The 57387-nt window shown below is 62.9% G+C and carries 50 protein-coding genes (1 of these 50 running past the window's edge); 13 read left to right on the forward strand and 37 right to left on the reverse strand.

The window, feature by feature from the left end:
* Window positions 1–1448: 1448 nt before the first annotated feature.
* The 4 genes from ACFFJ6_RS17815 to ACFFJ6_RS17830 all read left to right on the forward strand — a co-directional run bounded on the left by ACFFJ6_RS17815 (window position 1449) and on the right by ACFFJ6_RS17830 (window position 5539).
* Entirely contained in the window at window positions 1449–2015 is a 567-nt protein-coding gene (locus tag ACFFJ6_RS17815; protein WP_378390248.1) for a hypothetical protein, read from the forward strand.
* Window positions 2016–2370: 355 nt separating this feature from the next.
* Window positions 2371–2565 carry a hypothetical protein gene (locus ACFFJ6_RS17820; RefSeq protein WP_378390250.1) on the forward strand — a complete coding sequence of 65 codons (195 nt, stop codon included), beginning with the start codon at window positions 2371–2373 and terminating at the stop codon, window positions 2563–2565.
* A gap of 160 nt (window positions 2566–2725) precedes the next feature.
* The gene (locus ACFFJ6_RS17825; protein ID WP_378390252.1) at window positions 2726–3190 is read left to right on the forward strand and encodes an H-NS histone family protein; all 465 of its coding nucleotides are present in this window, start codon (window positions 2726–2728) and stop codon (window positions 3188–3190) included.
* Between the two features lie 996 nt (window positions 3191–4186).
* The gene (locus ACFFJ6_RS17830; protein WP_378390254.1) at window positions 4187–5539 is read left to right on the forward strand and encodes a UDP-glucose dehydrogenase family protein; all 1353 of its coding nucleotides are present in this window, start codon (window positions 4187–4189) and stop codon (window positions 5537–5539) included.
* A gap of 85 nt (window positions 5540–5624) precedes the next feature.
* Here ACFFJ6_RS17830 and ACFFJ6_RS17835 read toward each other — a convergent pair whose 3' ends face one another.
* A complete protein-coding gene (locus ACFFJ6_RS17835) occupies window positions 5625–6707 on the reverse strand; it encodes an ABC transporter substrate-binding protein (protein ID WP_378390256.1) in 1083 nt (360 codons plus the stop codon).
* Window positions 6708–6925: 218 nt separating this feature from the next.
* On the opposite strand from ACFFJ6_RS17835, the gene ACFFJ6_RS17840 reads away from it, so the two are divergent.
* Entirely contained in the window at window positions 6926–8407 is a 1482-nt protein-coding gene (locus ACFFJ6_RS17840; protein WP_378390258.1) for an undecaprenyl-phosphate glucose phosphotransferase, read from the forward strand.
* Between the two features lie 111 nt (window positions 8408–8518).
* On the opposite strand, the gene ACFFJ6_RS17845 is transcribed toward ACFFJ6_RS17840, so the two are convergent.
* The 22 genes from ACFFJ6_RS17845 to ACFFJ6_RS17950 all read right to left on the reverse strand — a co-directional run bounded on the left by ACFFJ6_RS17845 (window position 8519) and on the right by ACFFJ6_RS17950 (window position 36509).
* Complete coding sequence (locus tag ACFFJ6_RS17845; protein ID WP_378390260.1) at window positions 8519–9973, reverse strand: glycosyl hydrolase family 28-related protein; 1455 nt, start codon at window positions 9971–9973, stop codon at window positions 8519–8521.
* 8 nt (window positions 9974–9981) lie between these two features.
* Complete coding sequence (locus ACFFJ6_RS17850) at window positions 9982–11067, reverse strand: acyltransferase family protein (RefSeq protein ID WP_378390263.1); 1086 nt, start codon at window positions 11065–11067, stop codon at window positions 9982–9984.
* Between the two features lie 181 nt (window positions 11068–11248).
* The gene (locus tag ACFFJ6_RS17855; protein ID WP_378390265.1) at window positions 11249–12547 is read right to left on the reverse strand and encodes a glycosyltransferase family 4 protein; all 1299 of its coding nucleotides are present in this window, start codon (window positions 12545–12547) and stop codon (window positions 11249–11251) included.
* Window positions 12548–12557: 10 nt separating this feature from the next.
* Entirely contained in the window at window positions 12558–13700 is a 1143-nt protein-coding gene (locus ACFFJ6_RS17860) for a glycosyltransferase family 4 protein (RefSeq protein WP_378390267.1), read from the reverse strand.
* Window positions 13678–15060, reverse strand: a complete 1383-nt coding sequence (locus tag ACFFJ6_RS17865; RefSeq protein ID WP_378390269.1) for an O-antigen ligase family protein — start codon at window positions 15058–15060, stop codon at window positions 13678–13680. The genes ACFFJ6_RS17860 and ACFFJ6_RS17865 overlap by 23 nt, the downstream gene beginning before the upstream one ends.
* On the reverse strand, window positions 15057–16181 hold the full coding sequence (locus tag ACFFJ6_RS17870; RefSeq protein WP_378390271.1) for an acyltransferase family protein: 1125 nt from the start codon (window positions 16179–16181) through the stop codon (window positions 15057–15059). Before ACFFJ6_RS17870 ends, ACFFJ6_RS17865 begins: the two co-directional genes overlap by 4 nt.
* A gap of 5 nt (window positions 16182–16186) precedes the next feature.
* The gene (locus ACFFJ6_RS17875; RefSeq protein WP_378390273.1) at window positions 16187–17080 is read right to left on the reverse strand and encodes a glycosyltransferase; all 894 of its coding nucleotides are present in this window, start codon (window positions 17078–17080) and stop codon (window positions 16187–16189) included.
* 260 nt (window positions 17081–17340) lie between these two features.
* Window positions 17341–17994 (reverse strand): class I SAM-dependent methyltransferase, encoded by a 654-nt coding sequence (locus ACFFJ6_RS17880; protein WP_378390275.1) that lies wholly within the window; start codon window positions 17992–17994, stop codon window positions 17341–17343.
* Window positions 17991–18818, reverse strand: coding sequence for a glycosyltransferase family 2 protein (locus tag ACFFJ6_RS17885; protein WP_378390277.1), 828 nt, complete (start codon window positions 18816–18818; stop codon window positions 17991–17993). Before ACFFJ6_RS17885 ends, ACFFJ6_RS17880 begins: the two co-directional genes overlap by 4 nt.
* Window positions 18815–19999 carry a glycosyltransferase family 4 protein gene (locus ACFFJ6_RS17890; protein WP_378390279.1) on the reverse strand — a complete coding sequence of 395 codons (1185 nt, stop codon included), beginning with the start codon at window positions 19997–19999 and terminating at the stop codon, window positions 18815–18817. The genes ACFFJ6_RS17885 and ACFFJ6_RS17890 overlap by 4 nt, the downstream gene beginning before the upstream one ends.
* A 1-nt stretch (window position 20000) precedes the next feature.
* Window positions 20001–21293, reverse strand: a complete 1293-nt coding sequence (locus ACFFJ6_RS17895; RefSeq protein WP_378390281.1) for a YyaL domain-containing protein — start codon at window positions 21291–21293, stop codon at window positions 20001–20003.
* Window positions 21290–24313, reverse strand: a complete 3024-nt coding sequence (locus ACFFJ6_RS17900) for an oligosaccharide flippase family protein (protein WP_378390283.1) — start codon at window positions 24311–24313, stop codon at window positions 21290–21292. Before ACFFJ6_RS17900 ends, ACFFJ6_RS17895 begins: the two co-directional genes overlap by 4 nt.
* The gene (locus tag ACFFJ6_RS17905; protein ID WP_378390285.1) at window positions 24313–25494 is read right to left on the reverse strand and encodes a glycosyltransferase; all 1182 of its coding nucleotides are present in this window, start codon (window positions 25492–25494) and stop codon (window positions 24313–24315) included. Before ACFFJ6_RS17905 ends, ACFFJ6_RS17900 begins: the two co-directional genes overlap by 1 nt.
* Before the next feature lie 85 nt (window positions 25495–25579).
* Entirely contained in the window at window positions 25580–26566 is a 987-nt protein-coding gene (locus ACFFJ6_RS17910; protein ID WP_378390287.1) for an NAD-dependent epimerase/dehydratase family protein, read from the reverse strand.
* Between the two features lie 28 nt (window positions 26567–26594).
* Window positions 26595–27635, reverse strand: a complete 1041-nt coding sequence (locus tag ACFFJ6_RS17915) for an NAD-dependent epimerase/dehydratase family protein (protein WP_378390289.1) — start codon at window positions 27633–27635, stop codon at window positions 26595–26597.
* A 228-nt stretch (window positions 27636–27863) separates the two neighbouring features.
* Window positions 27864–28430 carry a transcription termination/antitermination NusG family protein gene (locus tag ACFFJ6_RS17920; RefSeq protein WP_378390291.1) on the reverse strand — a complete coding sequence of 189 codons (567 nt, stop codon included), beginning with the start codon at window positions 28428–28430 and terminating at the stop codon, window positions 27864–27866.
* Between the two features lie 379 nt (window positions 28431–28809).
* Window positions 28810–29592 (reverse strand): hypothetical protein, encoded by a 783-nt coding sequence (locus ACFFJ6_RS17925; RefSeq protein WP_378390293.1) that lies wholly within the window; start codon window positions 29590–29592, stop codon window positions 28810–28812.
* Complete coding sequence (locus ACFFJ6_RS17930; RefSeq protein WP_378390295.1) at window positions 29582–31828, reverse strand: polysaccharide biosynthesis tyrosine autokinase; 2247 nt, start codon at window positions 31826–31828, stop codon at window positions 29582–29584. The genes ACFFJ6_RS17925 and ACFFJ6_RS17930 overlap by 11 nt, the downstream gene beginning before the upstream one ends.
* Window positions 31829–32083: 255 nt before the next feature.
* Entirely contained in the window at window positions 32084–32710 is a 627-nt protein-coding gene (locus ACFFJ6_RS17935; RefSeq protein WP_378390297.1) for a hypothetical protein, read from the reverse strand.
* A gap of 137 nt (window positions 32711–32847) precedes the next feature.
* Entirely contained in the window at window positions 32848–34404 is a 1557-nt protein-coding gene (locus tag ACFFJ6_RS17940) for an O-antigen ligase family protein (RefSeq protein ID WP_378390299.1), read from the reverse strand.
* Window positions 34322–35185: a hypothetical protein gene (locus ACFFJ6_RS17945; protein WP_378390301.1), complete on the reverse strand. Its 864-nt coding sequence runs from the start codon at window positions 35183–35185 to the stop codon at window positions 34322–34324. The genes ACFFJ6_RS17940 and ACFFJ6_RS17945 overlap by 83 nt, the downstream gene beginning before the upstream one ends.
* 118 nt (window positions 35186–35303) lie before the next feature.
* Window positions 35304–36509 carry a polysaccharide biosynthesis/export family protein gene (locus tag ACFFJ6_RS17950; protein ID WP_378390303.1) on the reverse strand — a complete coding sequence of 402 codons (1206 nt, stop codon included), beginning with the start codon at window positions 36507–36509 and terminating at the stop codon, window positions 35304–35306.
* A 285-nt stretch (window positions 36510–36794) separates the two neighbouring features.
* Here ACFFJ6_RS17950 and ACFFJ6_RS17955 point away from each other — a divergent pair, with 285 nt between their 5' ends.
* Window positions 36795–37235: a hypothetical protein gene (locus tag ACFFJ6_RS17955; RefSeq protein WP_378390305.1), complete on the forward strand. Its 441-nt coding sequence runs from the start codon at window positions 36795–36797 to the stop codon at window positions 37233–37235.
* A 66-nt stretch (window positions 37236–37301) separates the two neighbouring features.
* Window positions 37302–37637, forward strand: a complete 336-nt coding sequence (locus tag ACFFJ6_RS17960) for a hypothetical protein (RefSeq protein ID WP_378390307.1) — start codon at window positions 37302–37304, stop codon at window positions 37635–37637.
* A gap of 401 nt (window positions 37638–38038) precedes the next feature.
* On the opposite strand, the gene ACFFJ6_RS17965 is transcribed toward ACFFJ6_RS17960, so the two are convergent.
* The 6 genes from ACFFJ6_RS17965 to ACFFJ6_RS17990 form a co-directional block, all read right to left on the reverse strand.
* A complete protein-coding gene (locus tag ACFFJ6_RS17965; protein ID WP_378390309.1) occupies window positions 38039–38236 on the reverse strand; it encodes a hypothetical protein in 198 nt (65 codons plus the stop codon).
* Window positions 38237–38442: 206 nt separating this feature from the next.
* Window positions 38443–39096: an HWE histidine kinase domain-containing protein gene (locus ACFFJ6_RS17970; protein ID WP_378390311.1), complete on the reverse strand. Its 654-nt coding sequence runs from the start codon at window positions 39094–39096 to the stop codon at window positions 38443–38445.
* Between the two features lie 37 nt (window positions 39097–39133).
* A complete protein-coding gene (locus tag ACFFJ6_RS17975) occupies window positions 39134–39853 on the reverse strand; it encodes a Crp/Fnr family transcriptional regulator (protein WP_378390313.1) in 720 nt (239 codons plus the stop codon).
* Window positions 39854–40688: 835 nt separating this feature from the next.
* The gene (locus ACFFJ6_RS17980) at window positions 40689–40937 is read right to left on the reverse strand and encodes a DUF378 domain-containing protein (protein WP_378392183.1); all 249 of its coding nucleotides are present in this window, start codon (window positions 40935–40937) and stop codon (window positions 40689–40691) included.
* Window positions 40938–41241: 304 nt separating this feature from the next.
* Complete coding sequence (locus ACFFJ6_RS17985) at window positions 41242–41412, reverse strand: hypothetical protein (protein WP_378390315.1); 171 nt, start codon at window positions 41410–41412, stop codon at window positions 41242–41244.
* Window positions 41413–41485: 73 nt separating this feature from the next.
* Window positions 41486–42028, reverse strand: coding sequence for a DUF4142 domain-containing protein (locus tag ACFFJ6_RS17990; RefSeq protein ID WP_378390317.1), 543 nt, complete (start codon window positions 42026–42028; stop codon window positions 41486–41488).
* 320 nt (window positions 42029–42348) lie between these two features.
* On the opposite strand from ACFFJ6_RS17990, the gene ACFFJ6_RS17995 reads away from it, so the two are divergent.
* The gene (locus ACFFJ6_RS17995) at window positions 42349–43518 is read left to right on the forward strand and encodes a zinc-dependent alcohol dehydrogenase (RefSeq protein WP_378390319.1); all 1170 of its coding nucleotides are present in this window, start codon (window positions 42349–42351) and stop codon (window positions 43516–43518) included.
* A gap of 6 nt (window positions 43519–43524) precedes the next feature.
* Here the strand turns inward: ACFFJ6_RS17995 and ACFFJ6_RS18000 are convergent, their stop codons facing one another.
* The 7 genes from ACFFJ6_RS18000 to ACFFJ6_RS18030 are packed head-to-tail and all read right to left on the reverse strand — an operon-like array spanning window position 43525 to window position 52406.
* The gene (locus tag ACFFJ6_RS18000; protein WP_378392185.1) at window positions 43525–44517 is read right to left on the reverse strand and encodes an FAD:protein FMN transferase; all 993 of its coding nucleotides are present in this window, start codon (window positions 44515–44517) and stop codon (window positions 43525–43527) included.
* Window positions 44518–44526: 9 nt separating this feature from the next.
* Window positions 44527–45075 (reverse strand): nitrous oxide reductase accessory protein NosL, encoded by a 549-nt coding sequence (locus ACFFJ6_RS18005; protein WP_378390321.1) that lies wholly within the window; start codon window positions 45073–45075, stop codon window positions 44527–44529.
* The gene (locus ACFFJ6_RS18010) at window positions 45072–45899 is read right to left on the reverse strand and encodes a DUF2705 family protein (RefSeq protein ID WP_378390323.1); all 828 of its coding nucleotides are present in this window, start codon (window positions 45897–45899) and stop codon (window positions 45072–45074) included. Before ACFFJ6_RS18010 ends, ACFFJ6_RS18005 begins: the two co-directional genes overlap by 4 nt.
* Entirely contained in the window at window positions 45896–46804 is a 909-nt protein-coding gene (locus tag ACFFJ6_RS18015) for an ABC transporter ATP-binding protein (protein ID WP_378390325.1), read from the reverse strand. Before ACFFJ6_RS18015 ends, ACFFJ6_RS18010 begins: the two co-directional genes overlap by 4 nt.
* A complete protein-coding gene (locus ACFFJ6_RS18020; RefSeq protein WP_378390327.1) occupies window positions 46801–48168 on the reverse strand; it encodes a nitrous oxide reductase family maturation protein NosD in 1368 nt (455 codons plus the stop codon). The genes ACFFJ6_RS18015 and ACFFJ6_RS18020 overlap by 4 nt, the downstream gene beginning before the upstream one ends.
* A 2-nt stretch (window positions 48169–48170) precedes the next feature.
* Complete coding sequence (gene nosZ, locus ACFFJ6_RS18025) at window positions 48171–50117, reverse strand: TAT-dependent nitrous-oxide reductase (protein WP_378390329.1); 1947 nt, start codon at window positions 50115–50117, stop codon at window positions 48171–48173.
* A 9-nt stretch (window positions 50118–50126) separates the two neighbouring features.
* Window positions 50127–52406, reverse strand: a complete 2280-nt coding sequence (locus ACFFJ6_RS18030) for a 4Fe-4S binding protein (RefSeq protein ID WP_378390331.1) — start codon at window positions 52404–52406, stop codon at window positions 50127–50129.
* A gap of 153 nt (window positions 52407–52559) precedes the next feature.
* On the opposite strand from ACFFJ6_RS18030, the gene ACFFJ6_RS18035 reads away from it, so the two are divergent.
* Together ACFFJ6_RS18035 and ACFFJ6_RS18040 are read left to right on the forward strand one after the other, a co-directional pair.
* Window positions 52560–53432 (forward strand): ferritin family protein, encoded by an 873-nt coding sequence (locus tag ACFFJ6_RS18035; protein WP_378390333.1) that lies wholly within the window; start codon window positions 52560–52562, stop codon window positions 53430–53432.
* Window positions 53433–53688: 256 nt separating this feature from the next.
* A complete protein-coding gene (locus tag ACFFJ6_RS18040; RefSeq protein WP_378390335.1) occupies window positions 53689–54159 on the forward strand; it encodes a hypothetical protein in 471 nt (156 codons plus the stop codon).
* Window positions 54160–54170: 11 nt separating this feature from the next.
* Here the strand turns inward: ACFFJ6_RS18040 and ACFFJ6_RS18045 are convergent, their stop codons facing one another.
* Window positions 54171–55751, reverse strand: a complete 1581-nt coding sequence (locus ACFFJ6_RS18045; protein ID WP_378390337.1) for an MFS transporter — start codon at window positions 55749–55751, stop codon at window positions 54171–54173.
* Between the two features lie 298 nt (window positions 55752–56049).
* Here ACFFJ6_RS18045 and ACFFJ6_RS18050 point away from each other — a divergent pair, with 298 nt between their 5' ends.
* The 3 genes in view from ACFFJ6_RS18050 to ACFFJ6_RS18060 are tightly spaced (at most 24 nt apart) and all read left to right on the forward strand, a layout consistent with a single transcriptional unit that may run on beyond the window.
* Window positions 56050–56700 carry a hydrolase gene (locus tag ACFFJ6_RS18050; protein WP_378390339.1) on the forward strand — a complete coding sequence of 217 codons (651 nt, stop codon included), beginning with the start codon at window positions 56050–56052 and terminating at the stop codon, window positions 56698–56700.
* A 24-nt stretch (window positions 56701–56724) separates the two neighbouring features.
* Window positions 56725–57015: a XapX domain-containing protein gene (locus ACFFJ6_RS18055; RefSeq protein WP_378390341.1), complete on the forward strand. Its 291-nt coding sequence runs from the start codon at window positions 56725–56727 to the stop codon at window positions 57013–57015.
* Window positions 57012–57387, forward strand: the 5' end (the start) of a protein-coding gene (locus ACFFJ6_RS18060) for an amidohydrolase (protein ID WP_378390343.1). Its footprint extends 1505 nt past the window's final position; only the first 376 of its 1881 coding nucleotides appear in the window; it begins with the start codon at window positions 57012–57014; its stop codon lies off the right edge, out of view. Before ACFFJ6_RS18055 ends, ACFFJ6_RS18060 begins: the two co-directional genes overlap by 4 nt.

Consider the following 57387-nt stretch of genomic DNA (forward strand, 5'->3'; position numbering starts at 1 on the left):
GGGGGGCGAAGTGGGCGGGGCATAGCAAGGAGACCATCATTGATCCCGGAGGACGCCCGGATTCAACTCTTGATCGGATCGCTCGCGATCGCGGTATTAGCTCTGGGGTTGGTCGTCTGGCAGCTCTATCGAGCCGGTATGGCTGCCTGCGTCGGCGCTGGGCCGGCTTAGGTCAGCTCTGCCGTTGGGCGTCCGCCCCAGAACGTAGTCGCTCTTGTGCGTTATCGTACGCATCTCGACGGGTTCGCAATCCGCGAACATTGCAGCAAGTGGCTGAGGAACTGGGCGCCTCATATCGCGGTGGCGACGCCGAGTTGCGCCATTGCCGGCTCTCATCCGGAAAGCATTGCGCGTCTACGCGCCTGCAGTAGCAGGGGCGATCCGCATTTCATGCGTCCCCCGAACATCATGGCGTCGTGGGACCTGCAATACCTGGACCTCTGCGGTAGCGGCAGAGCGTCATTGGCAGATGGACACCAGCGCGCGTCTGTTCGCGGCCAAAGACGATCAGCGTGATCCTGACCGAAGAACGGCACGATGTCTGTCGTGATCATTGCTCTCATCGCGGCGGAAGCCGATGCGTCGCGCGGGGCTGGAGCATTCTCAACGGTGGGATGTTCGTAGCCAAACGCGATCCGGATCCATCATTTTTCCAACCGCAAAATGTGGAGGGTGGTCAGTGACGTTGACCGACCCAAGATCGCGAAGTTCCGGTGCGTCTTGAGTGCTATGAGTTGCGTGACGTACAGGGGATGGTGCGGGGCGTATGGCGAAGCGCATTGGAGTTTATGCTGGGCCTCGTAATAGTACGTAGTCCTGCGGCATGATGCGCAGGCCGTCCTAAGGTCAACCGCTTAAGGGCGTGTCGGCGACCTTCTCGCGTGCTAAAATAATAAACGACGGCAGATCATCTAAATCAAATGAATGGTATTTATTTTTAATAACTGATTTTAGTTATGAGGCGATATTTAAATTTGCTACCAATGCAAAAAGCGGCCAAAATTAGGGTATTTCTTCAGTTTTCGGATTGCGCAATCCTGCTGTTACTAAGATTGCGTTCGGTTTTGAGATGGATTTGTTCATCTTCCTGATTGGTTTGTTCATATTCGCGGCGGCCACCGTAATTCATCGTTCGCAGCGCGGAGCGAATGCCATTCTTCGATCAAAATTTGATTTCAACAACAGGCTAGGACGATGCTCGTCGGCTGGAATGGACTCGACTTTTTTGGAAGTTTACGCAAGCATCATCTGCGCTGAGCAACTCGCCCGCCCTCTGGGCTCACGCTAGAGCTTTAATCGTTGCCAGCTCTTGCCGGGAGAGGACGCAGAGTCGGGATGCTCAATCAGGTCCAACCACTCGCGAATCGACGAACGCATACCAAGTCGCATGATTGCGGTTTTGGCGGGGTGCGTTTTTCTTCAGGTTCAAGGAAAGTTCCAAACTTTCGATGTCGCAGAAAGAGTACAACTTCGACCCACACGCGATCCCGGCGGACTTGTTGGCCGCGATTGGAGAGGTTGCGGTCGCGTCTGCTCACACTGAGTATGTGGTCGAGCTGGCGATCCGCGGATGCGGAGGGAGCGAGGCTGCGTCCTCAAAGGGAATGACAACGCGCGGTGCGACGCGTTCTCTCGAGAATGCTTTGAACAGCATCGCAGCAAGTTCGAATGTCGACGACGATCGCGATCGTCTTGGGGAGCTCCTCGACCAGATCACCTATGGCTTTCAGCGCGCGGCGATCTACATCCACAACTCCGTTTGTGTGGATCCTCAGACCGGTCAATGCCTGATTGCGACGCGAGGAGATCGTGGCGAACTCAGCGGGGAGCTGATTCCTGTCACCGTTGCTGAAATCAGAGCTGAGGCTGATTTCATTTATCAGGGAGGCATCACTCTGCTGGCCTTCCTGATGCAGAAGAAGCTTCTGCCGACGCTTCGGCGCAGCGTGAGATCATCTGCGCAGAAGGGGCAAATGCCAAGGAAGCGAAGAGATCGTCGCGTTGTCGGGGAGTGAGGGGGGACTGATGTGTTTCGTAGACTGGACAGGGGGCGCCGTTGTTGCGCAGGAAATGCTCGCGCGGTGATGGACACGCTCTCAGCAAGATGGTGCGATCGAGTGTCGTGAGTTGAGAGAAGGCGGTAGCTGCGGAAATATGCGTGTGCAGAGTACGGCTGGTTTAAAGGCGAAGTTGACGCTGGGTGATGTTTCGTTACGCACGTGCCTCACTTGCAGATCGCAACTGAAACGTGCCGCGCGAAAATAGGCGGATTCTACCCAGCACACGCGTTTTTGTTCCGCATCACAGCAACCAATTAAGCGTCCGGGTATTATTCACTATGTCGGGACGACGGATGGGGAAGTCTATTAAATGATCACGAACGAGGCGGGGCGCATCGGAAGTAAATGGTTGAGTTGGCGACACGCAGTCGTTGAGCAGGGACGCGGAATGATCAATTTGTGGAAGCTGCCGGAAGCGTTGCAGCGCGATTATCGCGGATGCAGTCGAGTGGCGGTCCAGCGTATGCTCGTGTTAAGTGATTTTCGTCATTATTTAGACGAATAGTTGCGCGGTGTGATTTTGTATAATAGTGCACACGTCGACTACTCCACCCAGAATGCTCCGGTGGGCGGCGAGATCCGCTGGTCTACTTCGGAGATGCAACAAGACTCCCAAAGCCATGGCACGCGGAAATAGCAGGCAAGAACAAGTCGGAGGGTCGATTATGAGAGTGCATTATCTGCGCTCCACAGGCGCGGACGCCGTGAGCGCAGGATCGGAGAAGCGTAACAGCCGCTTGGAAGCTGCCTGGAAGACTCTTGATCCGACGGTTATGACCGTGGACGAACTGCTCATGTTTCACGAGCGGGTGGGCCAGATGCTATGCACCAAGCTGCAGTCGCTGAGCTCCAAAGTTCGGATGGATCAGGAAAAACTGCAGGCGCATCTGTCCAAGTTGCGATCCGGTCTGATTACGGTAAATGAGCCTGAACTTGAGGCTCCGACGAAACCGGCGCGGCGGCCGTATCCGACGGTCTATCCAAAGTATCGCAGCCTCCGGAACCCGTCTCTGACCTGGGCCGGACGCGGCAAGCAGCCGCGCTGGCTGCTCGCCGAGATGAAGGACGGCAAGACGCTGAGCGATTTTCTGATCGACAAGCCGACCAATAAGCGCCGAAAAGGACGATAGGTCGCTCTGCCCGGTGTCAGCTGTTTTGAGGTTAGGGGCCACCGCATCGCGCGGTGGTCCTTTTCGTTTTGCGCTGCAGTTCAAACCACCTGGAACTGGCACTAAGATGCTCTCGAACAGACAGCCGGGCGCTTGGCCTGCCCGCGCGGTGCCCTCCCGGCTAAACTCGCTTCCCATTTCGCCGAGGCTGGTTGGTTAGCTTGCTTGAGGGGCGACCCAAACGGGATGGCTTGAGCCATCTTCCCCAACCTCTCTCAATGGTTGCAGCGCCTGGCCCATGACAACGCGACGGCCGATGATACAGGTAATATATAACCGCTATTGTTGACTCGATGCGGTTCGCTCGACGTGCAGGGGCGGTGGAACGACGCTCGCATTTCGCTCGGAGGTCCTCATGTCGATCTGAGCGAAGTGCGACATATTGTCGCGTCCAATTTCGGCCCGTACGTTGTTCCGGGGCGGTGGGCGTTCGGGAGCAACGGGCTGCCGGGTGGGACTCGTTCGGGAAACCCTGCCGGCTTTTTAATTCGGCGATGCCCCTGTATCGCTCGTCGTGCTTCAAAGATGTGCTTTAAATAGCCGCCATCTTAATCAACTGCATTCATTAATGACGGGCTCTATTTTTCTCTTTTATACAAGCTTGGGCTCGTTCAAGGCCTTGGCAACCCTCATTTTTATGCCCGACATTGATGCGAAGGGCAGACGAATGGTTCCGTCTTTGGAACGTAGGGGGGGGGCACCAGTGTATCTGCCGGCCGTGCGCGACGTTGCTCTGTGCTGTGGGACGGCAGTGTCAACACATCCGCTCCAGTTAATTTATTTAAATTGGCTGATGTTGCGTATTATATTGTGCTGCGCGAAAATATTATCTAATGGTCGCGGGTGTGTTTCACGCGCACGTTTCGCCGAGCTTCTCGGCGTTCCGCCGTCAGACGGCCAGTCGCTTCGCAAAATGCGATCTGGAGCGGCCCAATTGATGCAATAAAAAGGTAGACGATGCGAATAGCGATGATTGGGACCGGCTATGTGGGTCTTGTGTCCGGTGCGTGCTTTGCCGATTTCGGTCACAGTGTCGTCTGTGTCGACAAAGACGCCAACAAGATCGCTGCTCTGCATCGCGGCGAAATCCCGATCTACGAGCCGGGGCTTGACGAATTGGTGGCCGCAAATGTTCGGGCAGGGCGGCTCGGTTTCACCACCGATTTGACTGCGCCTGTCGGTGATGCGGATGCCGTCTTCATCGCTGTAGGTACGCCGTCGCGGCGTGGCGACGGTCATGCCGACTTGAGCTATGTCTATGCCGCGGCCCGCGAAATCGCGGCCGCCCTGAAGGATTTCGCCGTTGTCGTCACCAAATCGACGGTGCCTGTCGGTACCGGCGACGAGGTCGAGCGGTTGATCCGCGACGCGCGCCCAACGGCCGACTTTGCGGTGGCGTCCAATCCGGAATTCCTCCGCGAGGGTGCGGCTATCCGCGATTTTAAATTCCCCGATCGTATCGTGATCGGCACATCCGACGAGCGTGCGCGCAAGGTGCTCGGCGAGATCTATCGGCCGCTTTCACTTAATCAGGGGCCTCTCCTCTACACCACCCGCCGCACCGCCGAGTTGATCAAGTACGCTGCCAATGCGTTCCTGGCGACCAAGATCACCTTCATCAATGAAATGGCCGATCTGGCCGAGCGGGTCGGCGCCGATGTTCAGGACGTCGCGCGCGGCATCGGGATGGATAATCGGATTGGACCGAAGTTTCTGCACGCTGGTCCCGGTTTCGGCGGTTCGTGTTTCCCCAAAGATACCCGCGCGCTCGTGAAGATCGGTCTCGATCATGAGACCCCGCTGCGCATCGTTGAGGCTGTGCTGGCGGTGAACGACAATCGCAAGCGTGCGATGGCGCGCAAGGTCTCGCAGGCGCTCGGCGGCCAACTGCGCGGCAAGACCGTCGCGCTGCTTGGGCTGACCTTTAAGCCTGACACCGACGATATGCGCGAGGCGCCTTCTATTCCCTTAGTGACAGGCCTGATGGATATGGGCGCGCGGGTCCGCGCCTTCGATCCCGCGGGCATGACCCAGGCGCGCGACGAACTGCCAGAGATCACCTATTGCGAGGATGCCTATCATTGCGCGCACGGCGCCGACGCGCTTGTGATCGTTACCGAGTGGGTGCACTTCCGTGCACTGGATCTCGTTCGCCTGAAGCAGGCCATGAAGCAGCCCGTGATCGTTGATTTGCGCAACGTTTATCGCCCCGAGCAGATGAGCGAATCCGGGTTCGCTTATTTCAGCATCGGTCGGGCGCATCACCGGACGACGATCGTTCCAGAGGTGGTTCCGGAAAGGGGGGATTGAAATCCCGGCTGGTCTGCTGAAGCGACGCTTGAATGAGAATTGCGGCGAAGCGCCTTGCATATGGGGGAGTTCGCCAGCCGGAGGTTTATTCGGCGACGCTGGGTGTGGAATGCAGAAGGTCCACGCCTTCTGCTTTTCGCGTGGCGGCGGCTGACGCGGCATCGCGCACTCGACGGTAGGCGTCGCGCAGCAGTTGATAGTCCACCGATTGCGGCAGTGGCACGGTCTCGTCGCCCAGCATGGCGAAGATCAAGACGTCGCGCAGCGTCCGCCAGCGGCTATCGTCGTAGTCACCGATCCGCCCTCCCGTCGGGAGCACCAAATCGCGTTGTTGCTCGAGATCGTATCGTACGCGTCCGTCCTGCAGATGGGTGGGGTCGCTCCCAACGACGAGCGGCACGCTTCGTGCTGAGTCGGCGTAGACGAACTTCCAGCCGTCAATCAGAGCCTCAAGAATACACAGCACTTCAGCGCGATGTTCCCGCAGTACAGTGTTGCTGGTGAAATAGACCAGGCCGGGGATGTGGATGCCAAAATCCGGCGGGGCTATCCGGTTGGTGCGGACGAAGTCGGGATCGGATGGCTGCGGCAGTCGATCGATAGACGATATGATCGCATCCACCGTTCCTGCGCGGAGAGCCGCGATGGAATTTGCTCCATCGACTTTGCCGATGCGGCTGCGCGGAAGCCCCAGCTGAGTCAGCATGGCGTCGACGACCAAATCGTCCTCGCTGCCTCTACGATAGCCAATCTTCTTGTCGATCAGATCTGACGGGCGCCGCAGGCCAGAGGATTCCAGCGTCAGGATGACGGTCGGCGTTTCCAGGAGGCTGGCAGCGAACGCCGTGATCGGCGCGCCGCTCCATGCGGCTGATAAAAATCGCACCCCTGTTGTAACGCCAATTCCGCCACGCCGGACGACGCTTGCGACGAAATCGGGAGCATTCGGTTCGGCGCTGACCTCGAACTTCCGGGGAAATAACCCCCTGCGCTGGGCGACGATCTCCCCGGCAAAACGTGGTCCGAGCCTGCCGTCGATCAGCAGTGCGGATGGCGCCGAATCACTTCGCTTCGCGACATGTGGAGTGACGATCTCGCGGCGGGGTGGCGCCGATTCCGGACGCAGGATCAGCCAGCCGGAGCCCAGCAATGCTGCGACCGCGAGCACGGCTGCAAAGAACCGTGGGCGTCTCCGTTGTGTTCGCTTTTTATTCTGCTTCCGTGGCAATTTTGATCTCAAATTAAATGGCGTATTTATTTTAAACACCAAAATTAAATAGGCAAACTGCCGGGATTGAAATATCTGTAGGTTCAGATTGCCGCTGGCGATTTAACTCGAGTGCGACGCCTCCGTGAGCTATTCTTCCGGAACGGAAAGTTTAATCGATGACGATCACCACCTCGAATAAACTGCCTCATCCCGATCATGCGGCGACGGTCCGGACCCCGTCGCCGAAAGCGCGACTGAACTGGCTGAGACCCGCCTTGATCGAACGGCTGCTCCCGGTGGTCGACGGTCTGATCAGCATTCTCTGCGGCATCGCCTGCGTCTTGTTTTACGACCTTTTCCCCAACACCGGCCCTTTCTCGATCGACACCTATGCGTCCGCCAGCCTTTTAATCGGCGTGAACTTCTGCCTGTTGATGATGTTGCAGGACGGCTATCGGGTGAAGAACCTAGTCGAGCTGTCGCAGCAGATCAAAATGACGATCGCGACATGGACGGCGGTGTTCGCCGCGCTGCTCGCAATTGCCTTCGCGATGAAAGTGAGTGGCGAGTTCTCGCGCGGCGTCACACTATCGATGTTCTCACTCGGTCTGGTGGCATTGCTGGGCTGGAAAACCTTGGTGTCGCGGCTGACCCTTTACGCACTGCAGTCGGGCGCCTTCGCCAACGGTCGCGTCGTCGTGATCTCGGAATCGGACATGCACAGATCGTCGGACGCGATGCTGGAGTTGCGGCGACACGGCTATCGAGTAAACCGTACACTCGAAATCAACGCGCACGACCTGACGTCGCCACTCATGATGTCGGCGATCGCGCCTCGCCTCAACGAGCTGATCGGCTACTGCCGCCATAACCGGATCGACCAGATCCTGCTGTTGATGCGTTGGGATCGGCAGAACGCGATCGACGGGCTGCTCGACATCCTCAAGATTCTTCCGATCCCGGTCTATCTTGTGCCCGATGCCAACGTCTCACGCTTTCTCAGCTATCCACTGGTCAATGCCGGCAGCACCTGGACGGCTGAACTGCGGCGGGCGCCGCTGAGTTGGAGCGAGCGGGCGGTAAAGCGAGTCGTCGATATTCTCGGTGCACTGGTGGCGCTGGTGGTGTTTGCGCCGGTGATGGTGATTGCTGCGATCCTGATCAAGCTCGGCTCACCCGGTCCGGTGTTCTTCCGGCAGACGCGCAACGGCTTCACCGGACGGGATTTCAGAATCTTCAAGTTCCGGACAATGAGGGTGCTCGAGGATGGGCCGAAGATCGTTCAGGCGACGCGTAACGACCCGCGCGTGACATGGATCGGCGCGTGGCTGCGTAAGACGTCGATCGACGAACTGCCGCAGCTGTTCAACGTCCTGAAGGGCGAGATGTCGCTGGTCGGTCCGCGGCCGCACGCCACGGCCCATAATTCCGAATACGAGCAGATCATCGCCAACTACGCGTTCCGGCACCATGTTAAGCCGGGCATCACCGGTCTCGCGCAGGTCAATGGCTATCGCGGCGAAACGAATACTCTGGAACTGATGCAGATGCGTGTTGAATATGACCTCAGCTACATCGACAATTGGAGCATCACGCTCGACATCGCGATCCTGTTCAAGACGCTGCTGGTCGGTTTTCATCAGCCGTCTGCGTATTGACGTCTTCGGTGCTGCGGCCGACCGCATCCGACGTCAGACTCTTGAAGATGGTCTCTCGTTGGCACTGCTGTCTGGAACTTAGCGCCTACCTTTGTCCGACCAGCGCCGCGACTATTGCCGGCAAGCGGATGCGTCGCTGGCCAGCGATGCCGGCGCGATATCTATGGTGCCGCCGCGGAGGAACTGGTTTCCCGTAACGACAGTGTCCTCCAGAGTTGAATCGACGCTGATGAGCGCGGCGCTGGGTGGGGCTGCCACGTCGATGACATTATCGCTGAAGATGGTGCAACGGGTCGTTCTCAGCCGGGTGCCGGGCTCTAGCTGCACCACGCGCCCGCCGGCGGGTTGCTCGCCGCGAAAACGATTTCCGACGATCTGATTGCCGTTGCCACCGTGGATGCGAAGAATCCAGGGTTGATAGGTGGCGTCCGTCCAACTGAATTCGTTGTCGGCGATGATGTTGCGCGCGGCACCGGGCGCGAAGATCAAAATCCCGCCGGTCGCGTTGTCGACGAAGCTGTTGCGAAGGATTCGGTTTCCGGAGATCTCGGCATCACCCTTGACAATCTGGATCGCCATCCGCGGACCATTCCGGAACGTGTTGCCCTCGATCAGCGTATTGGTGACCTGCTGCCAGATCACCGGCTCACCTTGCCGAATCTTGATACGGTTGGGCTCGAGATCAATCTCGGCCGACTCATAGACGGCGGGCGAGTATTTGGGATAAGCGTCGGGATTGCTGCAAGGCTCTCCCTTGACTGGACGGGGCTCGCAGACGATTCCGATCTGATTGCGTTCGAACAGATTGTTGCGCAGCACGTTGCCGTCGCCGTGGGCGATCATCATGCCGTTGCGAAGATTGCCGCGGACGGTGTTGTTTTCGATCAGATTGCCGACTGCCATGGGCTGTCCGTCGGGCGATTGTCCATGCGGCCAACGCAGCTTGCCGTTGCCGATGTCGATGGCGCCAGGATAGACGGTGTTGGCTCCCAGATAGATGCCGTCGCCGTCAAAATCTTCGGCGCGCACTTGATCGACGACCCATCCCTTGCCACCGAGAATCGCGATGCCATGGATCGCTCCCGACAGCGGCATAGGCCTCCCGGCGTTTTGCGCACGGCTGTTGCCGAGCAGTGTCAGCCGCGAGATCCGGACATCCTCCACGGAAGCGACGGCATTCATCGCTTTCGGCAGGAACATGTGCCCGGGGCGCAGTGGCGAACGCCCTTCGTGCGCTAGCGGCTGCGGCCGCAGCGTCAGCACAGACGTATCGCCTTCACCCTCGATCGCGATATGAGATGGGAGTTCGATCGAGCCGACGAGATAGCGGCCCGTCGGAACGCGGACCGTGCCCCTGATCTCGGCGGCGCGATCGACGGCCGCCTGGAAAGCTGCAGTGTCGTCGGTGGAGCCGTCGCCGCGGGCGCCGAAAGCGTGGACGTCGAGAACTGTACCGCTCGTGGCGGCGCTGGTGGTTGCGGGCGGCTGCAGAGCGAGTGTCAGACCTAGTACGATAGCGAAGAGCGCCGGGTGTGACGCGGACGGTCCTGCGTGGTTGGCGATCATGGCTGAGTTCAGCTCCGGAGGCGGGGGTATTTCAGACGCACGGCGCTGGGGGCGAGCCGGGGCGGTAGCCTGGCCATCAATGGGCGCTCAATGACGATGTGAAAGGCGAGGCCGGCCCCAGCGGCTGCGCCGATCACGAAGCTGAAGATCAGCCAATCCGGAATCGGGACTTGGCGTTGGAGATGCGTGAAAGCCTTGGAGGCCACCGAGACCACCGGGTAGTGCACGAGATAGATGGCGTAGGAGGCGTCTCCGAGCAGGCGAACGAACGGTGGCGCTGTGAAGCCCGAGCCCCGTTCCAGCGCGGCGGCTCCGGCAATCGTGAGCGCTGCGCCGACGCCGTAGATCCAGACAACCGCGATGGACTTTTCGTAGATGCCCATGACGAGCGCAGACCAGTTCGACAGGAAGATGGCTAGCCCAAGCGCAAGCACGACGCACGGTTTGGGCACCGCGTTGCGCCGATACAGCAACGCTGCGCCGATGCCGAAGCCGAATAGCAAATTATAGCCGGACAGAAGGCGATCGAGCGGCTCCGGCATGGTGGCGAACAGTCCCATCGAGATCGCCGCGAGGCCGGCGCCGGTGACTATCCAGCGCCATGAAGGTGCAAGCAGGATGATGGCGAATGCGGCGTAGAACAGAATCTCATGGCGCAACGTCCATTCCACTGACAGCAGCGAGGGGCCACCCCATGGCAGGATCAGGAAGTCCTTCACGATGACCCAGGGAAGCTCTGCCGTGGCGATGCGGTCCTGCGGGATCAAGAGAAAGAGCACTGCCTGCGAGGTCAGCACGACCCAGAGCGCGGGGTAGATGCGGCGGAACCTCTTCCAAAGAAACGGCAGCACAACGTCGTTTCGGCCGAGGTCGCGAGCATGCGCAGTGACCATCACGAAGCCGCTGAGCACGAAGAAGTAGTACACGCCGGCTTCGCCCGGCCCAAAGAGGGGAAAGATCTCGTGGCCAAGATATTTGGGCAGCCCGAGGGTCGTCTCGGTGTGAAACAGCACCACTGCGAGTGCTGCAAAGGCCCGGCCGATCTGGAGCGTCTCGATCGAGGACTTGACCGGCGCCTGGGACGGAATTGCCATGAAATTCTCTGCGATGCGCGGATCTGCGGTTTGGGGAACGGATTGGACGATGTGCCGTAGCAAGCGAAGGCGCGTTGCGGTTTGGTGGCCGCGTTCGTCTAGTCGAAGGATATGACCGCGAGGAAAATCAACAGCAGCTCCGGTGCGTACTCGTTCGATGACGCGGCGCTTGCCGACGAGGTTACGCCGATGTTTTGGTCTCGGCTGTTGGGCTGGGTATCGGCACGACGCGGGAGCCCAACGGGGTGAGCCCGGCTGTTGTGGCTTTGCTCTGGCCGGACAGGACACGATCGTACAATGCTTCCAGACCGTCCAAATGGCGATCTATGGTCGCCGGGGTCTGCCAATAGTTGCGATAGGCGGCATCGCCCAGTGCGGCGACAAGTCGATGGTTGGTGGCGAGACGTGAAAGCAGGTGCGCCAGCGCGGTGGCATTGCCGTTCTCGAACAGCAGGCCGGTCACGCCTGGTTCGATCGCTGCAGCCGGCGCCGTCTCGGTCGCGGTAATCACCGGAACGCCAGCGCTGAGCGCCTCGGGTACGACCATGCCTTGCGTTTCACGCCATAGCGACGGCACCACCACCGCGCGACTGGCGCGAATGGCCTGGGCGACGTTTGCGGCGGCCAACCAGCCGGTGATGGTCGCCGACGGAGCGATTCGTGCGACATCGGGTCGTAATTCTCCGTCACCAACCAGCACCAACGGCACACCGGCGCGTTCAGCAGCCTCGGCGGCGATCAGCACGCCCTTCTCGCGTGAGAACCGTCCGACATAAGTGAAGTGGTTCGACTGCGCCGGCGCGGCCGGGCCGTGATCGGCGACATCGATCGGGTTGGGGATGACGGTCATCTCCAGCCGATCCGAAACGAACGGCCGCATGATGCGGCGCGAATAGTCGGTGACGCACACCGCTGCCGCAAGGACTTCGGTGGCTCTGGCGAAATGTGACAAGCTGATCTGTCGCGCGACACGCCATAGCTTGTGGATCCGCGCCCGTGCGTCGCAATCGCCGGCGATGCAGTTCAGCGACATCGGCGTGCGCGGACAAGCGGCACCGGTCTGAAAATCGTGCAGTGCTGCGTTTGGACAAACGAAGCCGTAGTCGTGCAACGTCGCGACGACGGGATGACCTGATCGGCCTGCCGCTGCGAATACGCTTGCCGACAGCGCTTTCGACCAGCTGTGAAGATGAACGATGGTGTGCCCGCGGCTTGTGCTCGCCAGCAGGCTTCGGAGTTGATCTGCCGCCTTGGTGTTCCAAAGTGCCTGCGCGGCCAGCTTGATCCGCCCCCCGCTCGCTAGGTCTGCCTGGCCGAGCAGATGGACCTCGATGCCGGCATCGATCAACTCACGTGAAGCCGGCCCCATCGCGGCGAACACAATGACGCGGTGGCCGCGCTGGGCCAATCCGACAGCGGACTGCAGCGCGACTTTCGATGCGCCGCCGCCGGGGAAGGCGCGATCGTTGACGATGACCACATCGGGAAGGTCAGCCTGGCGCACGGCGTTTCTCCTGCGCTACCTGATAATAGACCTCGACCGTCCGACGGACGCAGGTCTCCCAGTTTAGACGGCGTGCTTGCAGCCGGCCGCGCTCGCGCAAGGCATGGCAAAACGCTGAGTCGGTCGCGAGTTTCATAAGGGCGACGGTCAGATCGTCGCTGCGGCGCGGGTCGACATACACTGCGGCATCGCCACCGACCTCGGTCATCGGCGCCATGTTCGACGTGACGACCGGACAACCGGAAGCCATCGCTTCGAGGATTGGCAGGCCGAATCCTTCGTAGAGCGATGGATAGAGAAACGCGGTGGCGCGCGCATATAAGGCCCGGAGCACCGCGTCGGACACGTAGCCGAGTTCGACGACGCGATCGGCGATGCCGTTCGCAGCGATTGCCTTAATGTCCTCGGCGGTGTCCCAGCCGCGCGCACCCGTCAGGACCAGCCGGTGGGGGAGGCGATCAGCCACGTTCGCGAAGCCGGCAATCACCCGCGCAAAATTCTTCCGAGGGCTCAGCGAACCAGTGAAGAGAAAGAACGGACGTTCGGACAGGATCGGTGGCAATTCCTCGAAGGCTTCGCTGCTCGATGGCGAAAAGAACTCCTCGCCGACGCCTTCCTCGATCACGTGGATCCGGTCGGCCGCGGCGGCCCCGCCGAATGTCATCACCTCGTCGGCTGTCGAGCGCGATACGCAGATGATTGCAGCAGCCCGCCGGGCGGCGGCGGCAATCGAGGATCGCAGCAGCCAAGGCCTCGCTTTGCCGAAATACTCCGGATGAACCAGCACGCCGAGGTCATGATAGGTGATGATCCACGGCTTGGCCGTCGCGATCGGATAGTCGACATCCAGGGAGTGGATGAGATCGACATCCTCGAGCCACCGTTCAAGCTTGGGCACCGGAGATCCAGCCGCCCACATCGACGCCAGCGCGCGCCGGCTGAGCGGCAAGCGTCGGAATCCGCTCGTCGTCAGCCAGTCGGGCTCATTGTGGCCAAAATCAGAGACCGATGAAATCGGCACGGTGTCGATCCCGTGGGCGGCGAGGCCATCGTGGATCTCGTGCGAATATCGACTGAGTCCGAACCGCGTGCGCCGTGCAAAATTATCACTGTGAAGCGCGACGCGCATCTGACGGCACTCCCATTCTGATCGGTCTTGGCCGCGTTGCCGGCGACGCAGAGGTCGTCATCGCCGTGATCATGCCGATGAAGATCATGATGTGATTCAACAGCTCCTCCGAGAGCACGGCGTGATTGTCCGCGAACACGATGAAGGCGAGGGCGAGGGCGCCGCCGCCGGTGATCGGTCGGATCGTCTTGGGGGCGACGAAGCCGCAGTGCACGACCCAGATCCAGAACGCCGCCATGACGAGGAACCCGAAGATTCCGAAGAAGTAGATGTAGAGCAGATAGCCGTTGGAGACGAAGCCATCGAGAATTTCGGAGGGAATATCGACGTTGAAGCGCGTCAGCTTCTGGATCTCGAGGCCGACGCCGGTGAACAGCAGCGTCGGATCCTGGACGAGCATCTCCCAGAAGCGCTGAGGTCCTTCGCTGAGCCGGGCGCTGACATTGGCTTCGTCGACACCTGCGGAGAGACTCCCAAGTCGGTCGAGTAGCGCGCTTGGATCAACGAAGATCAGGATCGGCGCGATCAGCGCGGCGCCGAGCAGCAGGCGTGGCAACGCGCGTTCTGGGGCGGTCGTCATGACGTAGCCGAGGCCGACGAGGCCGGTCGCGATGATGACCTGGCGCGATCCGCAGGCCAGCGCGATGACGGCGAGGCAGGCCGGCACGACATAGCTGAGCAGGCTCTGGCGGCGGTCGATCACGCTGATCAGCCAGTAGTTCAACGCTGCCATCAGGGCGACGATGCCGAACGTATTCGGCGAGCCGAACGGCCCGGAGACGCGGCCTAGCGCGCTCAGGACCTCTGCGGCTGCGACGCTGCCGCTCTGATCGGCGGTCTCGTCGCCGGCGCCATAGAACAGGCGCACCAGCACGGCATTCCAATCCGAACTCGACTTCTCCAGGATCGCGATCGCGGCGAGGACTATCAGTCCGATAGCAATGCCGAGCCGCAGGCCACTACGTTCCGCCGAAGTCGCGCCGCGCAGCAGGAACGCGCCGAGCACGATCGTTGTCATCGCAAGACCGGTGTGGCCGAGATTCCAGATCATCTCCGGATAAAAGCCGTAGGTCAGCGTTGGCAGCAGCGTGCCGAAGATCGTCAGGATCCCGATGAACAAGATGCTCCAAGGCGGAACTTGTTGGGGCCAGGCGGGGAGCCCACGGCGAGTGAGAACGATCGTCCACACCAGGAAGACTGCGACGTCGAACAGATAGACAGGAATCGGCCCGATCAAGCCGCGTAGCAGCGGCAGACCGGTGATCAGGAAGCCCCACCCGAAGAACAGCCATGGCGTACGCGAGGCACGGGCCCAGCAGAGAAAGGCGAACACCGCGAGGAAGACCGGGAGTGATTTCATTTTGATCCTCCGAGTCCTCGCGGCGCCGCTGCGAGAGCGGATGCACGCACGGATCTCGTTGGGGGGCGCCGACCAAGCCACGCCAGCATCGGCCGTTCGAACCATAGATAGACGGCGATCGACGCCAGGATCGAACTCGCCATGGCCAGCGCGAAGTATGCGGCGACGGAATTGAGGTGAAGGGCCGACCACGCCACGCCAACGGCACGGAGCGTGAAGAGGTGCGACAGATACAGCGCGTAGGAGGCGTTGCCGCACAGCACCAGAATGCGGCTCCAACTTCGGTCTGGAAGATCACGGCCGAGCACGGTGGCCGCAACGATGGCAGCAGCCGGAATTCCCCAAAAGAACCAGCGGTCCTGAAACGCGTTGAAGCCGGCCTGATTGCCGATCGACAGTGCCGCCAATGCGCCGACGACGATGGCAGCGCGGACGATGCCGGGCATCCGGAAATTTGCGAGGCACAGCCTCCCGATCAGAATGCCGAATAGGAATTCGACGGTGATCGGGAAGCCCCACGCGTCGAGTTGATCGCCCACGACACCCGGAAACAACGCGCGCGGAATCATCAGGGCGAACAGGATGCCTACGATTGCTGCTAGCCCGATCGCGCGGCGAAACAGCAGGCCGAAAGCGAACACGCTGTAGAAGAGGATTTCGAAGTTCAGTGTCCAGCCGACCGAGAGCGGCGGGACGAGCGCGCCCGACGGCGCCCGCCAGGGAACGAATAGGAGGGAGGCGAGGATGTGCGGAAGGGACAGCTGGGTCGACTGGACCCGTTCCGGCAGAACGACGACGGTCAGGATCGCGAGCAGGGTAAAGACCCAGTACAGCGGCGCGACGCGGATCAGCCGGCGTCGCATGAACGCGGCGGGCGCGCCGGGGCGCCCGAACTGGTCCGCGGCCATCATGTACATTACGAAGCCCGAGATCACGAAGAAGATGTCGACGCCGGCGTGCCACGGCAGGCCGGTCGGGTCGTCGAACGGCGCGAGGCCGGGGATCCGGCCGCGGCGCAAGGCGTCCTGGAGATGGCCGATCAGAACCATCGCCGCGGCGACGAAGCGCAGGAGTTGCACGCTGCGAATGGTCGCCCGTTCGGGGCCGGTGGGTACGGTCATCGTGCTCATCTGGCTACCTGCCGCCACAGCCGCTCGACCCGGTCGGCGACGGTCAGATACAGCGTGTCCCAATTGCGCGTCGCCGCGACGGCACGCCGGCTCAACGTCAATTCGGGACGCGGGTCGGCGATGCGCTCGGCGACCAGGCGGATGAAGTCGTCGGCATTCGCCGCGAGGTCGACCACCGGCCGCAGCGGCTCGAGCGATCGCAGCGCGACCGAGACGATCGGCCGGCCCGTCGCAAGGTACTCGATCACCTTGAGCGGATCGGACCTGTGGCGGAGCTCGTTGATGAGGTGCGGCTGGATGCACACATCGAAGGCGCGAAGATAGGTCGGCACTTCGCGATGCGGCACCGCGCCGACCCGGACAAGGCCCGGGATGGCGGCAAGGCGCTGCTCGACCTCAGGCTTGACCGGGCCGACGATGACGACCTGTTTCGGCCATCTCGCGGCGAGGCGCGCGAGCAGATCGAAGTCCATCCAGGATGCGACCAGACCGACGAAGCCGATGCGCGGATGTGGCACATCCTTCAGCGGGTCGTCCTTGGGGCTGTCGTCGAAAAACATGCCGTCGACTCCGTTCGAAACCGCGGTCACCGGCGTCGACGCCAGGCCGCAGAGCTTCGTGCGCAGTTCTTCGCTGGTCGTAAAAATCTGGTCTGCGCCTGCCGCGAGGCGCTGCTCCCGCTCACGCGTCAGCGCGCGCTCGGAGTCCGAGGTCGCGTAGTAGTCGTAATCGTCGGTGACGTCGTAGACGACGGCGCGGGGATGAAGGCGCTCTAGCGTGTGGATCGACGCGGGCAGACGGCACCAGACCAGCGGGTTGGCCAAGCCAAGCCTTGCCGCCTCGCGCCGCACGGCGCCGGCAAAGCGATATCCGTTGATCGCGCCGATCACCGACGAGGTCCGCGATCCCGGAAGTTGCAGCGGAAGCTCCATCACCGTGATGCCGGGTTCGACCTCCTGCGGTGCGGCGGTCCGCAACGCCGCCTTCATCCGAGCGCGGATCGCGACGGGATTTTCGACATAGAGAATGCGAGCGCCGTCGGCGGCGAGGCGGCGGGCAAAATGGTTCTGCCGCGTCCAGACGCCGTGCCAGGGCGGCGATTGCAGCCAGACGATGTCGAGGCCGGCGAACCTGCCGTGTCGCGCGGTGGTCATTCGGGGACCGTGCATTCGAAGAAGTAGTGGTAGCTGTAGTCCGGGCAGAACCACTGCCGCTCGATCCGCAAATGCCGGCGGATCACCGCGGCGGCCTGTTCGATCGAATGGCCGCGGGTGCCCAGCTCCCAATGATGCTGACCGTCGAAAATCCAGGTTTTCGGCCGCACCAGCTTGCGCGAGAAGATGTAGCGGAAGCGATCTTTGAGGAAGCGGAAGCGAAGCTCCAGCGGATATCCCCAGTGCGGCAAGGAGATGATCACCGTGCGGCGTGCGACCTTGGTGAGTTCTCCGATGGCCTTGTCGAAGTCGGCAAACGGTAGATGTTCAAGCACCTGGAAGGCGCAGACGAGGTCGTGCGACTTGGCCGGTACGATCTCCGACAGCCGGCGAACGTCGCCGACGTAGTCCGGGGCCAGTTCGGGATCGAAATCGAAGGTCTTCACCTCGATGCCCGATTTTTGCAGCGCTGCTGTGGTCAGGCCGTTGCCGGGGCCGATTTCGAGAACGGTGCGCGGCGCGTGGCGCAGGATGGTGTCGATCTGATACCAATAGGAGATCCAGCGCTGCAGATGCACATAGCTGGTGAATTGGTAGAAGTCGGCTTCGACCTGGATATCGTGCTTGGCCGTGCTGTCACGGGTGATCATGTGCCGTTGCCTTCATCTGCAAGACATTTCTCGAGTTCGCTGCGTGGGATCCGGTTCTGCTCGTCCCAGGCCACGGCCCAGCCATTGAACGTGCCGGAGAACACGTAGAGGGCAAAAATCAGTCCGTGCTCGCCGTAACGCCAAGCTCCGCCCCAGGCCCATGCCTTGGCGGCGCGCCACAACGGCATGAACAGCAGGTGCCACCAGCGGACGGGTCCGCGCTTGGCGATCTCGCGGCCGGTCGGCTGTGCGTAGTTGACGTTCTTGCCGATGCGTTCGAGAAAGCTCTCGTCGTTGAGATGCCACATCTCGGCGGTGAGCTGGCCGATCGCCGCCGCGCCGCCGTCGACGTCCACCTGTTCGTGGATGGCGCCGACGAAACGATGGCGGCCGCGGCGCCCCAGTTGAACGTTGTTCCAATTCTGCCAGCCGCCGGCGCGGAACGGGCGGTGAAGAAAGAAGTTCAGGCGACGGTAGCGAAACCCGTCGAACGCGGTTGACGGCAGCGTTGCGGCAATCTCGGCAGCAAGCCGCGGCGGAATCCGCTCGTCGATGTCCATGTGCAGCAGCCAGTCGGCGGTCGCGAGCGCGGAGCCGGCGTTGCGCTGGGCGGCGAAGCCGCCGGCCGGTTCAAGCCGGCGTTGCAGCACGCGCACTTTCGGGCCACGGCTCTGCAGATATTCCAGCGTCCCGTCGGTGGAGCCGTCATCGACGATGACGATTTCATCCGCGATGGGATCGACGTTCATGATGAAGGCTTCGATGTCACGAATCTCGTTGCGCGCAATCGCCACCACGGCCAGCGTCGGCTTCGCGGCACTCATCGCTCCGCTCTCTCGAACAGCGCCGCGAGCGCGCGGATATGGCGTCGGGAGTCGTATTGCTCCTCGACCGTCTTGCGGGCCGCGGTCGCCATGCGGGCTGCGGTGTTTCCCTCTGCCAGTGCGGTCAGCGCTGCAACGAAGCCGGGGCGATCGTCGACTGCAGACAGGATGAAACCATTGATGCCGGGCTCGATGATTTCGCGTGCCGCCGGCAGCGGCGAGACGATCACAGGACGGCCCGAGGCCATAGCCTCGACGACGACATTCGGAAGGCCGTCGTTGAAATCGTCGGAGGCGAGCAGCGCGAACACCTGACAGTCGCGCATGTAGCAAGTGACCTTGTCGTGCGAGACCCAGCCGGGCAGCTCGAGCCGTTCGGAAAAGCCGGTTTCGGCCGCGACCCTGCGGATCGTATCCTCTTCCGGACCGCGCCCGAGAATGGTGAGCCGAACGTCGAGCCCCTGCGTCGTAGCGTCGGCGCAGGCCCGCACGAGGCGGTCGAAGCCCTTCGACGAGGTGAGGCGGCCAGCCGACAGGATGCGCAGCGGCGGCGGCGTGGTCGCCGCGGGCTGTACCGAGAACGTGCCGACATCGACGCCGTGATACACGAGATGCGACTTGGCGCGCGCGGCCGGTCCGAGCCGCGACAGCAGATATTCCATCGCGGCACCGTTGCAGAACGTCGCAAATCGAAGCCGTTCGAAGCAGGCAGCGAAGTGTCCGTTATCGTGGGCGACTTCGTGCGCGTGAATGCTGACCGAATAGGGCAGGTCGGTGGCCAGGCTGGCAAGGTGAGCGCATTGCGTCGCGTAGGGCCAATGCGCGTGCAGCAGCGTCACGCCATCGCGCCGGGCGCGCCGCGCCAGAGCGGCAGCGCGGCCGAGCCGTAGCAGTCGATTGCTCCGGTCGGTCGCGGTCCGTGCCAGCCGCTTCTCTTCGCCGAACATCGCCAGCGTCGAAATCGACGGCAGGGCGGCTGCGGCCTCATTGCGCGAGATGTATTGCGTCATTGCTTTCAGACTGCATGCCTGATCGCCGAGCAGTTCGGCGTCGCGTCCTTGCGGTTCGTCGAACGAGTAGATTTCCACCTCGTGGCCGAGTCCGATGATGTCCGCGACTTCGCGACTGATGAACGTCTCGGACGGCCAGGGAAAGCGATGGATGACGTAGCCGATCTTCATGTCAGCGATCTCGCAGCAGTTTCAGGAGAGCGGGGTCCGCGAGAAGAGCCGCCGGTTCGTCGGGCGCGAGAGCGAGCTTCAAAGCAAGGCCTTGGTATTTGACGATGATCCTGGAATCACGGACGCGGCCCTCGCGATCGACGGCCTGAACCAGGCCCAGCGGAGAGTCGTGCTGCGCCAAAACGGCCCGCGCGGTCGCTCGGGCGCGCTCGGTGAAGTCCGCGCAGCCGGTGTAGCCGCCGAGCTTGAGCAGCGAGATCGCCATGTCGACATTGGCGTCGAGATGATCGCACGATCCGCCGGGGCGCTCCGGAAACAGACCGTTGGGCCAATGATGCGTCGACCAACGCCGGGCGATTGTCTCGGCGCATGGCAACGCGCTGGGGGACAGGCCGGCGGCGTGGATGTCGCACAGCAAATCGATGCTGGCGAACGCAGCCTTGAGCGAAACCTCGTGACCGCCGCCGTTGCGGTCGAGCCAGAGAAAGACGTCGCCCCGATTGAGAAAATGTTTGCTGAACCCGACGATCCAGTGCTCGACCGCTTGCTTCCAGCGGTCCTCTGCGGTCGCTTCCCACAGGCCGAGAAGGCTCCAGACGAAATTCGTGTTGTCTTTGAACAGCCGCGCGCTCGACGTCGCGCCCAGGCCAGCGAAACGGGAAATCGTCGCAGAGCGCGCGCACAGTTCGCGGTGAAACACGCCGTTGCGGCGAAAGCCTTCGGTCCGGAGCCATCGCGCGGCAAGGCGGCGCGACGCGTCGAGAAACCGCATATCGCCGGTCTTGGCATGAAGTTCGAGCCAGAGCTCGATATAGCCGCCATTGAAGGGACTCGCGGGCTGCAGCCAGCTTCGCGGGTCGCGCCAGTCGATCGTTGCGTCGACCAGCAGGTCGTTGACGAACATCGTGTCGATCAGCGTCAGCGCGCCCTCCTGCGCGCGGCGAAGCAGGCCCTGCTCTCCAGTCAGTTCGTGGAGTTCGAGAAGACCGAGCAGCCAGTCGTGATTGTCGAACAGCCGGATCCGGCCGCGATTGCGGAACAGCGCGGATGTGAGATGCGGTTCGGCTGCTACGATCTGGCGATCGACGAATTCGCGGCGCCCGAATTTGGCCAGGAACGGCAGAACGTCGCCGAAATCCGCGATCAGCGGCGTCGGATCGACGATCGTGCCGTTGGAATCGAGAGTCGTGATCAGCATGCCGTCGGCGTCGACATAGTTGTCGTTGAACCGATCGAGCGTACGGTCGATCCAGTCGCCCGGATCGCCGCAGAGGGGTGAGGCCGGGGCGCTCAATAGCCGTACCGGAAGAGTCGCACGCCGCATCGACGCAGAATCCGTTCGTCTGCCTTCAAAAATACGTGGCGCATCACATCCGCGACGCCGAGGTGCCAGAACAAAGCGAGGGGCATGTACCAAGGTGGCCGTCGGGGTGAGATCGTGGCTGCAGGGAGAGACGAGCCGATCGTGCCGAGGTGGTCGGCGCGGCCCTTGAACATCGTGGTCTCCGGCCCGGCATGCCGGGTGCGATGGATGCTCAGCCGACTGCCTGCGACCACAGCGAGTTCGCAAAGCCCGTCGCCGTCGAGATCGGCGATGATCGGAGAGCCGCGCACTGCTCCGCCCATCGCCAAGCGCTTCCGCAGCCGACCGGTCTCGGCGTCGAGCACGGCGAGTTCGCCGTTATTCGATCCTGCAACGATCTCGGCACGGCCGTCGCCGTCGACGTCGGCGATCAGCGGTGTGGTGTAGCTGCGGCAGATCGCGTTTTCGGTGAAGTAAGCCCGGCCGGGCGGCCGGCAGCGGTGATCCGCCCCATGCTCGCAGCCTGCCGTCGGACCGAAATCGTGCCGCCACAGCAACTGGCCGGTCCAGGCGTCGACGGCGATCACGGCCGGACGTGCCAGCGCGCAGGCGATCGCGATCGGTGCGCGGCCGGGTCGTTCGAGCAGCATCGGGCTGGAGTCGACGCCGCCGCCGACCTCCGTGGTCCAGACACGGCGGCCGCTTCGTCCGTCGAGCGCGATGATCGCGTTGTCGCCGTCGCCGCCGGTGTGCTCACCGCCGCCGAACAGCACCAGCGGCCGGCCGTTGCCGTCGATCACAAAGGACGGTGAGGAGTCCGGATCGTAGGCGAGCTTGGCGAACCATTTGATCCGTCCGGTGCCGGCGTCGAGGCAGAACAGCCGCGATGAACGGATGCCAACAATGACTTCGGCGGCGCCGTCGCGATCGACGTCGGCGATCAGCGGCGACGACACGATGCCCCGCTTCATCCGGCCCGCGAACAGATGGCTGGGCAGGCGGCGGCGCCAGCGCTGCTTGCCATCCGCGCCCAGCGCGATCAGCACGGGGCCGTACACCGCCACGAAGAGCGTCGGTACGCCCGAGCCGTCGATGTCCGCAGCCGCCACCGAGGAACGAATGACGTCGTCGAACTTGTAGTGTCGCAGCAGGCAACCATCGGGAGCGAACATGAATAATTCGCCCGCATGGGTGCCGATAATGATTTCCGGGCGTCCGTCACCATCGCGGTCGACGATCGTTGGCGAAGCGGTGATCTCAGCGCCGAGTGAACGCTGCCAGACCACCGTGAGATCGCGCCCATCGAGCGCACGGATCTCGCCACTTCGGTCGACAGTGATCACCAGCGTGCGGCCGTTCCAATGCACTACGGCCGGGGTCGACCAGGTTTCTGCCGCAAGGTCAGCATGGGATATTTCGGCAAGCTCGATCGCGGCCGGTGGTGAGCCGATGTGCTCCACGACCGTGCTGGTCTTCTGCGACACCGGCGTTGAGCGGCGCTTGCCGTCGATCCGGCTCGCGATGTCGTCGATCCGACGCTGCGCGCGCGGCGGCATGCTGGATCCGGCGAAGCGCAGCAGGGCGGCGAGCTGGCGGCTGCTCAGTGCGATCACTGCTGCGATGTAGGTCAGGGCGCCAAGCAGCAGCATCGCAACGATGAGCGGGAGCGACGTGAAGGAGATGATCGCCGTGCACCACATCGCCGCCGCCAGCGCGAGGCCGCACAGCGCCGGTCCGATCGCCAGGATCGGTCGCATGCCGATCAGCCGCCCGACATTGACGAACACGATCAGGAAATTTGCACCCGTGCCGACGGCCGCGGCGAGCGGATAGGCGGCGAGCCCAAGCGGAGCGGCGAGCAGCAGGACGACGCCGATCTGGAGCCCGAGGCTGACCATACCGCCGATCAGCAGCGCACGCATCCGGCCCAGCGCCTTCGCCGCTTGCGCGGTCGGCACCGCCAGGACCTGAATCGCGGAGGCGAGCGTGAGCCAGCGGATCAGGTCGCCTACATCCGCCCAATGCGCTGACAGGATCTTCGGCATCAGGGCCGGCGCAACGACGCCGAGCAATACGACAGGTGGCAGGAACACCAGCGCGCCGGCCGCGAGACACTTCTCGAGCAGCGCGGCCAGGGCCGCGGGGTCGTTCTGGATGCGGGCAAACATCCGCATCTGAATGCTCGCCAGCATCACCAGCGGCTGCAGCAGCAGGGCCTCGAGCATTGTATTGGCCATCGCGGCGATGCCGACCGATGCTGCGCCGAACAGCGAGCCGATCACCACCGGGATGACCGAGCGTTGCGCCAGATCGATCAGCATCTGGCCCTGAAGCGGGACTGCGTAATGCAGCAGGGCTTTGGCGCGAGAGGTTTCAAATCCAAACCGGGGAAGGCCGCGAACCAGGAGATGGGCGAAGATCGCGCCGGCGACGTAGCGGGCCAGCGTGGCGACGACCAATGCCCAAACGCCCCACCCAAGCGCGGCGAGGGCGATCGCGAGCACGAGATAGACCACGTACTCGAAGATCTCGCAGATTGTCGTCTGATCGTGGCGCAGCGCGCGTTGCAGGATCGCGAACGGTATCGATCGCAGCGACAGCGGGAAAAGGGCGAGCGCCAGCACCTTGATGACCGGCACGAGCTCGGCCGAATTGTCCCAATAGGACGCAATCTGCGGCGCCGCAGCGTACAGCGCGATCACCGCGATGGCGGCAAAGCCCTGCTGGATGGTGAGGGCGACCCGATAGTCCGCTACGGTGACCGTCTCTCGGCGACGGATCAACGCTGCCGTCACGCCGCCAATCGTCAGGGCCTGCAGCACTGAAAAGACGAATTGCGCGACGGCGAACAGGCCGAACTCGCTCGGCACCATCAGCCGTGCCAGCACCAATGTTCCGGCGAAGGCGAGCAGACGAACAAGGGCGTGCCGGCCGAGCACACTGACGGCACCACGCGCGGCGCGGTGCCGCGCCTCGCTGTGCGTGAGTTCGTCGTCGACGGAGCTCTTCATCAGGCGGTCGCCAGTCGCAGCATCATCGACTCGATGTCGGCCCAGATTCGCGACTGCTCGAATTCGCTTTCGACGCGTCGCCTTGCGCGCTGTTCGAAGCCGCGACGCCGTTCGGGATCACTCAGCAGTCCGCACACGGCCGCCGCCGCCGCTTCGACGTCGCCCTTGCCGACAAGGATGCCGCTGACGCCATCGGCGACCGCTTCCTCGACGCCGGGCACCTTGAAGGCGACCGACGCGCGTTCCATCCCGGCCGCCTCGAGCAGGACGTTGCCGAAGCCTTCGAAGAAGGAGGGGAACAGGAACACCGTGCACAGCGCGTAATAGGGCTCGGTCTTGGCGACATAACCGATGCGGCGCACGAAGCGTTGCTGTGTGAAGTAGCGTTCGGTCTCGGCCGACGCCCGATCGCGCGGATCGTCCGGCCCCGCCACCACGAGGTGGGCATCGGGATATCTGGCGCGCACCTGCTCGAAGATCGGCGGCAGCAGGTCGACGCCTTTTTCGCCGCACACGCGGCCGACGAACAGAACGACGGGAGCGGTCGCCGGAATACCAAGCTCATGGCGAAGCGACTCGCCGGCCGCGCAGTTCTCAGGTGTCAGCCGGAAGCGCCGCGTGTCGAGGCCGTTGCTCGAGCCGGACCCGATCAGCAGCAGCTTGTTCGATGCGCAGACCTTGGCGTCCCGCAGGAAAACCTGCAATTGTCGCGAGATCGGCACAACCACTGCCGACAGCCGCGCGATCAGCCGGTCGACGCTGAGATACACCTCGCGCTTCAGTCCGCTCATCAATTCGTACACGCAGCGGCGATACACGAACACGACGCGGCCGTTGAAGGTCAACGTCACCGCAATGGACGCGAGCAGCGAGGCCTTCGGCGTGGAGACGTGGATGACATCGTAACGGTGGCGCGCGAAAAAGGCGACGAATTGCGCCAGACCCTTCAGGTCCGCGACAGGAGACGGCAGCCGCCGCATCGGAATGATGTGCGGCTGGAGGTCGCCGAAATGCTCCACCGGAAAGTCGCGATATTCCCGGTCACCGACGATGACGTCGATCTCCCAGCCGCGGCTGCGGAGATAGGGGAACAGCCCCTTGTAGAGGGTGGCCAGTGTCAGGCTGTGTGTGCAGACAAAGCAGACCCGATGGGGGCGGCTGGAGGTATCAGTGTTCGCCACGACGAGGCATTCCAGTTGTGGATTGGTTCGGGATCGACCAGGACGACGACATCGGAGTTCTTTGGATTGGATCGTGGCTCAGCAGTCAGACGAAGGTCGCACCCGAGCGCTTGCTCCACTGCGTGAGCGCGTCGCTGAGCGTGGTCTCGAACTCATAGCCTTCCGACATCAGCGCGTTGGGAATGATGTTGGTCGATTTGATCAGCTTGGCGATCCGTTCCCGATTGATCGAGGTCTTGATGCCGACCGCGCCGAGCAGTTCGAAGGCGAGGCCGCCCGCTTTCATCAGCGACCATGGCACCAGCAGTTGCGGCTCATTGAAGCCGGCGACTTTGGCGAATGCGGCGCAGATCTGCTCGGTCGTGGTTCGGGCCGGATAGGACATGTTGTAGGTGAATTCACGCCGGCCGAGATTGCGGGCGAACTCCATCGAACGCACCAGTTCGCCGACGTAGCAACACGACTTGATGGTGTCACGTCGCCCCGGATAGACGAAGTGGCCACGCGACAGCAGGCGCGCCAGCCGCGTGAAGTTGCCGCCTTCGCCGGGTCCGAAGATGACGGCGGGGCGTACCACGACCAGCCGGCGATCCTCGGCGCCCTCGCGCCAGGTCCGGTGAATGCCTTCTGCCTGCAGCTTGGAGCGGCCGTAAGCGGAAACCGGCGCGAGCGGCGCGGCCTCGTCCACCGCATCTTCGGTCGGTCCGTAGACCGAGATCGACGAGGTGAACAGCACGAAGCGCGTGCCGATGGCGCCGGCAAATGCACAGATGTTGATCGCGCCGTTGACGTTCGTCCAGAAGTACTCCCAGTCCTGATGACCCGGCGTGGTATGGACAGCCGCGAGATTATAGATGTCGGCGCCGTTGAGATGGCCGGGGATTGCGATCGGCTCGCGGACGTCGCCGGTGAGGTACTCGACCATGGGCACTGACTGTTTCGCCGGCGCGATGTCGTAGGACACCAGCCGATCATAACGCCCGCTTGCCGACAGATAAGTGAGCAGATGGCCGCCGATGAACCCGGCCCCGCCGAAAACGATCGCAGTTCGATATCCGAGTGCGTTGCTCATGTGGTTGTCGCTCGTGGATGGAAAGTGTTCACAGGGCGTCTGCAATCAGCCTGGCATCGGCGGCCGCGCGATGTGCGATGTACCAGTCGACGAACGCCGCCACGCCGACTGAAACCGGGGTTTGGGGGCGGCGGCCGGTCAGCGCTTCGAGCAGGCGGTGGTCGGCGAAAGTCTCGCGCACGTCACCGGGCTGCATCGGCAGCATGCGTTTCTCGGCCTTGCGGCCGACCGCAGCCTCGATCGCGTCGACGAACTGCATCAGGCCAACTGGATGACCTCCGGCGATATTGACCACGCGCCATGGAGCCACCGGCGACAAGGTGTCGACGCCACCTTCAAAGGCCACCGGCCGGCCGATCGCCGGGGGCTTGTCGGCAAGGCGGACGATCGCGTCCACGAGATCATCGACATAGGTGAAGTCGCGACGCATCTGGCCATTGCCGTACACGTCGATCGGCCTGTCGTTCAGGATGGCGTCCACGAACTTGAACAGCGCCATGTCCGGCCGGCCCCACGGGCCGTACACGGTGAAGAAGCGGAAGCAGGTGGTCGGCAGTTCGAACAGGTGCGCGTGCGAATGCGACAACACCTCCATCGCCTTTTTGGTCGCGGCGTAGGGAGTGATTGGAAACGGGGTGCGGTCGTTCTCACTGAACGGCATCACGTCGTTGCCTCCGTAAACAGAGCTGGTCGAGGCGAGCAGCAGATGCTTCGGCCGCACCGCACGGGCAACTTCGAGCACGTTGAACGAGCCGACGAAGTTGGAGTCGACATAGGCGCGGGGATTTTCGATCGAGTAGCGAACGCCGGCCTGCGCCGCGAGATGAACGATGACGTCGGGCGCTGCGCGATCGGCCGCATCGCTGAGCGCTTCGAAGTTTTCCAGCCTCGCTTCGACCGCCGTAAAGTTCACCGCTTGCCGCAAGATCGCGTGGCGATCCTGCTTCAGGCGGCGGTCGTAGTAGTCTGTCATGCCGTCGAAGCCGACGACCTGGTGGCCGTCAGCGAGCAGACGATGCGCCAGATGGAAGCCGATGAAGCCCGCGGTGCCGGTGATCAGAAAGCGCATGGTGGTGCAGTCTTTGATGCGGGAGCTGGACCATCGCCATTGACGCCGCCGAAGCGTGCGTCCGAGCGTGCGGATGGATCGACCAGCGGACGAAGTCGCCGTCGGTCGGATCGGATATGACGGATGTCAGGGCGGGCGTAGCGTCGTGGCACGCTACCGCCATCTGGGTGAAGCGATCGCTTCAACCACCTTGTCGTCGCAACTCACGATTGGTCTGACGCTGTTCCGTCAGACCGCAATTTCGAGCAAGTCCTGTGCCACAGTAAGGCGGACTGATCCGTTCAACATGGCAAGCAGCATCTCGATGCGGCCGTTAGGCCCTACGCTCAGCAACGTTCCGATATGTCCAGCGAACGGGCCGGAGCGAATCCCGACAGAGTCGCCGGGCATTAATCTCGGGGTGGGACAACTGATCACGTCGCCATCGGCGCTCCGCTGGAGGTCTTCGACGAAGCCTGTCGGCACCGGGCAGGGTTGATCCCGGGTTGCGACCAGATGAGCCATGCCCATCGTGCCGTTCACCGAGCGCCAGCGATCCCGGGACGGATCGAGCCGCACGAAGATGTAGCGCGGGAACATCGGCGACTTGATCGTCTCCACCTTGCGCGCGTGCGACCGCTTGGCGAGCAATTGGGGCAGGAAGGTTTCAAAGCCCTGGCGTTCAAGGTGAGTCCTGGCGAGCTGCTCCTTGCGGGGCAGGGTGTGGCCGACATACCAACGCCTGGAGTGGACCGGGCCGAGATCCGCTGATGAGATTGCTGTGAGCACGTCCGCCTCGATGAATCCACTCGTCACGTCGTGTCTGACGGCTCGATTGCGACGGAGCAGCGGCAATGCCGAAGTCCGGAGCTTTGTTCCGGAAGCTGCGGCGATTAAATCTGATCGTCGACCAGATTGAATTTGCGCGCTCCGGCGACCCCAAGCCCTCGATTTAATTAAATCCTAGCGTGTGATTAACTCGGCGAAATCTTTCGTGCAACTTAAAATCAGAGGTGCCGAAAGAAGCTGCTAAACAAGAGCGGATAAAAGAAAAGTGCCGCCGATTTCGCTGCGCCATATTTAATTCATGGGCAGGCCGGGGCAGTTTCATCGCGCATCCGGCCGTGGCTCGGCAGGCCCCCGGTCGTTCGAGGCCGAGCGGGACGTCACGCGGGCGCCCTCGCCAACCGGCTGGTCAACGCCAAGGTCTGGTTTCCAGCCGAACGCCGGGCACGCTGATGCGCGCACCTTTGTCTTCGAGGCGGCGTGCCAACGCTTCCTTGGGCGGCAATCCGACTGTGGCGAGGCTCGCCAGCAGGCCATCGCGCTGGTCCCAACCAACGCCGAGCAGATTGATGGCCGCGTCGTCGATCATGCCGCTGCCGACCATTTCGGAAAATTCGGAGATCGCGAGGTCCTGCGTCCGGCGATCCAGGATCGGATATGCGGCCAGCGCGAGCCGGTTTCGTGTCACGGAGACCCAGCCTTCGTGCGGTCCCGTGACATAGGATTGCGCCAGCAGCCGTGTATCGGATGGATTGAACTCCGCGCGCGCGGTTCTGACCAAATAGGCGCTTGTCCAAAGAGAGGAATCGCTCGGGTTGAGGCGCAGCGCCGCGCGAATCCCGCTCTCTGCAAGGGTGAAGGCCGCTTCGACTTGCTCGGAGCTGTCGCGGGCTTGCGAATCCTGGGCAAGCCTCAGCGTGATCATCGCGCTGGCGCGCGCCGCCACCGGGTTCGTCCACGTCATCTCCGGCCGAGCGGCCGCCAGCTCGGCATCGACCTCTTTCAGGACCGCCGGCTTGAACGGGGTATTCGAGGCGATCAACTCGGCGACGTCGCGTGCGGGCGTGACCAGAACGGCCCAGGGCAACATCTCGGCGGCCCAGATTGCCGAACAAACCCCGAGCACTCCCAGGGCGGTCTGCAGGACGACCTGGTGCAGCCGGACGGCTCGCGATGAGGCGTTATTCGGCATATCCGTAGCGGGCATAGTATTTCTGATAATATTTGTGCCCCTGATACGATTCATACCGGGCGAGCATGCGGGTATCGGCTTTGTTCAGCACCACGCCCAGGATCTTGTCGGCGATCCCCGGCGCGGACCGAAGCGTGTGCTGAATAACGTCCGGCTTGGTTTTACCCCACTCGACTACGAAGACGTAAGAATCCACATAATTCGAGGTGACGCGCGCATCGACGACCGGCGCCAGCGGCGGCAGATCGAGCACGATGTAGTCGTATTTGTCGCGGAGCGCGCTGATCAGGGCCTGCATCGCCTTGGACGACAGGATCTCGTTGGTGTGCAGCAGCTGCGACGTCGATCCGGCGGGAAGGATCGCCAGCTGGGTCGACGGATCGATCCGGACGACGTCCTCCAGGCTGGATCGCTGCGCAACGACATCGACGAGGCCGGCGGTCGCATCCGGCGCAAGCGAGGCGGAGAGGGACGGGTTGCGCAGGTCGGCATCGACCAGAATGACCTTCGCGCCACCATGGGCCATCAGTTGGGCGAGATTGCTGGACACCGTGCTCTTGCCCTCGCTCGGCATCGTCGATGTCGTCGCCAGCACGCGATTCTCCCGCACGAACGAGTTCAGGTCGATCGCAACCTTGATGGACCGCAGTGCCTCGGAGAAGCGTGACAGCGGATTATCGACCACATAGCGCAGGAATTCTTTGCCGGATCGGCTGCCCGACTTGGCCTTGGCTTTCCACGGAAGTACCGACTTGGAAGACTCGTTTCCGAGCAGCGGCAGAATCGCCAGGCAGTTGGTCCCGAGCTGATCTTCCACCTGACCGCTGGTGCGGAACACCCGGTCGGAAAACTCGCGGGCGATCGCAGCGGCGAGGCCGAGGATCAGACCGCCCAGAATCGCCAGGGCGAGAATGACCATCGTGTTGGGATAGCTCTTGCCGAGCGGCGTGGAGGCGGAGCTGATCACGCGGGCTTCCGTGATCGGGAAGGATTGTTGCTGCACCGACTCCATGTAGCGTTGCAGGAAGTTGTCGTACATCGCCTGGTAGGACTGCGCGCTGCTGTCCAGGTCGCGCAGCTGGATCTGCGCCTGATTGCTCGACTGCGATTCCGAAACGGCGTTGGCGAGGCTCGCCTTGATGCTCTCCTCGCGGGTGACGGCGATGTCGTAGTCACTCTTGTAGGATTCGCGGATGCGCTTGAGCTCGTCGACGATGTTCTTGCGGATCTCGGCCATCTGGGTCCGCAGGTTCAACACCGCGAGATGGTCGGCGCCGTATTTCGCGGTCCAGATCGATTCCTTCGAGGCCATGTCGACATACTGGCCGCGGAGCTTGACGATGGTGTCGTTCTTCAACGCGTCGGCAACGGACGCATCCGGCACGCCCTGCTTCAGGATCTCGGTCATCCGCTCGAGACGCGCACTGGCCTCCGCCGTCGACGCGTGGGCGAGCACCAGCTGGCTGTTGACCTCCGCGATCTGCTGGTCGGTCATCAACCCCTTGCCGGTGTCGACGATGTTGTTGGCCGTCTTGAAATCCACCACCGCGCGGCGTGCTGCCGAGGCCTGAATCCGCAGTTCCTTGATCCGGTCCTGCAGCCAGACGCTGGCGCGGCGGGTCGCTTCGTATTTGGCTTCGAGCTGGTCGACGATGTAGGCGTCCGCGATGGCATTGGCGATCCGCGCGGCCTTGGCCGGATCACGCGACGTAAACGAGATGCCCATCACGTAGGTCAGGCCGATGCGCTTGATTTCGCGAGACCGCTCGAAGCGCTGCAGAGCCCGTCGATTGAGTTCAAGTTCGGATGCGGATTTGCTGCCCGACGACAAGCCGACCAGGCTCAGAAGCCTGCCGACGATTCCCGACCCGACGAACTCCGGGTCCTCGGTCAGGTGGAAATTGCGGATCACCGCCTGGCTGACGTTCTCCGATTTCAGCATCTCGATCTGGGTCAGGACGGTGGCCGGATCGACCGCAACGTCGCCGAGCATCTGCTGCTGAAACAGCTGGACCTTGCGGGTGTCGATGACCATCGACGCGGTCGAGGTGTAGCGCGGTGCGGCCGTGAACAGAAACAGCAGCGCGAGAATCACGATCGACGATGTGATCGCCAGAATGGTCGGAAATTGCCGCCGGACGATCTCCAGATAGGAGCCGAGCGAGCGCGTTTCGCCGCTTTCGAGCTCGATCGGCGCTCGGTTGATCTCTTGCGTCGACTTGTTTTGCTGCAGCATGTGAGGCTTTCTGAATCGTCCCGCAAAGTCCGATCGTCCGGGTGCGCATCCACTGAACAGCGGACACGGAACGGTTCGGTGGAATTAATTAACTACCAAGAACCAAAAATAAATGCGAGGCGGATAAATTAAATTTTAATAAAATAGGCAGGGTTCAGATGGGTATGGTTAAAAACAAAAAGGCGGCGCTTGCGCGCCGCCGATCGTTCCCGATGCCGAGGATCTTGTGTCGACGGTCGGGTGTGTTTCCCCGGATCAGCGTGTCCGGCTGACCGCACCGCTCGACGTCCCGCCGACGGAGCCGGATGTGGACGACGTACCCGTGTTCGAATAATGCAGGCCGCCGAATGTCGTCGCGCCGCTGTTCGAGCCGCCGACGGCGATGCCGGTGTTGCCAGTCGAGCCGCCGGTCCCGGAGCCGCCACCACCGCCGCCGCCCGTTCCGCCGATACCCAGAGCGACGTCACCGGTGGCTGCCTGATAGGCAGCGGAGATGTCGGAATTGTTCGTTGCGTTGACCGCTTGCTGGATTTCGCTCGCGTAATTGGGGTCCGAGCGCAAGGCGAGGCGCGAAACCTGAGCGAGGCCGGCGAGGATCGCGGAGCGCTGCTCCCGGGTAACGTCCGGATTGGTGAGAAGTTCGACCAGCGCCGCCAGGGTCGTCGGGTCGGTGCCGGCGAGGTCACGGACATAGGAGATCATCTTCGCCCCCGCCTGCGGATAACGTTGCAGCAGGAGGGGCGGGGTATTTTTAAATTCAGTGACCTGTTGTGCGGGAAGTTGCTGGTTTGGTTGCAGCACCGCCGCATTCGCGGCCAGACTCAGGGTTGTCGTAAGCGCAGTCACTGCAGCTAGGCGAAGCGCAGTCTTCAAGGTGCCCATGCAGGCCTCCCGAGAGTTGCCGTTCAGATGGAGCATTTATTCTTCAACATTAAAACATTGCCGGATGGGCGTCCATATAATTATATGTCCAATATTTTCTGGGCGGCCGGCGTCGGCGAATTCAAACCAATTACCAATTAATCGGCTCCAATGGACGCGGCATTCTCAGCGTCTTGGTTGCCCGATGTAGGGTCGGCGCGGAGGCTGGAGGAGAACGACTGCGCCAGCCCCACGCCGAACAGCGCGAAGAAAGGAATGGAGTATCCGGGAATCTGCAGGCTGAAATCGACACTGGAATGCAACAGGGCGAGACTGGCAATTGCGGCGGCGGCGAGGGGAAGCACGGCATCGCGGCTTCGATACAGCACCCCTCGGGCGTAAACGATCAGCATCACAAGCCATCCGGTGGCCACCAACAGGGCCAGAGGCAGGCCGATTTCCGAGGCGAGTTCCAGTGGCGTCGAGTGTGCCGCATTCCAGAAGCCTTGTATGGAGATGTTGGGACTTCGGTAGGCTGGAAAACTCGACGTGAAGGTGCCCATGCCGGTGCCGAACCAAGGATTGTCCCCAATGATCCGGAGCGTCGATTTCCAGGCTTCGAGGCGGCCCGCATCGACAAGGTCTCGTGTCTCGAAGCGGCTGTTGACGCGTCCACCGAGGAACTGCAGGACGCCGATAGCAATCAGGGTGCCGGTGCCCAGCGAGAGCCAGATCCCGGATCGCGCGGGCAGGTCGCGCCGGATGAAGATCGAGAACGCCACCACCATCGTGAGCAGCGACAGCGCAACGCCGGCGCGCGATCCGGTCATGAACATGGCGACGAGGCAAACTGCAAAAGCCGCGAGATCGATTGCGATCTCGCGGGGCGGGATCAGACGGAGGTCCGCGCGCAGATGCCGCCAGACAAGCCGTCGTCCAGGCAAACGGCGGCGGATCTTGACGAGGATGAGCAACATCCACAGCACCGTGCAGGATCCGAAATAGCAAGCGGCGGTGTTGCGGTTCACGAAGGTGCTGGTGACGCTGCCGACGTAAGCGACCTTCTCACGCCACAGGATCATCTGCGGTTCGATAAGCTGCTGGAGCAGGCCGTACAGCGCATAACACGCACCGGACCAGGCGAGGACCTTCACCAGCAGCCAGGCGAAACGTCGGTTTCCTCCGACGGCCAGCCCGATGCTCAGGGAGAGGATGTTGGCGAGCGGGGCGCCGAGCGCGAAGAACGCAGCGTGGCGCACGATCGACGCCGAGGGGGGCAGCTGGGTTCCAAGAACGGCGGACGCTTGTTTCCAGATCGGATGATAAGGGGCGAGCCAGGGCGTATCGGAAAGCTGCTCGTGCAGCACGAAGACGTATCCGATCACGATCATGCCAATGCCGCTCAGCAGCCAGAGCTGAGCTGCACTCGCCTCGCGCAACGTGACCATCAGCAAGCAAAGCGACAGGCAAATGCACCAGAAGGCGACCTGAATGTCGTCGGCCGAGCCGAATGGAAACGGCGCGGTGGCCACGACGAGCAAAAGGATCGCCCCGGGGATTCCATTGCCGGCAAAGACCGATTGGAAGAGACGCCGGGTGGTCCGCAGCGCTGCGACGATCGGTGCGGCTCGATCAGCGAAGCGACTGCTCCGGCTGCGGTGCGAGCCTCGCCGCGTCGACCCTGCAGGCGAATGCGTAAAGCCTGAGATCGGCATTCAATCGGGTATCCTTGGTTTGTGCGCGCAGGGCATAATACGGTCCAACGTCGTCAATGCCTTCCGGCAATTTAATCCCCGGGACCAATTCGTCCGGCCGCAGGGGCATTCCTATGTGGCGAACCACCGAAGTGAAATCCTCGGCGGTCCGGGTGTTGGCCGGCGGAGGCGGTTCGCGTGGAATTAAATCGCCGTGTGGCGATGGCCATGAGGCGGCGGTCTGGTTCGGCGGCGCCGTACCGGATGCCTCGTGTGTTGGCTGTGGAAGTGCCGGAGGCGCCCCGGCGGCGCCACCGGAGGGGGCGGGCCATCGGCCGGACACCCTCACCACCGTCAGCTTCGGCTGCCCGCGTCGTTGGTGGCAGACGGCTTCCTCCCACACCTTGTGCCAGATCGGATGCGCGGGCGGCTGGCGAAGCGGGAGGTCTTTCGAGATGACGCCGAAATATTGAATCTCCCGCGAATTCGAGGAGATCCGGATCTGCAGATTGACGACGCTCTCGGCATCGGCGAAACCGGTTTGTCGGGCGCGGCGTATCAGAGGCGAATCCGGCCCGATGCTGACGCTTGCATCCACGCGATAACGAACGCCGACGGTCGCCTCGTCGTCCTGGGCTGTCGCGCTGCGAGGGCCGCCGACCAGCCAAAGCAGCACCGCCGGAACGGTGACAATCCGCCGTACGCTAAACTTTGCGGCCGATCTGTCACCGTTCCGCACGGGCACCGGGCGTGGCATCACCGCAACCGGCGCAGCGGCCGCGGCAAGCCTGTCGCGTGGCAACTCGAGCCCTCCACGTTTCCTCGATCTCCTCGTTGCTCTCGACAGCAGCAACCCGGTTTCTCCTCGGGATTTAATCGGGCCTTGTCGGCCCGCGCCGTTGCGGAGCGTCAGGCTCGCGCTACGGCGCGAGCTTGATGTTGTTGCGGAAGATCAGCGAGCCGTTGGCGAGGTCGAGGGCATCGCCGCTCGTCGCCATGACGGTGCGCATGAACTCCAGGACCTTGGTCGCTTCGACCGACTTGGCGTTCGACACGTAGATGATGTCCTGGTTCTTCATCATCACCTTGGTGGCGAGGAAGAAGCCACCCGGGTCCTTGAAGCTGATGCTGAAGATGACCGGGATCGTGTCGGATCGATAGCGGCCCACGTCGATGCCGAGCTGAGCGGCGACCTCACGCGGCTCGCGCCGATAGAGGAAAACCGCACCAGGGTCGGCCTGGCTGTCGAGCAGGCCGCCCGCCTTACCCACGGCTTCGCCGAGATTGATCCGCCATGCGTCGAAGTTGAATTCGCCGCTCTGGCCGCTCGCGCCGAACGCCATGAACTTCTGCTGTTCGCGATAGACGTAGATCCGGTCGCCGGGCCGCACGTAGATGTTGTTCTGCGGCGACATCACCAGGTTTTCGAACGGCACCGTGGCGCGCTTGCCTTCCCGTTCCAGCATCACCCAGGTCTCGAAGCCCTGTCCCTTGATGCCGCCCGCGCGGGTGATGGCATCGAGAACGCGATCGCCGGCGCCTGCGGCGCTCGCCGGGTATCGCGCGGGGGTGTTGACTTCGCCGAGCACGCTGATCAACGACGTGCGCTGCGTGCTCATTGCGACGACCGCCTGTGGTTCGATCGCCCGGTTGCGAATCCGCTCCACGATCGAATTCTGGATGGCCAGCGCGGTGCGGCCGGCGGCCGGGATCTGTCCGGCGTAGGGCACCGTGATGAAGCCGTCATTGTCGATGGCCTGGTCCGGAATGGTGACGTAGTTGCCGGGGCGCACGCCGGCTTCAGCCGGGATGAACAAGCCGCCCGCGGCGGCTTCGAAGACGGTCACGCTGACGATGTCGCCGACGCCGAACACGATCTGAGACGGCGGCCGGCGGTCGGTGAACGCGCCCGCGAGGCCCTTTGGCTCGTGGGTGTGCAGGATTCCGACCACCTCGGGCGTGAGCTTCACCAACTCGTAGTTGGGGCCGCTTTCCGTCCGCTGTGATTTAATTTCGTCGGACTGAGGTCCTGATGCCGGCGTTATCGTTCCGCACCCGGCCAACGCGAGTGCGGATCCGAGCAGAAGAAGATGCGACCATTTGGATAGAATTGACGAACTCGTCATGAATAGCCCCTACATCCCCTCGATAGGCGATTACTACGAAGGCCACGAGCGGCTTTCAACTTGATCCTCAGAATTAAATGATATAATTCGACATTTAATAATCTTATGTTGCAGATGCGCAACTTGCGTGGGGCGTTTAATATGGTCGACGGTCGGCGGGGCAGCCGGGGGCTCCTCGGCGTTGTGCTGGCGGTTGTCGGAGTGCTGTCGGGGGGCGCTGCTCCAGGCGAGGGGGCATGGGCGGCATCTCCAGATCCGATCGCTGCGGTCTCGCGCGCTCTTCCGTTGCCGAAATCGATGTCTGGCCCGAGCTGGAAGCTGCTACCTGGCCCGGCTGACCAGCAGGGGCGTTCGGCCGTATCGATCACCAGGATCGCCGACACTCAGAACTCTGATCCGGAGATGGTGGGGCTGATGATCCGGTGCAGTCCGCCGGGTTTGGTCGAGGTGGCGGTGGTGGTGGTGCCGCCGTTCGCCCCGAAGAGCCGTCCGTCCGTCGCCATCGATTCGTCCGGCGACGCGCGCAGGTTCGAAGGCAGAGTGGCTCCGGGTGGCACTGCGGTTATATTGCCTGACGCAGCCGCGGGGTTGGCTGCCGGGCCATGGCAAAATCTCGACCGCGTGACCGTGAAAATCGACGACAATGGCCGTCGGATCGGTGGCCAGATCGAGCTCGACGGGTTGCCTCCCGCTTATGCCGAGATGAAGGCTAAGTGCGTGGAGTGACTGCCGTTTGCCGCAACTTTGGGCACCTGCTAGGCTTCAGACAGATGTCTGGAGTGGCGCGCAAAAATGCTCGATCTTGTCCTGTTGGGGTTGCTTCCCGGGCTTGTGCTCGGACTCCGATTTCGGGTCGCTGTGCTGCTGCCGGTGTCTCTCATCGGCGGTCTCAATATTCTCGCGATCGGGCTGCTGTTGGGTGAAAGCCTGCAGACGGCGCTTTGGACCGCGATCGTCCCCTGCGTCGCGTTGGCAGTTGGGTACGTGGTCGGTTCGTTGATCGGCATGCTGCCGGTCGTGGAGCGGCGTTTGCGGGCGAAGCGCCCGGTCTTGTCCGATGCGACTCCCATGGCCGCGCCCCCGGGCTTCGTGAGGAGCGTTGTCGGAAGATTGTCCTCGAAGAAATAGCCGTGCCCCGGACTTTGATCGCGACAGGCTTGCAATTTAATCCTGTCTGCCGCAGCTGTTGTATTTAATCGATCGTCCTGCGCCGCCTTGCTGCTCTCATCGCGTTTGGAGGCGCGCGGTGAAGGGCTGGTGTAGATGGTCATTGTGGATATCGGGCCGACGACGTCGGTGTTCGGCCTGCGCGGCAACGATGCCGGTTGCTCTGCTTCGCTCACGGCATTTGCTGGGTGATGCTTATCCCGCGGGCGAGGGCGAGCTGGCCCTATTGCGCGGTGGCCGCAGTCGGCCTCGCGCTGGGCGCGACTTCATTTTTTACAGCCAAAGGGCGCTTCAATCCGGCGATGGCGGGGCAGGCCACGATCGGCTTCGGCCTGCGCAAAGCGACAACGGCATGCCTCAGGTCAGCGATTGCCCTCCCGGCCTTCGAGCCAGGCGATGATCCCGAGAGCAGCTTCAGCGGATCTGGCCCGCTCCTGAAAATGTCCCCGCGATTGGCTGTCGCCGCTTTCCTCCGCTTCGCGCTTCCAGCGTTCGGAGCAGGCGAACAGCCGATCTTCAAGAGAGGTCTGCTGTCGAGTTCTGTTACGTTGCTTCTTCACGAAAAACCTTTCCCGTAAGTTCTCGGAGGCTAACTGCCCGCGCTCGGGGGGGCATTCACTTATGCTAATGCTGCAGCGGGGCGGTGGGCCGAGATGGGAAGGTCGCGGACGTGTGACCGGGGGGACGATGGTCGACAGTTCCCGGCGTCGTTCGCCAGCTGTCAATCCGCGCCTGGGTTTGCATTTCGTCCACTGCCGCCCCGACGTCAGGGAAGCGCGAATTCGATGGTGCAGCGGAGACCGTCGGGGTCGAATTCCAGGCGTGTCGTCGCGCATAGTTCGGAGATGAGCGTCCGTGTCAGGACCTCGGTGCCGAAGCCTTGGTGGCTCGGCGGCGCAAGCGCCGTCGCGTCGTGTTCCTTCCAGACGAAGATCAGTCGAGATCCCGCGCCGCCGGAAGCCACGCGCCACGCGATATCAAGTCGGCCGGTATCGCTCCCGAGCGCGCCGTGCTCGATGGCGTTCACCGTCATTTCGTGGACCGCCAGCGCAAAGATCTGCCCCATCCGCGGCTGCAGTGCCAATTCGGGGCCAAAGAGCTTGACCCGATCCCCTTCCAGCGGCCGATAGTGCATCAATTCTTCGGTGAGCAGCTTCTGAATTTCGACCGCGTCCTGTTCGTCGACCATCGATTGCACACGGACGATCGCATCGAGGCGATCTTCCAGCAGGCCCATATAGGAATCGACGTCTCTGCGGCTCGCGGCGGACTTACGGATGATCGTCCGCAGCAGCGCAACCGTCCGGCGCAGACGATAGCGAAATTCTCCTGAAAGATTCCGCTGATCCAGTAAGCGGCGTAGCCTAGCGTTGTCCGCCTGCAACGACGCGATCGGGACGGTTGACGGGGTATTGACCATCACGGCCTCCTCTCGTTGCGCTTCTGCGTCGCGGCATTCAAGAATTCGCGCCTTCCGGATGGAGGTAGCCGTCGTCAAAGAACGACAATTCACGGAGCCCGTCGAGATCGTGGATGGTCAACCGACGCCCGCGTAAAGACATGAGACCTGTTCGTCTCAACTCTTGCAGTGAGCGATTGACGTGCACCATCGAGAGGCCGAGCAGGTCGCCGAGATCGGCTTGCGTCACCGGCATTTCGTAGCTGAGGTCGCGGACCAGGCCGACCATCTCGAGCCGCAGATGCAACTCGCAGAACAAATGGCCGAGCCGCTCTGTCGCGGTTCGGCGGCCCAGGCTGACGAGATGTTCACGATCGATGGCGGTGGCGACCAGAAGATCCCACCAGAAAGCCTCTTCGACCCGAGGGCTGGCCAGTACGGCCGCCTTTATCGGGGCAACCCGCACGGGCGACATCATCACCGGCGTCAGCGTTGCGACCGAATGATCCATGAAGCGCGGCAGCATTCCAAAGGGCTCGCACAGGTCACCAGGAACGAACAATCCGATGATTTGCCGTTGCCCGTTCTCGAGTGTCGAGTAGCGGCACGCCCATCCGTCGACGATCAGCGGCAGCGAAAACGGCTCTGAGCCTTCCTGGGAGACGTCCTCTCGCGCCGCGATCGCACGGGCAGGTGCCAGCAGGCCATTGAGAAGGGCTTCGTCCTCCTGAGTGAGCCGGGCGCCGTGCCGCATTTTCCGCAAGAAAGGATGATCCATCGCTATCGCTTTGTCCTGAATTCGGCGCCGGCTGGCGTATCAAATGCGTTCCGCGAACTTCGAAGCGGCACGGCAGCCGACAATGCCCATATTGGAGCATGCCGGGGGCAGTGCATGGCGTTCAGCTAAAGCGCGACCCCCTAACATGATGCGGGGCTTTTCATCCGGTCTGCTCCACGGCCTTTCCTGGCAGCGCCTCGACCTCGTTTTTCGGCGTTGCGACGGATGACATTGCAACGCCGAAACGCGCCGTTGCGATGTCAAACTTCATGACGGGCTATGGGTTCCTGTTCGCTTCAACGAGGCCTGATGGCGTGCGCGGCGTGAACCCCCGCAGCGCGCGCGACCCGGTTTTGCCATAGGTTACAGACGCAATCGCGGCGAAATGCTAAGCTTGCAGCTGCGGGGCGGCTGGGGTCAGACTGAGAGAACAACTAATAACGCGGCTGGAGGAAACGGAGATGATGGACGATTTCGACGCTCGAACTCTCGCCAATATGAGTGCCGCACTGGATCGCGTCTGCGGAACCCTTGCCGACGGCGAAGATCACGCTGTCCGTGCGCGGGTCGCCGCCAGGATTGCGGAACGCGCAAGAGAGGGGGACTGCTCCCTCCAAGACCTCGAAGCCGCGGGACACGCTGCGGCAGTCACTTCACACCGGCACCTGACCTCAAGTTGAGGCCGATTGCCGATTTGACCCACGGCCACATTAATGAAGCGCCGAATCGACAGCGGCGAACCGCTGCAGATCCGGCGAAACGAGGCTGTTCGGAAGTTGGCCGGAGAGTCGTGAGCGGGCGACCTGAGTAATCCGAACGTCCTTGACGCTTCCGCTTAGTAAGTGTTGGCGCCGTAAGCGGGCGATCGGGCTGACAGGAGACGGGACAGGGAAACGATCTGATAGAGCGCCGACACGGCCACGAGAATGTAGACGATGCGTGCCGCAGCGGACGAAGTCGCCATTTCCGCTGCACCATTGCCGAGGATCGCGGTAACCAAGTCGAAGTCGAACAGTCCGACCAGCCCCCAGTTGATCCCTCCGACGATGACGAGAAGGAGAGTGATGATATTGACGATGCGCATGAAGTCCTCCGATGCGTGGATGTCGACCAACCGCCGCATCTGATCGCAGTTCCTATTCGGGAAATTGTGCATGGCACCGGCACTGCGGCATCTCTGCGGTGCCGGGCCTTCGCTGCCCTGCGTTCCGAGCGCGTCTCTCAACGGCATCCGCAGCGAAGCCTGAGTGCCGATGCCGATGGATCGCGGTGCTTCCACGAGCTAATCGGGCTGAGATCGATTGGCGCTCTGGTTGCGCCGCGGAATCCAGCCGGTGATCCTGCGTTTTCGCTCGGGTGAAAGCACCAACCGACCGCTACGGACGCAGTCAGCGTTCAAGCGGCGCTGTTGTTGATGGTTCAGCCAGCCGATCGCGGCTTTCGAGTTCGGCCATCGCCAGCAGATACTCCAGATGTGCGAGATTCAGTTCGCGGGCGAGTTCGAGGGCTTCGCGCAGGTGGTGGACTAAATCGACCGATTTGGCGGGGTCAGGAGTCATGCTGTATTCCTCGCGTAGAAGGAGCGGCAGCCAGGGCGGCCGATCCGGATCCATTGAGGGGCGACCGAAAGTCTTATTTTCGAGCCGGACCGCCGAGCTTCTGAGCCATCTCCAGATGATGCTTGAGGGCGGGCAGCGTCTTGGCCGCCCAATCCTTCAGCTCCGGAATGTCGCCGCTCTGCGCGTAGCGTTCGAAGATGGCAATCGCCTCCTGGTGCGCTGCGACTTGCTGCGCCGAGTAGAGCGACTGAAAATCTTCGCCGCGCGCATCGTTGAGTTGCTCGTAGGTCGTTTGGTGGGCCGTATCGAGCTGGCTGGGCAAATCAATCTTGAGCCCGCGGGTCACGATGACCTGCCGCAGTTCCGACGACGTCTTGCCGTGATCCTCGATCATTTGATTGGCAAACGCCTTCTGGGCGTCGTTGCCGCGGGCGAGCGCGAGCCGGGCGGAGGCGATTTCGAACAGGTCGGAGATCGCCACTTGCGTAACAAACTGCAACGTCGCGGCGCTGATCGCTGGCGCCGTCGCGGAAGTCGACTGCGCCGCCGCATTATGGAGCAGCGGAGGAGACGTCAGCAGGAGACAGCATACGAGTCCAGTCGTTGCGGCTTTCATTAGAAGTTCCTTTGCTCGGTAGGCCGTGTCGGCGAAGCTGTCACCGGTTGAAATGGACCTGGCGGGCGTATCGCCGCTCTGCGTTTCGCCGCTCTTCGTTTGTGCTCACAACATCAACCCGGGTGCCCAGTTCCAAAGTTACTTATGTTGCGATGAAATGCCCTGTCGTCCCGGGGAGCGGCCTGTCCAAAAGAGGTTGAGATCGGGCTGTAAGACACCCAAGCGAAGATCGCCGGCGTTTCTCTCACGTCGTTCTCACGGAATAGGAACAACCAACAGCCAGCATGTTTGTCAGGCTCAACAGACATGCGGAGATGGCGATGAAGGCGTTGACCTGGCACGGCAAGAGCGACATCCGGTGCGAGAGCGTACCGGATCCCAAGATCGAGCACGGCCGCGACGCCATCATCAAAGTCACCGCGTGTGCGATCTGCGGCTCCGATCTGCACCTGTTCGATGGCGTCATGCCCGAGATGCGCAGCGGCGACGTGCTTGGCCACGAAACGATGGGCGAGGTGGTCGAAGTCGGCGCCGATAACAAGAAGCTCAAGGTGGGCGACCGCGTTGTCGTGCCCTTCACGATTTCCTGCGGCGAGTGTTTCTTCTGCCAGCGCGGGTTCTTCAGCGGCTGCGAACGCACGAACCGTGACTTCAAGAAGGCGCAGGAGATGTGGGGCCATTCGCCCGCCGGGCTATTTGGCTATTCGCATCTTCTCGGCGGCTATGCGGGTGGCCAGGCCGAGTACATGCGTGTGCCCTACGCAGACGTCGGGCCGATCAAGGTTCCGGATGGGCTGTCCGACGAGCAGGTGTTGTTTCTGTCCGACATCTTTCCGACGGGTTTCATGGCGGCGGATTTTTGCGATCTCAAAGGTGGCGAGACCGTCGCGATCTGGGGCTGCGGCCCGGTCGGCCAATTCGCGATCAAGAGTGCCTTTATTCTGGGTGCGGAGCGGGTCATCGCAATCGATACGGTGCCGGAGCGGCTCGAAATGGCGCGAGCTTCCGGAGCCATCACCATCGATTTCAAGGATGAGGATGTTTACGAGCGTATCCAGGACTTGACCAGCGGTCGCGGCGCCGATGCCTGCATCGATGCTGTCGGCACTGAGCCTGATACGGCGTCTGGCTTCGACGCGGTGATCGATCGGATGAAGGTCGCGACTTTCATGGGCACGGATCGGCCGCATGTGCTCCGCCAGGCGATTCACTGCTGCCGGAATTTCGGCACGGTATCCATCGTCGGCGTATATGGCGGTCTGCTCGACAAGATCCCGATGGGCTCGGCGGTCAACCGTGGCCTGACGTTCCGGATGGCGCAAACGCCGGTGCAGCGCTATCTGCCGCAATTGCTGGGGCGGATCGAAAAGGGCGAGATCGCCCCGACCTTCGTGATCACCCATCGCGCGACGCTGGAAGAGGGCCCCGAACTCTACAAGACGTTTCGCGACAAGAAGGACGGCTGCATCAAGGTGGTTATGAAGCCCTGAGACGCGTCAAGCCCGCAGCGTTCGGCCATCGCGATCGACGAGGTGAACCTCAACGTCGTTCTTGTTTGCGATGAGGTTGCGGATCGCGGGCAGCGGCATCAGGCTAAATGCCGTGGAGAGGGCGTCTGCTTCGGTCGCTGTGGGAGCGATGACGCTTACGCTGCGATAGAGCGCTGGCGTGCGGCCCGTGTGCGGATCGAACAGATGCGTGAACCGGCCATCGGGATCGAAGCGGAAACCGGAAGCGGCGCTGGTGGCCACGGCGCGGTCGACCAGCGTAATGGTCTCACTCAACTTTCCAGGCTGGTCCGCATCGCCCAGGCCGACGCGCCACGGCGTGCCGTCCAGTCGCGCTCCGAGCGCGCGAATTTCGCCCATGTCCACCAGCGTGGTTGACACACCGGCGTGGCGCAGAAGCGCGACGATGCGGTCGGTTGCATAACCTTGAGCGATGCCGTTCAGCGTAATTGCCGCGCCGCGGTGGGCCAGCACGATGCGGTCGGCGCCCACGCGCAGATGAGCATGGCCGACCTTGCCCAGCGTCTCGGAAAGACGCTGCAACGATGGCCCGGCTGGATCAGCGCGCTCCGAGGCGAAGTGATCCTGATACAAACGCCAGATCGGCTGCACGGTGGGATCGAACGCGCCGCCGGTGAGATCGGCGTAGCCCAGCGAGGTCTGCAGCAAGGTCACGAGATCTGGATCCGGCGCGATCAGGACGCCACTGCGGTTCAGTTCACAGATCGCGGACGACGGCTGGTACAGACTGAACAACGCTTCCAGCCGCTGGACTTCGGCAATCGACACTGTGATCAGCCGTTCGGCTTCGATCCGATCGGGATGATACATCTCGATCGAGACCTGGGCGCCGAGAGCAGAGCCACGCCAGCGGACGGGCTCCGCGACAGGAGTGGCGTGCAGGCGTCCGGCGAGGAGCGATCCGGCAGTGGCCGCCGAGATGGTGATCATGCGGCGGCGCGTGAGGCCTTGGCTGCGCATCATGAGCCCTCAGTTGGTCCGTACGCCGGAATGGTCGTGGTCGTTGGCGGCCTCCGGGGGCTCTCCACCCAGTACGTAGTCAGAGGGGATCTCGTCGAATTGAACGATCCTTCCGCCTTGATCGGCGACGAATTGATCCGCTGCCGCCCGGTCGCCGAACGGCACCGCCTCGGCCGCCCCCATGCCGCCGTGCTTGCGGCTGCCGATCACGAAGAACGCTTGACGCGCATTGATCCAGTTGGTCTCGCCCGGTGCGTCCCAGCTCGGCGCGCGCCCCATGTCGGAGACGTAGATCGCACGGATATCGCGCGGCTGCTCCGGCATCCGCGTGAACGCCACGGTGTCGCGCACCGACGAGAACCAGAACGGATCGAGCCGGCTCGCGGTGATGATCTGGCCTTTGGGGCCGGGATGCTCCATCAGATTCATGCCGCAGAACACGCCCATCGCGTCGGCGTTGAGCGTCACCGGCGGCGGCAGTTCGGTCGTCGCGGAGTCCGGCTTGCAGCCGGCGAGCATGAGGACGGCGGCACAGGCCGCCAGCAGGCGCAGCATCATAGTTCCCTCCGCGAAAATGACAGCATCGCCAGACTGAGCGGCACGACGATCCACGCTCCGAGGCCGAGCAGCAGGGCTGTGAGGCCGGGGTGCGTCGTGCCGGCGAGACCGGCCATGCCGGAGAACTGGCTGACGTTGAACCCGGTGAGGTTGGTCAGCCGATAGAGATCGGTCGGATTGAAGAACAGCAGCGCGTTCAGTGTCGTGCCGGAGATGGTGCGGCCCTGGTCGACGACCAAGAAGCCGAGCAGTGCCATGTCGAACACCAGCACCATGATCAGCCAGACCCCGATCGACAGGCCTGCCGCAGTGCCGCGGTCGCGGACCAGGCTGGAGATCAGATAGCCGATCGCCACGAACACCGCGCCGAGCATGATCGAGGTGCCGAGCATCGCGCCGAAGGCGAGCCAGCTCGCGGTCAGCGTCGCGGCGCCGGTCAGGCTGAGCGCGACGCCAGCAGCGCCGTAGCCAATCAGCGTGGCGAAGGCGAGGATCAGGAGGTGGCCGACAAACTTGCCGAGGATCACCTGGCCGCGGCCGACGGGGTAGCTCAGCAGCAGGATCATCGTGCCGCGCTCCATCTCTCCGACCACGGCGTCGTGCGAGATCAGCAGCGCGATCAGCGGCAGCAGGAAGATCGACAGGCTCGACAGGCTGACGACCACGACATCGAGCGCGCCGGCGCCGACATTGCCGGTCGGCGCGCTGCCGAGGAAGGTCAGCGACAGCGCCAGCGCGGCGAGCAGCAGCGTGGTCGCCAGCACCCAGCGATTGCGCAGGCCTTCCTGGATTTCCTTGGCGGCGACGATGGCAATGCTTCTCATGCCGCGGCCTCCTGCGACTGCAGGAAGTGGGCATAAAGATCGTCCAGCGTCGGCGCCGCGATCTCGATGTTGCGCACCCGCGGATCGGCGGCGGCCTCGCGGAGCAGCGTCATCTTCTCCGCATCGTCGCGGGCGAACACGACGCTGCCGCGGGCGGTGGCTTGCGGCGCGGCGCCGAGCCAAGCCGGGAGCGCGTCGGTGTTCGGTGCCAGATCAATCGTGACTCGGATCGGCAGGCGAGAGATGTGACGCAGTTCGTCCATGGTGCCCTGCGCGACCAGCAGGCCGCGGTTCATGATCAGCACGTGCTCGGCGCGATCTTCGAGCTCGGTCAGCGCGTGCGACGAAATCAGCACGGTGGCGCCGTCGGCGCGAAGTTCGTCGCAGATGTCGTAGAAGGTCTGGCGCAGCGCCGGGTCAAGACCGGTGGTCGGCTCGTCGAGCAGCAGCACGCGGGGGCGGCCGAGCAGCGCCTGCGCCAGCCCGAGCCGCTGCCGCATGCCTTTCGAGTAGGTCCCGACCTTGCGATCGGCCGCATGCGCAAGCCCGACACGGTCGAGCAGCGGCCATGCCGACGACGGCGCGATGCGCTTCAGCCGGGCGTAAAACGCCAGCGTCTCGCGGCCCGTCAGGCCGCTGTTGAAGGCGACGTTCTCCGGCAGATAGCCGAGCTGCCGCCGGCCCGCAAACTCACCGGCCGCGGGATCCTCCCCGAGCACGCGGATGGCGCCGCTGGTGGCGCGGATCAGGCCGAGCATCAGCTTGATCAGCGTGGTCTTGCCGGCGCCGTTGTGGCCGACCAATGCGCTGAGCCGGCCCGGCTGCAGGTCGAACGAGACGCCGCGCAGCGCGCGCACCGCGCGATAGGTCTTTTCGACATCGGTAACGGAGATCGTGGCGGTCATTGCACACTCGCGGAATGGGGGCGCGGCGGCGGCGCGATCAGCGGACGACTGTCGATCACGCCGCCGGGGTACAGCGCCGGAAACTGGTTCTGCGCCCAGCGCAGCACCTGAACGGCGGGGCTGTTGATCAGCACTTTGGCGGACGGAGCAGTCCACAACACGCGATCGACCAGGTCGTTCGGCCGATAAGCGGTGTCGGCGATGCCGTCGCCATCGAGATCGAAAGCCGGGTTGTCGCTCCAGTAATTGCCGCGGCCGCTTTTCGACCAGTCGAGATTGCGGGTGCCGACATATTTGACCTGGTTGCGGTTGGCGATGAAGGCGTTGCCGGTGATCTCGTTGCCCTCCGAGCCGGCGGTGAAATGCACGCCAATGCCGCAATGCTCGAACCAGTTGTCGCGGAAGAAGCCCTTGTTGCTGTTGTAGATGAAGACGCACTTATCCGGACCGGTGGCGGCGCGAGCTGCAGGGGCCTCCGTCTTCGGCAGCATGGACTTTTCGTCGTCGGCGCCGTCGAAATCGGCGCTGATATCCGCCAGCTTGCCGCCGGCCACCAGATTGCCTTCGATCGTCGCATAGTTCGCATAGTTGAACAGCAGACCGAAATCGCGGTCGCGGTCGGAGACGTTGCCGCGGATGATCAAGCGCTTGGAATACATGATGGCGTAGCCGCCATGATTGCCGGACGAATAATTTCCGCTGATCTCGCTGTCGTCAGTGTACATGTAGTGCACGGCGAAGCGCACTTTCTCAAAGCGATTGTTGATGAAGCGATCCTTGGTGCTGGCGATCGAGAAAATGCCGTCACGGCCGTAGCGGATGGTGTTGCCGTCGACCACCACGTCGGGCGCGTTCCACACCCGTACGCCATTGCCGGCTTCATTGAGCCGAATGCCGCGCAATCCCTCGATGGTGTTGCCGGCGACGCGCGAGCCGCGAGCGCCGTAAACGTTGACGCCGTACAGATTGCCCTCGATCGTATTGCTTTCGATCAAGCTGCGTTCGGCCGTCTGAGTGAGGAAGATACCGGAATCCATCGCTTGCGGATCGCGGCCGGAGCCACGCACGAGGAGACCGCGCACCGTCGCGTCGGGTGCCGCGACGGTGATGACGCTGCCTTCGCCGTGGCCCAGCACGATGGCGCCGGACTGACCGATCAGCGCGAGCTTCCGCTCGATCCTGATCGGACCGCTGTAGCTGCCCGGCGCGAGCACGACGATGTCGCCGTCGCTCGCGCCGTTCAGCACCGATTGCAAATCCGATGACGGCGCGACGTCGATCTGCGCGGCGATGGCCGTGCCGCAGCCGGCGGCCCCAAGCAGGGCCGCCACTGCCCATTGCGCGACGTTTGCCGTCATCGCCATTGTCAGACGCTCTTCGGCTCGACCAGCATGCGGCCCTTCATCTCCATATGCATGGCGTGACAGAACCACGAGCAGTAGTACCAATAGACGCCGGCCTTATCGGCGGAGAACGACACCGAGGCGGTGGCCTGCGGCGCCACTTCCATCTGGATGCCGTAGTTCACGATCGAGAAGCCGTGGGTGAGGTCCTCGATCGAGTCGATGTTGGTGACGTAGACGGTGACGTGATCGCCCTGTTTCACCTGAAACTCGCTCAGGCTGAAGTTCGGCGCGCTCGAGGTGATGTAGACGCGGACCTTGTCGCCATCGCGGATCACCTTGGAATCGGATTCGAGATCGATTCCGTCGGCCTTGGCTTGTTTCACCGCGTCGGCGAACATCGGATCCGCACGATTCCAGATCGATACCGGGTTGATCTTCGAGCGATGCACGATGGTGGCGTCGTGCGGCTCCGCGAAGCTCGGACCATCGTGGACCAGCTTCATCTTGTCGCCTGAGATGTCGATCAGCTGATCGTTTTCAGGCTTCAGCGGGCCGACGTTCAGGAACCGGTCCTTGGAGAACTTGTTCAGCGAGATCAGCCATTTGCCGTCGGCTTCTTTGGTCTGGCCCATCGAGGTGTGGTTATGGCCGGGCTGATAATGGACGTCGAGCTTGTCAAGGATCGGGTTGACCTTCTCGCCCTTGTAGGCGCGCCTCGCCAGATCGATGTTCCACTTGCAGACCTGGCTGTCGATGAACAGCGTCGTGTAAGCGTTGCCTTTGCCGTCATAGGCGGTGTGCAGCGGGCCGAGGCCGAGTTCCGGTTCGGCGACGACCACGTCGCGGGGCTTGATCTTGTCGTCGAACAACTGATCGAACAGCCGCACGTCCATCACCGTCACGGTCGGCGACAGCTTGCCATTGGCGACGATGTGGATGCCGTCGGGCGCCGTGTTGATGCCGTGCGGGCTGTTGGCGATCGGCACGTAGCGGGTGTAGGGCGAGCCCTTGCGGCCGTCGATCACCGGCACACCGTTCGTCTCCTTGAAGTCGCCTTTCTTGACCGCCTCTTCGATGCGTTTCAGGTTGAAGATCACCAGCCAGTCCTGATCGTTGGCGGTCATCTCGGCGGCGGTGACGCCTTCTTCCGAATTATAGCAGGTCGCGAATGCGTATTTGCCCTGATAGTCGGCATCGACGTTGTCGAGATTGCCGTCGACCATCACCTGCCACGCCACCTTCATGGTGTCGCCGTCTACCGCGGTGAAGATCGCGTGATAATCCTTGGTGTTGGTCAGGTTCTTGCCATCGTTGATCAGCGGCACACGGTCTTCGCCATTGCAGAACACATAGCCGGTGCGCGGATATTTCTGGACGCGCAGGCCGTGAACGGTGTGCTGGTTCGGCAGCTGGATGATCTTGTCGCATTTCATCACGTCGAGCCGAACGCGGGCGACGCGGGTGTTGGCCTTGTCGTTCATGAAGACGTAGCGGCCGTCGTAGGTGCCGTCGGTGAACGACAGATGCGGATGGTGCAGGTCACCATTCATGTATGTGCCACCGCGGTTTTTCAGGAACTCGCGGGTTTCAGGCAGCAGGCCCTCTGTCAGCACCTTGAGGCTCTCGTTGGTCTGGCCCCAGCCGGTGGCGCTGCAACGGTTGAACACCGGCACGCGCATCAGCTCGCGCATCGAGGGCAGGCCGACGATGCGCAATTCGCCGGTCTGGCCGCTCGAGAAGAACACGTAGTACTCGTCGAGCTCGCCAGGCGCGACTTCGACCTTCTGGATCGCCGGGCGCGCCGGTACGGAAGGCGCAGCCTTGGTTTGAGCTTCCGCCGCGGCGATCAGGTGCAGGCCGTCGCCGCCGAGCGAAACGCCGCCGGCGAGGCCGACACCGGCCGCCGCCGCTGTGGTGCCGAGCAATGCTCGCCGGCTGACGCCTTTGTCCTTGGTGGTGTCGGTCATCGTCGTCTCCTAGGCTTGTGAAGTTGGGGAGGTTGGGTTGAGGCCGGGGATGGGACGCCCGCCGGCAGTAATCAGCGTGTCGGGCCGCTTGCCGCCACGCATTGCGGGAGACGCCAGCGCATCGCGCTTCTCGCGCTTCAGCCGCACCTGAATCATGTGCGGGCAGCGCTGGTCGTCGAAGTACAATTCCTGGCAGTGCATGCAGTAGATGCACTCGTTGACGTTGATGTGCCCTTCGGGATGGATCGCCTGCACCGGGCATTCCTTGGCGCAGCGCTGGCACGGCGAGCCGCATTCCTTCCAGCGCCGCAGCCATTCGAACATCCGTATGCGTCCGGGGATCGCAAGCGCGGCGCCGAGCGGGCAGAGATAGCGGCAGAAGAAGCGCTCGACGAACAGCCCGGCGACGAGCAGCGTCGCGGCATAGAGAACGTAAGGCCACTCCCGCGCGAACTTCAGGATGATCGAGGTTTTGAACGGCTCGACTTCGGCGAGATGTTCGGCCAGCGCGGTCGAATACAGCGAGGTGCCGAACAGCACCAGGAAGACGATGTATTTCACCGGCCACAGCCGCTCGTGCAGTCCCCACGGCAGGCGGAACTGCGGCACCTTCAGCGCCTGCGCGATATTGTTGGTGAGTTCCTGCAAGGCGCCGAACGGGCACAGCCAGCCGCAGAATGGGCCGCGGCCCCAGAACAGCAGTCCGGCGGCCACCGACGCCCACAGCAGGAAGATCAGCGGTGCCGACAGGAAGTACTCCCAGCTGAAGCCGGAGATCAGGGAATTGGCAAAGGTCAGAACATTGACGACGGAGAGCTGCGCGTTGGCGTACCAGCCGAGCCAGACCAGGATGAACAGCAAGTAGGCGCGGCGGACCCAGACGTAGAAGCGTGGCCGGCGCACCAGTGCGTTCTGGAAGAAAAAGATCACCACCAACGTGCCGAGCGCAGCGACTGTGATTCCGATCTTGACGAGATCGCCTTGCCAGATCCGCATCCAGAGCGGCTGCTCCGTCGCGTCGGCCGGCGTGATCGGGGAGGGCCCCGTGACCGACGGTGCAGCCATCGTCGGAGCCGTCGTGACGGGCTGAGCCGACGCCGGCTGCTGTTTGGTCAGAGCATCCGGCAGCCGATAGCCGAGGTCGAACGTCAGCGCGGCCTTCTCGCGAACGCTGATGACGCGCTGGACGAGCAATTGCAGCGTCCATGGCGCGACAGGATCGAAGCCGAAGTCGGGTGGGATCGTGAACAGCGCGATCTCAGTAAGATCTGGTGCGCCGGTGGCCGCAACGCTGCCGAGCCGTGTGTGATCGCGGTCCCGGAAGCGCATGCTGTTGCCATCCTGGATCAGTTCGATGCGATCGAAGATGCCGCCGCGCACATAGCCGGAGCCCTTGAACGAGTAGCGGCCGGCGCCGGCGACCAGCAGCGCATGCTGGTCCGGCTTGAGCCGCGCCTTCAGCCGCTCATAGCCATCGTCGCCCAGAAGGCTGCGACCGATGGTCGGAACCGCAACATCGGCTGCGTACAGATCGATGAATGGCGCGCCGGGCTCACCATCCTCCGGATGATCTGCTGCGGCTGCGTTGCCTGACTTCGCGAAAGCCTCATTGATTTCGGAAACAGTCACCAGCAGACGCCGCATCGCGCCGTCGGCGAGCAGGCCCTGCCAGTCTCTGAGCTCGCTCTTATCCATGTCGACGGTCTTGCTGACCGGCGCCGTCGACGCGTTGGCGGCGATCACCGTGCCGCCAAGGCGCCCGCTGCGGATCAGCTTGGTGGCGGACCGCACGATGCTGTCGCCGATCACCAGCACGGTGACGGTGGCGCCGCTGACGATGTCGACCTGCGGACTTGGTGCGTTGCCGCTCACGACCTTCGCCATGTCGGCGCCGATCAGCTTGTTGACCGCGTCGAGAATGCGCTGCACCGGAATGCCGACCAGCACGATCGGCTCCTTGTGATCGACGAGCTTCAGGCCCTTGATGACGCCGGCGGAATCGATGCCGACCAACATCTGTATCGGCTTGCCCGAATAGCCGGTCGCGTTGGCGAATTCCGAAGTGAGATAGGCGAAGCCCAGCAGCTTGTCGTTCTCGTACACGGGCGCGATCGCCGGCGTGCCCTGCAGCGGACCGAACCGGGTCGCGCCGGGTATCAGCTCGTTCGGGGCGGCCTTCCCGATGTAGTCAACGAGTGTTGCGGCGCGCGTTTCGGCCGCGCTGCACAGCAGCAGCAGGGCGGCAACGACGGCACAAAGAAAGGCAGATGTGGCTTGAATTCTGCGCAAGATCGTTCAACGTTCCGTCTGAGGTTCAGGGAGGACGAAGAGTCCGACCAGGATCGAGACGCCAAAGTCCCGGAGCGTGCAGACGGCGTTGTCGCGCGTAACTGACTTCTCGAATGCGCCAGGTAGCAAGTCAACCTCCGTAGGAATCCCGATGTGACCCGTCATTCGCTTCTCACAACAGTTCCATCGGCGCCGGTCACGAGTGTGATCGCGCTCTTTGCTCTCGCTCTGTCGCTCTCGCGTCATGCCCAGCTGCGCTACGGCGATTCCGCAGCGCGGCTCGGCGAGGACGCTTGGCCGGTGCGTTGCGTATTCGAGACGCTGGCAGCGCGGGAACAGCATCGGGTCGAGCAGCTCGAAGCTGCTTGCCTGCAAGCCTGCGGTCGCTTGCCCGCACCGGCCGATGTGCCATGGTGCGTGCCGGATCTCGTGCCCGATCAGGAAGTGATCGAGGTGCAGCACTCCGAACTCGCGACCGCTTACACCGCCTGGGCGATGGCTGTGCAGCATCGGCGGCGTGCCTTCGTATTCTGGAGCTACGTGATTGCAGTAGCGACCGATCGCGCCGTGCAAGCTGCTGCTGAAGCCTTCGCACATGAAGCGCTGAGCGATGGCAATCGGTTGCGTCACGAACGTCGGCTGGCTTGGCGTGCGCAGCATGACATCACACGGAAGGAGAGCGCAGAGAGGTCCGAGCCGGAGTCCGCGGCCCTGCTCGAAAGTCTGCTGCAGAGGGACGTGACCCTGTGGTCGCAACTCGCGCCGGACGATCGCGCGGTGTTGGAATCGGCGGGTGTCCGCGTGGCGGCGCCTGTGGCGGGTGAGGCACAGCCCGAGACTGCGCCTCTCGACGACGTCAAACGTCGTGCATTGCGCCGTGCCGAGTTGTTGTCGACGCTGTATCTGGACGATGCGGATCGCGCTCTGGATCAGCCGAGCCTGGACTTTGCCCAGAAGCTTGCCGCGGAGTCGATTGCGCGCCTCGCGAGCCTGCGACAAGCGGCTGAGGCGGTTTCGCGACGCTAGCGCGCATCTCGGCGTGGCTTGGGGCCGCGACTGACGGGATTCGATCATTGCCCGGTCAGCACTACAGGCGCGTCACGCGTCGAGTTTGCGCCGGCGCAAACTCGACGCCGTTTGCGCGCATAATGTCTGCACGCAAACGTACTTTCGGAGTTGGGCGCGCGCGTTGGCGTTAGGCGAGCCGACCAGTTCACCTTCCAACAAGGGAACCGTGACACCGGCGCGCAGGCAGCGCGCGGCGCTTGTCCGGTCAGCTTAAATGATCGATTGGCCTTCCATCGCCCGCGCTGTTCATGTGTTGTCGATCGTGCACTGGATCGGCGGGTTGGCGTTCGTCACCTTTGTGATCTTGCCAAGTCTCGGAGAATTCGAGCCTGATCGGCGTCTCGTGGTGTTCGATGCACTGGAGCGCCGCTTCTCCCGGCAGGCGCGGATCTCGGTGCTTCTAGCAGGGCTGTCGGGCTTTTATCTGCTCGACATCTTCGGTCATTGGGATCACATCACCGATCCGAGCTTCTGGTGGCTGCATGCCATGATGGCGTTGTGGGCGGTGTTCATGGTGATGCTGTTCGTCGCAGAGCCGCTATTCCTGCACGGCTGGTTCGACGCGCGGGCGCGACGTGACCCGGATGGCGCGTTTCGGATCGCGCTCCGCGGTCATCGCGTGCTGAGCACGTTGGCACTGATTACGGTCGCCGGCGCCGTGGGCGGCGCCCACGGGTTGTTCTGATCGCTCGGCTATCAGCGGTCGCTGCTGGACGGGCTCGGAAACGATGCCGCGAGCAGGTGGGTCACTTTCGGTTCGGCCGCCGCATGGAAGCAACGCACGGAATTCTGCACGATGCGGTCCGCATTGGTGACCCGCTGGTGCTGGCGAAGATGTTCGAGCCAGGAGGCGACCTGAAACACCTCCAGGAAGCGGCCTTGGGCGGCTGCGTCCTCAAAAACGTCCCATGCGTAGGCGCCGTCGCGGCGCCGCTGGTGGCTCAGCTGCCGCAGCGCACGCAGGAAGTCGTCGCGTTCTTCAGTCGCGATGCGATACTCAACCGTGATCAGTACCGGGCCCTGATCGGGTTCTGCGTCGAGCGTCAGCACGGGCGCCGGCCAGTGCATCGATGGCGCGAGGTCGCGCGTGGCGCCGCCGCGCAGCTTCCAGCGCCAGGTCAGCGCGATGCCGAGCACCGCGCCGGCGGCTGCGGCGAAATGCGCGATCGGCAGGCTGTAGGTCGACGCAAGCTGGCCCCATAGCGCGCTGCCTGCGGTCATTGCGCCGAAGAATACGGTGACGAACATCGCCAGGCCGCGGCCGCGTACCCAGTCCGGCAGCGACACCTGGACCGAGACGTTGAGATTGGCCAGCACAGCAATCCATGAGACGCCGGCCAACATGCAGGCGGCGAAGCCGAGCTCGACCTGACGCACGCTGCCAAGCAGCACCAGAGTGATGGCGGTGCCGAGCGTGCCGGCGGCCACCAGGCCATCGGGCCCAAGGCGCTTCTTCAGCCACGGCAGCAGGAAGGCGCCCACGATGGCGCCGAGCCCGATCGCGCCGAGCAGGATGCCATAGAGCTCAGGCCCGCCGGCGATGCGCGTGCGCGCCACCAGAGGCAGTAGCGCCCAATAGGCGCTGGCGAAAAAGAAGAACGCGACGGCACGCACCAGCGTCGCGCGCAGGTCCGGATTGTAGCGCGCATGACGAAAGCCGATCACGATCGCGCTCATCAGCCGTTCGGCCGGAAGCGTCGTGCTGCGGGTCGAGACCGGGCTCCACCACAGCAGGGCGCCGATCACCGCAAAATTGCTCAGCGCGTTGATCCAGAAAGGTGCCGCCATGCCCATCACCCCGATCACGACGCCGCCGAGCGCCGGGCCAATCGCGCGGCTGATGTTGACGCCGACGCCGTTGCTGGCGACCGCCGAGGCGAGGTCCTGCTTCGGCACAAGATCCGGCACGATCGCCTGCCAGGCCGGCGCGGCAAACGCAGCACCAGCGCCGAGCAGGAAGGTGAACAGCAGCAGCAATGTCGGGTTCATCAACCCGAACCAGACGAGCAGAGCGCTCGCGACGGCGAACACGGTGAGGACGATCTCGATCAGGATGAGAAAGCGCCGCTTGTCGATGATGTCCGACAACGCTCCAGCCGGGATCGCGAACAGAAACATCGGCAGGCTGGATGCCACCTGCACCATCGAGACGGTGAGGGGATCGGCCTCGAGATTGGTCATCAGCCAGCCGGACGCGGCGTTGTACATCCACGTGCCAACATTGGCGACAACGGTCGCGGTCCACACCACGGTGAACGCCGTGTGACGAAATGCCATCCAGGGTGAGCTGCTGGCTTCGACTTGCGCGGGGCGTTCGCCGGCTTGTTGCATAAATGTCCTCGATAAAGGCCGCACCTCGCGCCGGGATCGGCGTCAGCTTTCGGTACAGTATCGGCCGCCGGTGGTGCGGACTTGGAGGCATTGGTTGCGGTTTGAACGATTGGGTGATCGACGCCCAACCGCGCGTTCGTGCAATCGGCGACGGGTTTGTCCAAGCCCCGTTCGGCAATCTGCCGCAAGGTGGTGTCGAACCCGACGCAGCATTGCGTTGCCCACCGAAGCTTGGAGACTTGCGATGTCGAAACTGGATATGCTGACCCCCGAGAACAGCGCGATCGCGCTGATCGACTATCAGCCGGCGATGTATCAGGGCGTGCAGTCCCATGATCGCTTGGTCGTGTTCAACAACATCCAGATTCTCGCCAAGGCGGCGAAGCTGTTCAAGATCCCGACCGTGATCAGCACGGTGGCGAAGGATTCGTTCTCGGGTCCGTTCATGCCGGAAGTGACCGACCTGTTTCCGAACCACGACATCATCGACCGCACCTCGATGAACTCGTGGCTCGACCCGAATTTCCGCAAGGCTGTCGCTGCGACGGGGCGCAAGAAGTTCGTCGTTGCCGGCCTGTGGACTGAAGCCTGCGTGATGTTCCCGACGCTCGACATGCTGAAGGAAGGCTACGAGATCTACATCCCGGCCGACGCCTGCGGCGACCTGTCGATGGAAGCCCACAATCGCGCGATGGAGCGCGCGATTCAGGCCGGCGCGGTGCCGATCACCTCGTGCCAGTACGCCTTCGAGCTGCAGCAGGACTGGGCGCGCTCCGAAACCTACGACGGAATGATGGACATCCTGCGTGCGCATTCGCCCTACGGCATCCAGGTCCGCTTCTCGAAGTGGGCGCTGGGCGAGCACGCCTCCGAAGGCGGCACCAAGGCGGCCTGACGCCAACGGCGGCGGGAGCGCGCGATGAAAGTGTACCTGCTGTCCCTCGGCGCCGGTCTGCTGGTCGGCGTCATCTACAGCCTGATCAACGTGCGCTCCCCGGCGCCACCTCTGGTGGCGCTGGTCGGGCTGCTCGGAATTTTGGCCGGCGAGCAGATCGTCCCTGTGGCGAAGCAAGTATTCAACGGCCACAGCCTTGCCGCGGCGTGGCGGCAGGCGAAATGCGCGTCGCACATGTTCGGGATGTTGCCCGGCGATAGCGACCCGACGTCCAAGCAGGCCGCGCACCCCAATCCACCGGAGAAGACTTCATGACCGACGCCCCGGATCTCATTCTGCATCGCGGCCTGTTCACCACGCTCGACCAGTCGAACCCGACCGCCAGCGCAGTTGCCATCAGCGGAGGGCGCTTCACTGCGGTGGGCCACGATCGCGAGGTGTTGCCGCTGGCCGGGCCGTCGACCAAGGTCATCGACCTCAAGGGGCGGCGCGTCCTGCCGGGGCTGATCGACAATCATCTCCACATCATCCGTGGCGGGCTGAACTTCAACATGGAGCTGCGCTGGGACGGCGTGCGCTCGCTGGCCGACGCGATGAACATGCTGAAGCGCCAGGTCGCGATCACGCCGCCGCCGCAATGGGTGCGCGTCGTCGGCGGCTTCACCGAGCATCAGTTTGCCGAAAAGC

This window comes from Rhodopseudomonas telluris (genome assembly GCF_042432815.1).
Lineage (GTDB): Bacteria > Pseudomonadota > Alphaproteobacteria > Rhizobiales > Xanthobacteraceae > Rhodopseudomonas > Rhodopseudomonas telluris.

What these genes read in the sequence shown, in the direction of transcription:
- ACFFJ6_RS17815 (WP_378390248.1), top strand. Translation starts at nt 1,449, where the DNA reads ATGTCGCAGAAAGAGTACAACTTCGACCCACACGCGATCCCGGCGGAC.
- ACFFJ6_RS17820 (WP_378390250.1), top strand. Translation starts at nt 2,371, where the DNA reads ATGATCACGAACGAGGCGGGGCGCATCGGAAGTAAATGGTTGAGTTGG.
- ACFFJ6_RS17825 (WP_378390252.1), top strand. Translation starts at nt 2,726, where the DNA reads ATGAGAGTGCATTATCTGCGCTCCACAGGCGCGGACGCCGTGAGCGCA.
- ACFFJ6_RS17830 (WP_378390254.1), top strand. Translation starts at nt 4,187, where the DNA reads ATGCGAATAGCGATGATTGGGACCGGCTATGTGGGTCTTGTGTCCGGT.
- ACFFJ6_RS17840 (WP_378390258.1), top strand. Translation starts at nt 6,926, where the DNA reads ATGACGATCACCACCTCGAATAAACTGCCTCATCCCGATCATGCGGCG.
- ACFFJ6_RS17845 (WP_378390260.1), bottom strand. Translation starts at nt 9,973, where the DNA reads ATGATCGCCAACCACGCAGGACCGTCCGCGTCACACCCGGCGCTCTTC.
- ACFFJ6_RS17850 (WP_378390263.1), bottom strand. Translation starts at nt 11,067, where the DNA reads ATGGCAATTCCGTCCCAGGCGCCGGTCAAGTCCTCGATCGAGACGCTC.
- ACFFJ6_RS17860 (WP_378390267.1), bottom strand. Translation starts at nt 13,700, where the DNA reads ATGCGCGTCGCGCTTCACAGTGATAATTTTGCACGGCGCACGCGGTTC.
- ACFFJ6_RS17865 (WP_378390269.1), bottom strand. Translation starts at nt 15,060, where the DNA reads ATGAAATCACTCCCGGTCTTCCTCGCGGTGTTCGCCTTTCTCTGCTGG.
- ACFFJ6_RS17870 (WP_378390271.1), bottom strand. Translation starts at nt 16,181, where the DNA reads ATGACCGTACCCACCGGCCCCGAACGGGCGACCATTCGCAGCGTGCAA.
- ACFFJ6_RS17880 (WP_378390275.1), bottom strand. Translation starts at nt 17,994, where the DNA reads ATGATCACCCGTGACAGCACGGCCAAGCACGATATCCAGGTCGAAGCC.
- ACFFJ6_RS17885 (WP_378390277.1), bottom strand. Translation starts at nt 18,818, where the DNA reads ATGAGTGCCGCGAAGCCGACGCTGGCCGTGGTGGCGATTGCGCGCAAC.
- ACFFJ6_RS17890 (WP_378390279.1), bottom strand. Translation starts at nt 19,999, where the DNA reads ATGAAGATCGGCTACGTCATCCATCGCTTTCCCTGGCCGTCCGAGACG.
- ACFFJ6_RS17900 (WP_378390283.1), bottom strand. Translation starts at nt 24,313, where the DNA reads ATGAAGAGCTCCGTCGACGACGAACTCACGCACAGCGAGGCGCGGCAC.
- ACFFJ6_RS17910 (WP_378390287.1), bottom strand. Translation starts at nt 26,566, where the DNA reads ATGAGCAACGCACTCGGATATCGAACTGCGATCGTTTTCGGCGGGGCC.
- ACFFJ6_RS17915 (WP_378390289.1), bottom strand. Translation starts at nt 27,635, where the DNA reads ATGCGCTTTCTGATCACCGGCACCGCGGGCTTCATCGGCTTCCATCTG.
- ACFFJ6_RS17925 (WP_378390293.1), bottom strand. Translation starts at nt 29,592, where the DNA reads ATGCCGAATAACGCCTCATCGCGAGCCGTCCGGCTGCACCAGGTCGTC.
- ACFFJ6_RS17930 (WP_378390295.1), bottom strand. Translation starts at nt 31,828, where the DNA reads ATGCTGCAGCAAAACAAGTCGACGCAAGAGATCAACCGAGCGCCGATC.
- ACFFJ6_RS17935 (WP_378390297.1), bottom strand. Translation starts at nt 32,710, where the DNA reads ATGGGCACCTTGAAGACTGCGCTTCGCCTAGCTGCAGTGACTGCGCTT.
- ACFFJ6_RS17940 (WP_378390299.1), bottom strand. Translation starts at nt 34,404, where the DNA reads ATGCCGATCTCAGGCTTTACGCATTCGCCTGCAGGGTCGACGCGGCGA.
- ACFFJ6_RS17950 (WP_378390303.1), bottom strand. Translation starts at nt 36,509, where the DNA reads ATGACGAGTTCGTCAATTCTATCCAAATGGTCGCATCTTCTTCTGCTC.
- ACFFJ6_RS17960 (WP_378390307.1), top strand. Translation starts at nt 37,302, where the DNA reads ATGCTCGATCTTGTCCTGTTGGGGTTGCTTCCCGGGCTTGTGCTCGGA.
- ACFFJ6_RS17970 (WP_378390311.1), bottom strand. Translation starts at nt 39,096, where the DNA reads ATGGTCAATACCCCGTCAACCGTCCCGATCGCGTCGTTGCAGGCGGAC.
- ACFFJ6_RS17975 (WP_378390313.1), bottom strand. Translation starts at nt 39,853, where the DNA reads ATGGATCATCCTTTCTTGCGGAAAATGCGGCACGGCGCCCGGCTCACT.
- ACFFJ6_RS17980 (WP_378392183.1), bottom strand. Translation starts at nt 40,937, where the DNA reads ATGCGCATCGTCAATATCATCACTCTCCTTCTCGTCATCGTCGGAGGG.
- ACFFJ6_RS17985 (WP_378390315.1), bottom strand. Translation starts at nt 41,412, where the DNA reads ATGACTCCTGACCCCGCCAAATCGGTCGATTTAGTCCACCACCTGCGC.
- ACFFJ6_RS17990 (WP_378390317.1), bottom strand. Translation starts at nt 42,028, where the DNA reads ATGAAAGCCGCAACGACTGGACTCGTATGCTGTCTCCTGCTGACGTCT.
- ACFFJ6_RS17995 (WP_378390319.1), top strand. Translation starts at nt 42,349, where the DNA reads ATGAAGGCGTTGACCTGGCACGGCAAGAGCGACATCCGGTGCGAGAGC.
- ACFFJ6_RS18000 (WP_378392185.1), bottom strand. Translation starts at nt 44,517, where the DNA reads ATGCGCAGCCAAGGCCTCACGCGCCGCCGCATGATCACCATCTCGGCG.
- ACFFJ6_RS18005 (WP_378390321.1), bottom strand. Translation starts at nt 45,075, where the DNA reads ATGATGCTGCGCCTGCTGGCGGCCTGTGCCGCCGTCCTCATGCTCGCC.
- ACFFJ6_RS18010 (WP_378390323.1), bottom strand. Translation starts at nt 45,899, where the DNA reads ATGAGAAGCATTGCCATCGTCGCCGCCAAGGAAATCCAGGAAGGCCTG.
- ACFFJ6_RS18015 (WP_378390325.1), bottom strand. Translation starts at nt 46,804, where the DNA reads ATGACCGCCACGATCTCCGTTACCGATGTCGAAAAGACCTATCGCGCG.
- ACFFJ6_RS18020 (WP_378390327.1), bottom strand. Translation starts at nt 48,168, where the DNA reads ATGGCGATGACGGCAAACGTCGCGCAATGGGCAGTGGCGGCCCTGCTT.
- nosZ (WP_378390329.1), bottom strand. Translation starts at nt 50,117, where the DNA reads ATGACCGACACCACCAAGGACAAAGGCGTCAGCCGGCGAGCATTGCTC.
- ACFFJ6_RS18040 (WP_378390335.1), top strand. Translation starts at nt 53,689, where the DNA reads ATGATCGATTGGCCTTCCATCGCCCGCGCTGTTCATGTGTTGTCGATC.
- ACFFJ6_RS18045 (WP_378390337.1), bottom strand. Translation starts at nt 55,751, where the DNA reads ATGGCATTTCGTCACACGGCGTTCACCGTGGTGTGGACCGCGACCGTT.
- ACFFJ6_RS18050 (WP_378390339.1), top strand. Translation starts at nt 56,050, where the DNA reads ATGTCGAAACTGGATATGCTGACCCCCGAGAACAGCGCGATCGCGCTG.
- ACFFJ6_RS18055 (WP_378390341.1), top strand. Translation starts at nt 56,725, where the DNA reads ATGAAAGTGTACCTGCTGTCCCTCGGCGCCGGTCTGCTGGTCGGCGTC.